We start from the raw sequence: 56,544 nt of genomic DNA on the forward strand, positions 1-56,544 counted from the left end.
CGGCGGGCCGGCCGGTATGATGCTGGGTTATCTCTTGGCGCGCGCCGGCCTCGAGGTCGTGGTGCTGGAGAAGCACGCGGACTTCTTCCGCGACTTTCGCGGCGACACCGTGCATCCCTCGACGCTCCAGGTGATGGACGAGCTTGGCCTGATCGATGCCTTCCTCAAGCTTCCGCATCAGCGGTTGCAGAAGATGGACGGCCTGTTCGGCGGCACGCCGGTGCGAATCGCCGATCTCGGCCGGCTCCATACAAAGTACCCCTTCATCGCCTTCATGCCGCAATGGGACTTCCTGAATTTCCTGCGCGAGGCCGGCCGGCGCTTCATCTCGCTCAAGGTCATGATGAACACCGAGGCCATCGACCTGATCCGCCGTGGCGAGACGATCGCCGGCGTGCGCGCGAATACCCCTGACGGGCCGATCGACATCGAGGCCGATCTCACCATCGCCTGCGACGGCCGGCATTCGACCGTGCGCGAGCGCGCCGGCCTCGCGGTGGAGGAGATCGGCGCGCCGATGGACGTGCTGTGGTTCCGAGCCGGCCGCAAGGCGGACGAGACCGAAAACCTGTTCGCACGCGTCGAGCCGGGCAAGATGATGATCACCTTCGACCGCGGCGACTATTGGCAATGCGCCTATGTCATCGCCAAGGGGCAATATGATGCGGTGAAGGCGAGGGGATTGCAGGCGCTGCTCGACGACGTCGTGCGCATGGCGCCGGTCCTGAAGAGCGGCATTGCCGATGTGAAGAGCTTTGACGACGTCAAGCTGCTCACTGTCGCGATCAACCGCCTGACGCGCTGGACGCGGCCCGGCCTGCTTCTCATCGGCGACGCCGCGCATGCGATGTCGCCGGTCGGCGGCGTCGGCGTCAATCTCGCCGTGCAGGACGCGGTCGCGACCGCAAACCTGCTCGCGGACAAGCTTCAGCACGGTTGCCCCTCCGAGGACGAGCTCGATGCCGTGCGTCGCCGGCGCGAATTCCCGGTGAGGATGACGCAGCGGATGCAGGTGATCGTGCAGAACAACATCATCAGCGGCGCCTTGCAGGGCGGCGATCGGCCGCTGCAGGTGCCGCTGATCGTGCGCCTCATCACCGCGCTGCCATGGCTACAGGGCATTCCGGCGCGCCTGCTTGCGCTCGGGGTGCGGCCCGAGCATGTGCATTCGAAGGCCGCGCCGGCCGCGTAGCGCAACTGCCCGGTAGGGATAATGTCGCGTTAAGTCGCGCACGGCGCGTTGCGTGCGCGCAACAGCGCAAACGGATTCAGGGCGCGCGGCTTGCCAATCCGGCGTCTTAACTTTCTTGATTCGAATTTTAGTAAGATCTGCGTGTGAGCGTGCGCCCATCAAAGGACACGGGGTGTACCATGCGTAACAAGTTGATTGCTGCCTTCGCCTGCACGACCGCTCTGGTTTCGAGCGGCGCTGCTTCCGCCGCCGATCTCGGTGCGCGCTATACGAAGGCGCCCGCCTATGTCGAGCCGCTGTTCACCTGGACCGGTTTCTATGTCGGCGGACACATCGGTGGCGCCTGGACCAACGAGCAGTTCATCAACAATGGAAACGGTGCGCCGTTCGCCGATCTCTCGCCGGGCGAAGGCTTCCGTCAGCGCAAGTCGGGCGTCATGGGCGGCGCGCAGATCGGCTACAACTGGCAGGCCAACAACTACGTGTTCGGCATGGAAGGCACGATCTCCGGTCTCGACAACCATGGCTCGTTCGTGAACACCGTGTTTGGTACGGGCCTCGACGATCAGTTCAGCTGGCGCGCAAACGTGCTTGCGACGGTGGTCGGTCGCGCCGGTTTTGCCGTGCAGAACAACCTCTTCTACATCAAGGGCGGCTACGCCGGCGTGAATAATCGTCTCTCGGTGGTCGACAACGTTGCGAACCCGTCGACGGGTTCGGGCGGTCAGACCCACTGGGCCAACGGCTGGACCGTCGGTGCCGGCTGGGAATATGGCGTGACCCGCAACTGGATCGTCGGCCTCGAATACAACTACGCGGCCTTCGGCAGCCAGACCTATCAGCTCGGCGGCACCTCGGGCAATTACACCTTCGATGCCAAGCCCCGCGACATCCAATGGGCGGTCGTGCGCGCGAGCTACAAGTTCGACGCGCCGGTCATCGCGCGCTACTGAGCTACGAACGACCAATCAGCAAAAGAAGACGATCTCTGCCAAATTCAAAGCCCCGGCATCGCCGGGGCTTCTTTTTTTGCGTGCAAGGTTCTCGCGTGCAGGACAGGCTCAAGCCATCACCGAGAACCCGCCGTCGACCGGGATCGCGGTGCCCGTGACGAAGTTCGACGCGGGCGAGGCGAGGAACACGGCGATGCCGGCGAAATCGCCGATGTCGCCCCAGCGTCCCGCAGGCGTGCGCGCCAGCACCCGTTCATGCAGCCCCGACACCTGCTGCCGCGCGCCGCGAGTGAGATCGGTGTCGATCCAGCCCGGCAGGATGGCGTTGACCTGGATGTTGTCGGGCGCCCAGGCATTGGCGCAGGCGCGCGTGTACTGCACGATGCCGCCCTTGCTCGCCGCATAGGCGGTCGCGAAGCTGGCGCCGAAGATCGACATCATCGAGCCGATGTTGATCACCTTGCCGTTGCCGGACGCCTTCAGCGCCGGATAGGCCAGCTTCGAGCAGACGAAGGCGCTGGTGAGGTTGGTGTCGATCACCTTGTTCCATTCGTCGAGCTCGAGCTCGTGCGGCGGCTTGCGGATGCTCATGCCGGCATTGTTGATGAGGATGTCGATGCGGCCGAGATCCCCGACGACGCGGTCGATCATGGCCGCGACCGCCGCCTTGTCGGTCACGTCGGTGGGAACGGCCAGCGCCTTCACGCCGCGCTGCTTGAGATCGGCCACGGCAGCGGCGGACTTGGTTTCATTGCGCCCGACCACGGCGATGTCGGCGCCAGCGTCGGCAAGGCCGCGGGCCATGCCGAGCCCGATGCCGCCGTTGCCTCCTGTGACGATCGCGACCTTGCCGCGGAGATCGAACCGGCTGGATGTCATGCTTCTATTCCCTGGTTTCTTCTATCGGTTGCTCTGCCAGATCAGCACCAGCCCGAAGCCGGCCATGGCTGCGCCATAGCCGGCCCAGTGCAGCTGGTTGACCATGAAGCTCGATCGCGGCCAGGCGACGGCGCCTGTGCCCTGTCCGATCCAGAGCAGCCCGATGGCAGTCGCAAACAGGCCTGCGATCAGCAGAAATCTGCGCATGCATTCCTCCCCATCGGTCCGCTTCTGTCGCGCCGCGGCATGAACGATCGCCGCGGGTCGCGAAAACTCGGAGGCAGACTAGCCGTAGCTTCGGTTCGGATACAATGGGCCGCGGAGAGGACTTATGTTCACGCGCAAGATTGTCCTGAACGTTGTCCTGGGCGTTGCAGCTTCAGCCGCGCTTGCGGCCTATGCCGTCATTCCGCGTCATGCGGACCTGCGGGCGTTCGATCCGGCCGAAATGGCGAGGCTCGAGACCGCGATGTGGCGCGACTATTACGACAAGCGCTATGTCGCACTGTTCTACCATCTCTATGAATCCACGCGGACGCTATTCGGCTTTTCTCCGTTCAGGAGTCTGCATATCGCGTCCAGCGCGGCCGTGGCCGCCAGGACCTTCCAGCCGACGCGGTCGCGCCAGCGGGCCGATGCGGCCCTGCCGGCCCTCGTGGCGTACTACCGCGACTTTGCGGCTGCTGCGCCCGTGGCGTTCGATGTGGAGGAGGCCGCTCGTCTCGAGCTCGACTGGTGGCAGGCGCGGCGCGAGGCGGTGGCCCCGCGCGACTATGGCCTCACCATCGCCCGTATAGCGGCGCTGACCTATGGCAAAAGCGCCGATGACGCCGGCATCAGGCAATTTGGCATCGTGCGGGCGGAGGCCATGGCGTTCCGCGATGCGCGCGGGGAGGGAATCGCGGCGGCCGATTGGGTGAGGATCGAAGGCCAGCTTGGCGAGGCGTACCAGGCGCTGAAGGCGAGCGTCGCGCGCTAAAGCATGATCCGGAAAAGTGCGCAGCGGTTTTCCCTCGCGACAAACGCGGAACGCGTTTGCGCGGAGATCATGCTCAAACAACAACCTAAAGCGCGATGACGATTCTTCCCGATCTCATCGCGCTTTAGAGGCGCCTCAGAACGAAAAAGCCCCGGCGATGCCGGGGCTTTGACGTCTGAATATGAGGTCAGATCAGTACTTCGCGACGACCGGACCGGTCCAGTTGAAGCGGTAGACCAGCGAGGTCGAGATCGTCTGGTTCCAGCTGTTGGCACGGATGCTGTTGAAGCCGGTCGGGAGGCCGGTGGCATCGGAGATTTGATCCGTCGTCTTGGCATTGTAGAAGGCCGAACGATACTCGGTCTTCATGAACCAGCCGGGCGAGGTGATGCCGAAGATGTTCAGGCTGTTCTCGACGCCACCGCCGATGAACCAGCCGTGACGGTCGTAGCTGTTGAGGTGGATGCCTGCAGGTACGCCTGCGAGATCCGTGAAATTGGTCTGGCCGAAGTGAGCGCCGGAGTAACCGCCGTTGACGTAGGAGAGGACGTTCGGGGCGACCAGCCAGCCGAGGCGCACGCCCGCGGCCCAGGAGGTTTCGAGCTTCTGGTTGCCGGTGATGCCGAGGGTCGGATCCTGGATGGTGGCGCGGATGCTGCCGAACTGACCGTCGGCGAACACACCGGCGACCCAGGTGCCGCTGAACTGCCAGTCGTAACCGGCACCGACGGTGCCGAACCAGCCCGAGCCGCCCTGGCGCTGGCTGATCGTCAGCGGCGTGCCCGAGAAGGTGTCGACAACCTGCTGGTCGGCATTCGAAAGACCGCCGCCGCCGCCGCCGAAGACGTAGAAGCCGGTCCAGTTGGCAACCGGAGCGGGCATCGGGGCCTTCACGTAGGGACGGGCACCAAGGTCAGCCGCCGAGGCCGAACCGGTCATCGCCGCAACCGCGGTCAGAGCGAGCAAAGTCTTTTTCATGTCAAAATCCCCAACCTTGGTCTGTCGTAGCAGGCGCGAGCGCGCTGAAGTCCGTGTCATCTGATGACCGGACTATAGACGTTTCCCGCCGAAATGCTGTTGCCGGGCAGGCACAGTCGCCGGAAAACGCCCGCCGTCCGGGATTTGGGTCGTGAGCGCGAGAATCAGAAATACATCAGAAGTTGCAGTAACTTGACACGATCTTCGAAGTCCGGATTCTGGTAACGTCTCGTTAGCGAATTCGGTTTTGTGCGGAATGCAGGCAATCCTGCCTCAGCCCTGGCGCCCCTGAGTCGCTGGCCGAGTCGCGGCTTGAGTGATGCCAGCGGGACGGGAAAGAGCGGAAGCGGCACCGCAAACATAAAAGCCCCGGACCTGAGCCGGGGCTTTTTGGCAGGAGAATCGCGGCTTCAGACGTCCAGCAGCTCCTCGCTGGCAAATTCGGCCTTGTCCGAGATGAAGGCAAAGCGCGCCTCGGCCTTGGTGCCCATCAGGCGCTCCACCGAGTCGGCCGTGGTGTCGCGGTCATCGGCGAGCAGCACGACCTTGAGCAGCGTCCGCTTGCTCGGATCCATGGTGGTTTCCTTGAGCTGCGCCGGCATCATCTCGCCGAGGCCTTTGAAGCGGTTCACCTCGACCTTGGCGTTGGCGTTGAACTCGCTCTTGATCAGCGCCTCCTTGTGCGCGTCGTCGCGGGCGTAGACCGATTTGGTGCCGTGCGTCAGCTTGTAGAGTGGCGGTACGGCCAGGAAGAGGTGGCCCTCGTCGATCAGCCGCGGCATCTGCCGGTAGAAGAAGGTGATCAGCAGCGAAGCGATGTGGGCGCCGTCGACGTCGGCGTCGGTCATGATGATGATGCGCTGATAGCGCAGATCCTCTTCGCGGTAATGCAGGAGCTGGCCGCAGCCGATCGCCTGCACGAGATCGGAGAGCTGGGCGTTCGCCGTCAGCTTGTCCTTGCCGGCGGAGGCGACGTTGAGGATCTTGCCGCGCAGCGGCAGCACCGCCTGGGTCTTGCGGTCACGCGCCTGCTTGGCGCTGCCACCGGCCGAGTCGCCCTCGACGATGAAGAGCTCGGAGCCCTCGGTGCCGGCATCGGTGCAGTCGGCGAGCTTGCCGGGCAGGCGCAGCTTCTTGCCGGCGGTTTTCCGCGCAGTTTCCTTTTCCTGGCGCCGACGCAGCCGCTCCTCGGCGCGGTCGATCACGAAGTCGAGCAACCTGTTGGCCATGTTCGGATTGCCCGAGAGCCAGTGGTCGAACGGATCCTTCATCGCCTGCTCGACGATGCGCTGCGCTTCGGCGGTGGCGAGGCGATCCTTGGTCTGGCCCTGGAATTCCGGCTCGCGCACGAACACCGAAAGCATCACGGCCGCGCCGACCATGACGTCTTCCGAGGTGACCGAGGCCGCGCGCTTGCCCTGGCCGACGCGTTCGGCGTGGTCCTTCAGCCCGCGCAAGAGCGCGCTGCGCAAACCCGATTCATGCGTGCCGCCATCGGGCGTCGGCACGGTGTTGGTATAGGACGAGAGGAAACCGTCGGCATCCGCGGTCCAGGCCACCGCCCATTCGCAGGCGCCATGCGCGCCGTTGCGGCCCGACTTGCCGGAGAAGATGTCGGGATGCACCAGCGTGTCGGCGTGGATCGCGGCGGCGAGATAATCCTTCAGGCCGCCGGGGAAGTGGAAAGTTGCTTCTGCGGGCACATCCTCGATGCCCTTGAGCAACTCGGGCGCGCAATTCCAGCGGATCTCGACGCCGCCGAACAGATAGGCCTTCGAGCGCGTCATCTTGAACAGGCGCTGCGGCTTGAACGCAGCCTTGGCGCCGAAGATGTCGGTGTCGGGCTTGAAGCGCACGCGCGTGCCGCGCCGGTTGTTGACCTTGCCGAGGTCCTCGAGCTTGCCCTTCGGATGACCGCGCTCGAAAACCATGCGATGCAGCTTCTGGCTGCGCGCGACTTCCACTTCGAGACGCGAGGAGAGGGCGTTGACAACGGAGATGCCGACGCCGTGCAGACCGCCCGAGGTCTCGTAGACCTTGGAGTCGAACTTGCCGCCCGAATGCAGCGTGCACATGATGACTTCGAGTGCAGACTTCTTCGGGAACTTCGGATGCGGATCGATCGGGATGCCGCGGCCGTTGTCGGTGACGGTCAGGAAACCGTCCGCGCTCAGATCCACCTCGATGAAGGTCGCATGTCCGGCCAGCGCCTCGTCCATGGAGTTGTCGATGACTTCGGCGAAGAGGTGGTGCAGGGCTTTCTCATCGGTGCCCCCGATATACATGCCGGGCCGGCGCCGTACCGGTTCGAGGCCTTCGAGGACCTCGATGTCAGCCGCCGTGTAGTCTGCTTCACCGCCGCTCGCGCGCGAGGCCGCCTTGGCGGCGGGCGCGCGGGGCTTTGGCTCGTCGGCGCCGAACAAATCGTCTTTAGCTTTGGTTTTCAACTGCTTGGACATATATCTTGATGCGTTTTGAGGGCCGCGGGGACGGCGAATCGGTTAGGCCGACTATGCCACGGCTGGCCTGGAAAGGTCACCGCAGGTCCGCAAGGGCGGTTGTGGTTGGGAGCCAATCCCGGCAATTTTACGCCGCGGGCCCGCCAATTCCCGGCAATTTGACGTCCAGGTCCGGTCCGGCCCAGCCTTTGTGACTTGATGTCACACAAGTCTCTGGCTTACCAGTCTTTTTCATCGATCAGGACCTTGAGACGGGGCGGGAAGGCTAATCTAGCATGGAGCAGTTTGCGCACGCACTGGCCGATTTTGTGCGCGCTCACCAGGCTTGGGCCGCCCCGATCGTGTTCCTCCTGGCATTCGGGGAGTCGCTCGCCTTTGTTTCGCTCCTGGTCCCGGCCTGGGGCGCGCTGGTGGCGATCGGTGCGCTGATCGGGGCGAGCGGCATCAGCTTCTACCCGGTCTGGATCGCCGGCGGCGTCGGCGCCGCCCTGGGCGATTGGGTCTCGTACTGGTTCGGTTATCGCTACAAGGAGAAGGTCGCGCAGATGTGGCCGCTCTCGCGTTACCCGGAACTCCTGCCCAGGGGGGAGGAGTTCGTGCGGAGCTGGGGTGTGCCCAGCATCTTCATCGGTCGCTTCTTCGGCCCGCTGCGCGCTTCGGTGCCACTTGCCGCCGGCATCTTCGAGATGCCCTATTGGAGTTTCCAGGTCGCCAATTTCGTCTCGGCGCTGGTCTGGTCGGCGGCGCTGCTCCTGTTCGGAGACGTGATCGCCAAGCTGATGGAATGGATCTGGCGCATGATCTGACCGGGCCGCCTGGCAGCCCGGTCAGCGCGCGGCGATACCTTACAGCGAGGCATTCCAAATCGAGGGGATCCAGCGATAGCCCGACCCATCCTTTTCCTTCTCGACGCGGACGAGACCGGGGAAGGCGGCGTGGAAGGCCTGGATCGGCATCTTCTCGGCAATAGCCATGTCGTAGAGCTTGCGTCGCGTCGCCTGCGCCAGCGGCTTGTCGACGTCGGAGGCGATGTTCCACTCGGGATGCTTGACGAACAGGAACGCTGCGCCCGCGGTGATGTCGACCTGCACCAGCACCTTGTCCGAGCCGGACGCGACAATGAAGGAACTGTGGCCCGGGGTGTGGCCGGGGCTGGCGATGGCGGTGATGCCGGGGGCGACCTCCTTGCCGGCCTCGTATTGCGTGACCTTGCGGCCGAGCGCGTCGAACACGCGGCGGATGTTCTTGAAGTTGCTCTCGAGGATGGGATTGCCCATCCCCTTGCTCATCTCGCCGTCGTCCATCCAGAACTTCCACTCCACCGCCGGCACCATGATCTCGGCATTGGGGAAGGCCGGCTTGTTCTCGGCCGCGAGCAGTCCGTTGATGTGGTCGCCGTGGAAGTGGGAGATGATGACGGTGTCGACTGCCCCGCGGTCGATGCTGGCGGCAGCGAGGTTGTTGTGGAACTGCCCGACCTTGCCCTTGGTCTGCGCGAACTGGTCCGGTCCGAGCCCGGTATCGATGACGACGAGCTTGGGTCCGGTGTTGATGACGACCGGATTGAAAGTGTGGGTGACCTTGTCGGTTGGAAGGTGGTGTTCGGCGAAGACCTTGTTGATGTCGTCCTTCGATGCGCCGGCCGCGTAATTGTCCGGCAGGTTGATGGTCGCGACGCCATCGCAGACCACCGTGACCTGGTGGGCGCCGACATTGTAGCGGTAGAAGCTCGCATTCTGGGTCTCGGCCAGGGGTGCTGCTGCGCTCGCGGGTGACGTCTTCACGAAAGGCAGGAGCGCCGAGGCGGCGGCGCCGGCTAGCGTTGCGCGACGGGAGATCTCGTTCATGGCGATGTCCTGGGCTGGGTTGCGAGAGGCACGGACCGGCGGGGCTGTGCGCGTCGGTCTTTTCTCGGGAACACCCATTGGTAGCGGAAATTCCACTGCAGCCCGATGACACATCGGGGGCGGCCATCCTGCCTCGCACCGATTTGGACTTGACCCTGGAACCCGCTGGCCTTATAGCCGCGCGCCATGATCAACGCCGCGACCATTCTGTTCGCCCGTCGCCGCCGCCGCTCCTTAGCGGTTTGGGCGGTCGATCGCGTTTGAGATCATTGTCTTTGCCGCTGGACCCGATCCGCGGCATTCTCTCTCCTGTCAGCGCGATCTGATCCGGCGGCCCCCCTAGGAGGCCCAGCAGGAGACCACGATGTACACGCCACCCTTTTTCAAACAGGACCGCGCCGCGAGCCTTAGATTCGCAAGCGAGCGCGGCTTCGGCACCATGTGTGCGTTCGACGGCCAAAAGCTGGTCGCCTCGCCGTTGCCGTTCTATCTGACCTACGCCGATGACGGCACGCCGCAGGCCGCCTTTCATCTCGCCCGTCACAATCCGCTGTTAAAGTTGGCGGACGGTGCGGCGTCCTGGCTGCTCGCGGTGAGCGGCCCCGATGCCTATGTGTCGCCGGACTGGTACGTCTCGCCGGACCAGGTGCCGACCTGGCTCTACCAGGCGGTGCATCTGAGCGGGCCGGTGCGGGTGTTGTCGGACGACGAGCTGTCGGTGCAGGTCGACACGCTCAGCGACAAATTCGAAACCTGGCTGTTGCCGAAGAAGCCATGGACGTCGGGCAAGATGACGGCCGGGCGGTTCGAGGCGATGAAGAAGGCGATCGTGGGTCTCGTCATAACGGTTGAAGAGGTCGAGGGCAGCTTCAAGCTCAACCAGCATAAATCGGACGCCGATTTCGCAGCGATCGCGAATGCGCTTGGCCAGGGTGATGCCGACGCCAGAGAGATTTCACGCTTGATGCGGCAGATCCGGCCGCAAATCTTCGCAGACGACACGAATATGCTCGAAAGGAGCGCACCATGAGCCTCGCTGAAACCACAAAAGCCCCGACCACCGGCGCGGCCAGGAAGCCCGCCAACGTCTTCGTCGACGGCGGTTCCGGCACCACCGGGCTCGGCATCAACGAGCGGTTGAAGCTCCAGAGCGATGTCACGGTGAAGACAATCGCCGACGACAAGCGCAAGGATCTCGCGGCCAAGAAGGCGCTGATGGAGGAGGTGGATCTCGTCATCCTTTGCCTGCCTGACGATGCCGCCAAGGAGACGGTGGCACTGGTCGACAGCATGGGCGCCTCGGCGCCGAAGGTGCTGGACGCTTCCACCGCGTATCGGGTGGCGCCGGACTGGGCCTACGGTTTTCCGGAGCTGACGCCGGACCAGGCCGGCAAGATCAGGGCTGCGAACAAAGTCTCCAATCCCGGCTGCTATCCGACCGGTGCGATCGCGCTGCTGCGGCCGATCGTCGATGCCGGACTGTTGCCTTCCGACTATCCCGTCACCGTCAATGCGGTGAGCGGCTATTCCGGCGGCGGCAAGTCGATGATTGCGAGCTTCGAAGACGGCAGCGCGCCGTCCTTCGAGCTCTATGGCCTCGGCTTCGAGCACAAGCATCTGCCGGAGATGCAGCTCTACTCGAACCTGACGCGGCGGCCGATCTTCATTCCCTCGGTCGGCAACTACCGGCAGGGCATGCTGGTCTCGGTGCCGCTCCAGCTCGATACGGTGCCGGGCAAGCCTGGCGGTGCCGATCTGCAAGCCGCGCTGGCAAAGCGCTACGCCGGCTCGAAATACGTCTCGGTGATGCCGCTTCAGAACGAGGCGAGCAAGGGCGGCCGGATCGAGCCGGAGGCGCTCAACGAGACCAACATGCTCGAGCTCTACGTCTTCGCCAGCGACAAATATCACCAGGCGGTGCTGGTCGCGCGCCTCGACAATCTCGGCAAGGGCGCCTCGGGTGCGGCCGTGCAGAACATGCGGCTGATGCTGGGATTGCCGGAAGAGTAGGGCACATTCGTGCCCCGGACGCAGCGCAGCGCCTTTTGGCGGTGCGCTGCGGAGTCGGGCCCATGCCTGCCTTGCGCGTGGAAGCGAACCGCGGGCCGATACTCAGCGCTGAATGATGTCCGCTGGAAACGGCCGAACGGAACGGCATATCGCCGGACTAGGCGACGATCCATTCGAGCAAGGCGTTCTGCGCGTGCAGAAGGCAGGCTTTCGCAGCCGGGCTCTGGCAGGCGCGGTGCGACATTGCATCGGCGCTGACTTCCTGGCCCCGGGTGACGGGCGGACAGGGCAGGAAAATGACGTCGGGCCGGCATTTGTCGAGGAGCGATGCCGATATCTGGTACTCGAGAAGCCGATCCTGGCGCACGCCGTCGGGCCAGCAATCCGTGATGATCACGTCCGCATCGTGCAAGGCGTCCAGGCAGGTTGTGGCGGTAAAGTTCGGACTCGCGATGTCCTCGATATGCCACTCTGCCGGATAGATCTGGATCACCTGGAGCGGCAGCACGATGGACGCTTCGACCCATGACCGCAGGATGTTCGCGGCCGGCGCCACGCCGACGACTTTCAGTCCGTCCAGGTTTGCCCGCCTGCTCCTGACATAGGCGAGATCGCCGAGCGTTTCGCAGGGGTGGTTCGATCGCGTTCTCGCATTGACGACCGGCGCATCGGCGTGGGACGCGAGCTCGCGCAGGGCCGACAGCTCCCTGGTACGCACCATCAGGACATCGAACCAGTTGTCGAGATATTTGGCGAGATCGGCCGTCGCCTCGCCGGTGTTGAATCTGACTGGCGCGCTTACGCAGATGCCGCCCATGGCCTTCACGCCGAGCTCGAAGGCAGTGGTATTCCTCCATCCGCCGTCGTCAGCGATCAGTGCCGCGCGCTTGCCGGCGAGACACTGGGGCATCGCGCGGTCGCTCCATGCCCCCGCGAGTACCTGCGCGCGGTCGATGATGGACAGGATCGTGTCCGCGCCGAGGTCGTGGAATTCAAGAAAATCCCGGGCGGGCACATGATCCATCGTTATGCGCCATCACACGTGTCGAAACGCGTGCTCAGAGCACCTTGAAGATCGCCAGCGCCAGCACGGCCTGGGCGAGGAAGCCGACGGTGAAGGCCAGCGTGCGGAACACCGGCAGGCCGAGCGTGTAGACGATGAGATGCGCGACGCGGGCCCAGAAATAAACGGCGCAGGCGAGCACGGTCCATTTGGTGGAATAGTCGATCGCGTTCAGGATCAGGACCAGCGGCGCGAAGATCACGAGGTTCTCGACCGCATTGTCATGCGCGAACATCAGCCTGTTCGCCCACTCGGCATGCGGCTTGTCGCCGCGCGAGGGGTTGGCCATGGCGCCGCCGAGGCCGCGGACCTGGCAGCGGTTGACGATGTAGGGAATCCAGAGGACGCCGGTCAGGATCACCGTCAGTGTCAGCCAGAACAATTCGCGCGTCATAGTCCGGTCCCCTTCGTCGTCGCTGTGCCGACAGCGAGTCTATACAAGAGCGCGGCCGTTTGCGCTACGCGCGAACCTTGACATAGCTGCCCGGGGCTTCCTCGATCGGGGCGAGCACCTCGCTGCCGACCGCGCGCGCCGGGACCTCTTCCGGATCGAGTGCGCCCAGCCACTCGCGCCAGTCGGGCCACCACGAGCCCTTGTGCTCCACGGCGCCCTTCATCCATTCGGCGACGCTGACGTCCTTGATGTTGTCGTTGGTCCAGTACTGGTACTTGTTGGAGGCCGGCGGATTGACCACGCCGGCGATGTGGCCCGAGCCCGACAGTACGTATTTCACCGGGCCGCCGAAGAATTGCGAGCCGTACAGCACCGATTCCGCCGGCGCGATGTGGTCCTCGCGCGTCGCCAGATTGTAGACGGGCACCTTGACCTTGGAGAGATCGAGCAGCGTGTTGTCGAGCACCATCGTGCCGGTGGAGAGCCGGTTCTCCAGATAGCAATTGCGCAAATAGTAGGAATGGTTCGCCGCGGTCATCCGGGTTGCATCCGAATTCCAGTGCAGCAGGTCGAACGCGCTCGGCTGCTGGCCCTTCAGATAGTTGCTGACGACGTAGGACCAGATCAGATCGTTGGAGCGAAGCATGTTGAAGGCCATCGCCATCTTCGAGCCTTCGAGCACGCCGGCCGCCTTCATGTCCTGCTCGAGGGCTGCGATCTGCTCCTCGTCGACGAAGACGAGGAGGTCGCCGGCATGGGTGAAGTCGACCTGTGCCGCAAAGAACGTCGCCGAGGCCACGCGCTGGCGGCGCTTCTCGGCAAGCCAGGCCAGCGTCGTCGCGAGCATCGTGCCGCCGACGCAATAGCCGGCGGTGTGTACCTTCATCTCGCCGGTGACCTTCTCGATCACGTCCATCGCCGTGAGCGGGCCTTCCTTCATGTAGTCTTCCCAGCTCTTGTTGCCGAGCCGCTTGTCGGGATTGACCCATGAGATCACGAACACGGTGATGCCCTGGTCGACGCACCACTTGATGTAGGACTTCTCCGGCTTGAGATCGAGAATGTAGAACTTGTTGATCCAGGGCGGCACGATCAGGAGCGGGGTGCGCAGCACCTTCTCCGTCGTCGGCGCGTACTGGATCAGCTGCATCATCTCGTTCTGGTAGATCACCTTGCCCGGCGTCGTCGCCATGTTGACGCCGACGACGAGATTGTCCGGATTGGACTGGCGGATCTTCAGCATGCCCTTGCCGGCCGCGATGTCCTCCGCCAGCATCGTCAGTCCGCGCGCGAGGTTTTCGCCGCTGCTCGCCATCGTCTCGCGCAGCACTTCCGGATTGGTCAGCACGAAGTTCGAAGGCGACAGCGCGTTGGTGACCTGCTGGACGTAGAACTCGGCCTTGCGGCGGGTCTGCGGATCGAGCCCGTCGGCGTCGCGCACCAGCTCCTGCGCCCATTTGGTCGTGAGCAGGTAGAGCTGCATCACGAAATCGAAGAACTGGTTCGACGTCCATTCCGGATCGGCGAAGCGCTTGTCGCGCGGCGAGGGCGCGATCGCGGGCGGGGCCTCCTGGCCGGCCATGCGCCGCACCGCCGAGCCCCAGAGGTCGAGATAGTCCTTGGCGAGCTTGGTCTGGAGATCGGACGAGCGCGCGGTGTCCGACAGCCAGTATTCGGCGACGGAGGTGAAGGTCTTGACGACTTCGGTGAGCTCGGCCGGCGGGCGGTCCTGCACCTCGCCGCTCTCGCGCGGCTTGAGGTAGGCAGCCAGCGCCTTGCCGCCGCTCTCCATCGCCCGCGCGACATTCATCGCGAAGGCTTCCGCATCGAACTTCGTCTGGGATTTGGGCGTGTCGGTCGTGGCAGTGCTCATGAGCAGAACAGTAACGATTCATTCCGTATTCGTCACCGCGAAGCTGGCACGTTTGGCGTTAAACACTCTCGAAGATGTGCTGCACTGCGATAAGTTTTCTTGGTTCCGTCACAATCAGGCCGCACCGTGAGGGTTGGTGGGCCTTGGATGTTTTGTCGCTCGCACCATTTGGGCAGCAATGGTTTGAGCGCGGGTCGGTTGTTGGTTAAGCTTCCAACAGCCGGGCGTTGGGACGAGTAGGGGATTTCCCGAGTGTTGGCGTTGAGGGATGTTCAAAAGTCGCTGCCGATCTGCGGCGCGCTGCTGATGGTGGCGCTTGTGCTGGGCGGATGTTCGAGTCAGCTCGCGGATATGACGCCCGCGGACGCGCAGGCGCATCCCAGGGAGCCCGGCAGCTACCTGCCGGTGCATGACCTGCCGCCGGACCGTGACCAGGCCATCATCCCGCCGGAGCAGCGCGCCAAGATCGAAGCCGAGCTTGCCGCTGCGCGCGACCGCCAGGCCGTTGCCGCCAAGGACGCCAAATGAGGCGTTGCAAGGTAATCGCTGGCGCCCCCGTCTTGCCGTGCTAAAAGACCTCAGTTCAGCCGAGAGTCAGGACGAACGACCTCAGCTCCTGCTGTTTAAAATTACTCTAAATGTTTGATTTTGAGTGATTTTAGGCGAGGGCCGAGCGTCTTTCCCGGGCGGCCGTCGCGGCCTGTCGATTCTGTCCTGACCGGTTGCCCCCGGAGCCCAGAGAGCCATGGAAGAGTTTTACCGCATCCGCCGCCTTCCGCCTTACGTGTTCGAGCAGGTCAACCGGGCCAAGGCGGCCGCGCGGAATGCCGGCGCCGACATCATCGACCTCGGCATGGGCAATCCGGACCTGCCGGCCCCGCCGCACGTGCTGGAGAAGCTCAAGGAGACGCTCGGCAAGCCGCGCACCGACCGCTACTCGGCCTCCCGCGGCATCCCCGGCCTGCGCAGGGCCCAGGCCGCCTATTACGCCCGCCGCTTCGGCGTGAAGCTCAACCCCGATACCCAGGTCGTGGCGACGCTCGGCTCGAAGGAGGGCTTCGCCAACGTGGCCCAGGCGATCACCGCGCCGGGGGACGTCATCCTCTGTCCCAACCCGAGCTATCCGATTCACGCCTTCGGCTTTTTGATGGCGGGCGGGGTGATCCGCTCGGTGCCCTCCGAGCCGACGCCGCAGTTCTTCGAGGCGGTGGAGCGGGCGATCGTGCATTCGATCCCGAAGCCGCTGGCGCTCGTCGTCTGCTATCCCTCGAACCCGACCGCCTATGTCGCGAGCCTCGATTTCTACAAGGACCTCGTCGCGTTCGCGAAGAAGCACGAGATCCTGATCCTGTCCGATCTCGCCTATGCCGAGGTCTATTTCGACGAGAGCAACCCGCCGCCCTCGGTGCTCCAGGTGCCGGGCGCGATGGACGTCACCGTCGAGTTCACCTCGATGTCGAAGACCTATTCGATGGCCGGCTGGCGCATGGGCTTTGCGGTCGGCAACGAGCGCGTGATCGCCGCGCTCGCCCGCGTCAAATCCTATCTCGACTACGGCGCCTTCACGCCGGTGCAGGTCGCCGCGACCGCCGCGCTGAACGGCCCCGACGACTGCATCAAGGAGATGCGCGACACCTACCGCAAGCGCCGCGACGCGCTGGTGGAATCATTCGGCCGCGCCGGCTGGGAGATCCCGCCGCCGGAGGCCTCGATGTTCGCCTGGGTGCCGTTGCCGGAAGCCTTCCGCAGCGTCGGCAGCATGCAGTTCGCCACCCTGATGGTCGAGAAGTCCGGCGTCGCGGTTTCGCCCGGCGTCGGCTTCGGCGAGCATGGTGAAGGATATGTCCGCATCGCCATGGTGGAAAACGAGCAACGGATCAGGCAGGCCGCGCGCGGCGTGCGGCGCTTCCTTGAAAGCGGCATCGAAACGTTGCACAACGTCGTTCCGCTCGCCAACCGGCGCTAATTCTCTTCGACAGGTTCTCGTAAGGCATCATGGTCGCACCCCTGAAAGTGGGCATAGCGGGGCTCGGCACCGTGGGTGCCGAAGTTGTCCGTTTGATCGAAACGCAGGCGCGCGTGCTCGCGGGCCGCAGCGGCCGGGGCATTCGCGTCGTCGCCGTCACGGCGCGCTCCAAGGCGAAGAAGCGCGGCGTAGACCTGCGCGGCGTCGAATGGGCGAAGGATCCGCTCGCGCTTGCCACCCATCCTGAGGTCGATTGCTTCGTCGAGCTGATGGGCGGCGCCGGAGATCCGGCACTGGCTGCGGTTGAAGCGGCGCTGAATGCCGGCAAGTCGGTCGTCACCGCCAACAAGGCGCTGCTTGCCAAGCACGGCATCAAGCTCGCCAAGGCGGCTGAAAAGCACGGCGGCGCGCTGAATTTCGAGGCAGCGGTCGGCGCCGCGATCCCTGTCATCAAAACGTTGCGCGAAGGACTTGCGGGAACCGGCGTCAACCGCGTCTACGGCATCCTCAACGGCACCTGCAATTACATCCTGACGCGGATGGAGCAGGAGGGCCTGTCCTTCGCCGAATGCCTGAAGGATGCGCAGCGGCTCGGCTATGCCGAAGCCGATCCGTCCTTCGACGTCGACGGTCATGATACCGCCCAGAAGCTCGCCATTCTTGCCAGCCTCGCCTTCGGCACGAAAGTTGCTCAAAGCGCCGTGTATGTCGAAGGTATCTCGTCCATTGCGCCGGAAGATTTACGTGCTGCGGCTGATCTCGGCTATCGCGTCAAGCTGCTCGGCGTTGCCGTCCGCACCGCCAAGGGCATCGAGCAGCGCGTGCATCCGACCATGGTTCCAAAATCCTCCTCGATCGCGCAGGTGATGGGTGTCACCAATGCGGTCACGATCGATGGCGAGGGGATTCCGCCGATCACGCTGGTCGGTCCCGGCGCCGGCGGTGCTGCGACCGCATCGGCGGTCGTCGCCGATATCGCCGACGTCGCGCGCGGCATCCGCGCGAATCCGTTCGGCCGGCCGATTTCGCACCTCCACGACACCACGAAGGCGCCGATGGAGCGGCACGAAGGCGGCTACTACATCCGCCTCCTGGCGCGCGATTTCCCGGGCACTGCGGCCGCGATCGCGACCCGGCTCGCGGAGCAGAAGATTTCGATCGAGTCGATCGTGCAGCGTCATCCCAATGGCGGCGCTGCGCCGGCGACCGGCAAGGCGGCGCCGGTGCCCGTCATCCTGATCACCTATGCCACGCATGAGGACGCCGTGCGCCGCGCGCTCGCCGCCGTGCAGCGCGACAAGGTGATCAGCGGACGGCCGCAAGTCATCCGGATCGAGAAGAACTGAGGCGGTTTGAACGAACGAACCGTGGGCGTTGCGAATTGATGCGGGCAGAGACTTCTGTCCCGAACTGTTTGAAGGAGTGAGCCGATGTCGACCCATATTTCAGTCCCGCCGCAAGCGTTGCTCGAGCGCATCCTCACGCTGGAGATCGTGCGGGTGACGGAGCGGGCGGCGGTATCGTCGGCGCGGCTGCGCGGCCACGGCAATGAGAAGGCCGCCGACCAGGCCGCCGTGGACGCCATGCGGCGCGAGCTCAACAAGCTGCCTATCCAGGGCACCATCGTGATCGGCGAGGGCGAGCGCGACGAGGCGCCGATGCTCTATATCGGCGAGCAGGTCGGCCTCAAGGCAGGGCCCGAGGTCGATATCGCGGTCGACCCGCTCGAAGGCACCACGCTGTGCGCCAAGAACATGCCGGGCGCGATCGCGACCATGGCGATGGCCGACGGCGGCACGCTGCTCCACGCGCCCGACGTCTACATGCAGAAGCTCGCGATCGGCCCGGGCTACGACAAGGGCGTCGTCGATCTCGATGCCACCCCGGCCGACAACGTCCGCCGCCTCGCGAAAGCCAAGGGCGTCAAGCCCGAAGCGATCACCGTTCTCGTGCTCGACCGCCCGCGCCATGCCGACATCATCTCGAGCGTGCGCTCGACCGGCGCCGCAGTCCGCCTCATCACCGATGGTGACGTCGCCGGCGTGATCCACTGCGCCGACCCCGACAACACCGGCGTCGACATGTATCTCGGCACCGGCGGCGCGCCGGAAGGCGTGCTTGCGGCCGTGGCGCTGCGCTGTATCGGCGGCCAGATGCAGTGCCGCCTGATCCTCGATTCCGACGAGAAGCGCGAGCGCGCCGCCAAGATGGGCGTCAACGATCCCAAGATGATCTACGGCATCGAGGACATGGCGCGCGGCGACTGCCTGTTCGCGGCCACCGGCGTCACCACGGGCTCGCTGCTGTCGGGCGTGAAATTCCGCAAGGACGGCGTGATCGAGACCGAGACGGTGGTGATGCGCTCCGTCACCGGCACCGTGCGCTACATCAAGGCCGAGCACCGCGAGCTCGCGAAGTTCCATTTGGACTGACGCTGTCCGTCATTCCGGGGCTCGCGAAGCGAGAACCCGGAATCCATCAGGCGGCAGAGGCTGGTGTGAAATGGATTCCGGGCTCGCGCTATGCGCGCCCCGGAATGACAACGATAAAAATAACCGGGAAGCGCACATGTCCGATCTCACCGCCGTCAAAGCCCTGGTCTTCGACGTGTTCGGCACCGTCGTTGACTGGCGCACCAGCCTCATCACCGACTTCATGTGGTGGGGCAGGCAGCGCGGCATCAGCGCCGACTGGACCGCTTTGGTCGACGGCTGGCGCGGCATGTACATGGCTTCGATGGACGAGGTGCGCAAACATCCCGAGCGCGGCTATGTCATGCTCGACGATCTGCACCGCCGCTCGCTGGACAAGCTGGTCGCGCAGTTTGCGATTAAGGGCCTCACTGAAGCCGATCTCGATTACCTCACCAAGGGCTGGCACCGCCTCAATCCCTGGCCCGACAGCGTCGCCGGCCTGACTCGGTTGAAGACGAAATTCGTCATCTCGCCGCTGTCGAACGGCAACGTCGCGCTGCTCACCAACATGGCGAAGTTCGCCGGCCTGCCGTGGGACCTCATTCTGTCGGCCGAACTGTTCGAGCACTACAAGCCCGATCCGGAAACCTATCTTGGGGCCGCGCGGCTGCTTTGTCTCAAGCCGGACGAAGTGATGATAGTCGCCGCCCACAACGGCGATCTTGCCGCCGCGCAGAAGAACGGGCTGAAGACCGCCTTCGTGGCGCGGCCGACCGAATATGGTCCGCTTCAGAAGGTCGATTTCGAAGCCACCGGCAACTGGGACATCGTCGCGAAGGATTTTGGCGGGATCGCCGACAGGCTTGGGTGCTGACGCTCGCTCAATCCGAGCGCGGCGGCTGACCGGCCCGATCGTCAGGCACGCAGAACGTTGCAATCGCAAGATCGATCCGCCGGTCTAGCACGCGGCGATTGAGCTTGAATCCGGTGTCGGTCAGCAGCCTGAAATGGTCGTGGCCGAACACCATGCCGAACAGCATCTCGGCGATGAGGCGCAGCGGCACGCCGTCGAAACGAGGCTCGAGACGGACCGTCTTGAGGAGCTCGATGATATGCTCCGTGCCGCTCTCCATGATGACCTCGGCGAACATGCGCCCCAGTGCAGGCGAGGCCTGGCGTTCGCCGATGATCAGGCGCTGCAGCGCGATCTCGCCCGGCGATAGCGCCACGTCGGCAGCCTCACGGAGCGTATTTCGAAGCCGGGCCACTGGTGATCCTTCCAGAGCAGCATCTGCGAAATCGGCTTCGGGCAGGCTGCGCAGCAGCATGGCCCGGAAGAGCTCGGTCTTGCTCTCGAACAATTTGTAGAGCGTCTTCTTGGACATCCCGGCGGCCGCGGCGATGTCGTCCATCGTCGTCGCGCCAAAACCCTTGCTGGTGAAAGTGTCTTTCGCCGCCGCCAGCAATTGCGTCATGCGCGCGTCAGGGGCGGGGAGGCCAAAGCTCCGGTCTGAAGAACGATTGCCGCCAGAGCGGCTGCGATTTTCCGATGTCCTCGCCATAAGACCTGCCGCCAGATGTGAGCCGCTTCACGACTGTTTGAACGGAATGTGTAGAGAGCATAGCACTTGACTTCGGGGAAGGAAACTACCAAGTTTCCAAGCGGAAACTGAATAGTTTCCAAACGTTTCCGTGCGCGATCCCTCTCGAAGGGCCGCAAGCTCACCCATGGATCATGATCATGCGTCGACCGATCGCCCACGCCGTTCCGTTGATTGCCCTGCTGTCGCTCGCGGCCTGCGGCGAGCAGAGCCAGATGCCGGCGTCGCAACAGATGGCGCCCGAGGTCGGCGTCGTGACGCTGAAGCCGCAGGAGGCGAAGGTCTCGACCGTCCTGCCGGGCCGCGTCGTCGCCTACCAGGTCTCGGAAGTCCGGCCGCAGGTCACCGGCATCCTGCTCAAGCGCGACTTCGTGGAGGGCGCCGAGGTCAAGGAGGGCGACCTGCTCTACGAGATCGACCCGGTCCAGTACAAGGCGGCGCTGGCGAACGCCGAGGCGTCGGTGCAGCGGGCCGAGGCAACGGTCGTCAGTGTCAAACTGAAGGCCGCGCGCAAGACCCAGCTGCTGCAGACCAACGCGGCAAGCCAGCAGGACGTGGACGATGCGGTCGCCGCCTACAAGCAGGGCGAGGCCGATCTGAAGGCCGCTGAGGCCAACCGCGACACCGCCGAGATCGCGCTGGATCGCACCAAGGTCGCCGCGTCGATCTCGGGCCGGATCGGCAAGTCGACCATCACGCCCGGTGCGCTCGTCACCGCGAGCTAGGCGACCGCGATGACGACGATCCAGCAGCTCGACCCGGTCTATGTCGATCTCGATCAGTCGACCTCCGAGATGGAGCGGCTGCGCAGCCAGATCGCGAGCGGAAAGCTCAAGCGGCCGGCCGAGGGCGTGCAGGTCGAGCTCTTGATGGAGAGCGGCAAAACCTACGGTCACAAGGGCAAATACGGCTTTACGGACGCGAGCGTCAACGAAAGCACCGGCTCGGTCTCATCGCGCGCGATCTTCGCCAATCCCGAGCGCGCACTGCTGCCCGGCATGTATGTGCGCGCGCGCGTCGTCGCCGGCGTCGATCCGGCTGCGATCCTGGTGCCGCAGCGGGCGGTGTCGCGCAATCCGCTGGGGCAGGCGGTCGCGATGTTCGTGGACAAGGACGGCAAGATCGAGCAGCGGACGCTGGATCTCGGCGAGGACGTCGATGGCAATTGGCTGGTCCGCTCCGGCGCCAAATCGGGCGATCGCCTGGTGGTCGAGGGAACGCAGAAGGTGCGCCCCGGTGCCCCCGTCAAGACCGTCGAGGTTGCGGTCGATCCGGCAACCGGCCTGACAATGAACCCGACTCGGCAGGCCGATGCACGGCCGGCCGCCGGCGCAACCGGGCAGTAATCGTCATGTCGCATTTCTTCATCAAGCGGCCGATCTTCGCCTGGGTCATCGCCATCCTAATCATGCTGGTTGGCGTGCTCGCGATCATGCGCCTGCCGATCGCGCAATATCCGCAGATCGCGCCGACCGTCGTCACGATCACGGCGACCTATCCCGGTGCGAACGCCCAGACCGCCGAGAACTCGGTGACCAAGGTCATCGAGCAGAACATGACCGGCCTCGACTATCTCCAGTACATGTCCTCGTCGAGCACCTCGACCGGCGTCGTGCAGATATCGCTGACGTTCACCAACGAGGCCGATGCCGACATCGCCCAGGTGCAGGTGCAGAACAAGCTCCAGCTCGCCACCCCGCTGCTGCCGCAGGTCGTGCAGCAGCAAGGCATCAAGGTGGTGAAGTCGTCGGCGAGCTTCCTGATGGTGCTCGGCTTCGTCTCCGAGGACGGCAGGCTCGCCGCCAGCGACATCGCCGACTACGTGGCGTCCTCGGTCAACGATCCCATCAGCCGCGTCGCCGGCGTCGGCCAGGTGACGTTGTTCGGCGCCGAATACGCCATGCGCATCTGGCTCGATCCCGACAAGCTGGCCAAGTACAATCTGATGCCGGGCGATGTCACCGCGGCGATCCAGACCCAGAACACGCAGGTCACGGCCGGCCAGCTCGGTGGCCTGCCGGCCGTCGGCGGCCAGCAGCTCAATGCCACCATTACCTCGCAGAGCCGCTTGCAGACGGTCGAGCAGTTCAAGGACATCATCCTGCGCACGGCGTCGTCGGGCCAGGTGGTGCGCATCGGCGATGTCGCGCGCGTCGAGCTCGGTTCGAAATCCTACGATTCAACCGCGCGCTACAACGGCAAGCCAGCCGCGGGCATGGGCATCAGCCTTGCAACCGGCGCCAATGCGGTCGCAACCTCGGAGGCTGTGAAGGCGCGCATTGCCGAGCTCGGCGCTACCATGCCGGAGGGGCTTCGCGTCATCTACCCCTACGACACGACACCCTTCGTCAAGCTGTCGATCGAGAAGGTGGTGCACACGCTGTTCGAGGCGATCGTCCTCGTCTTCGTCGTCATGTTCGTGTTCCTCCAGAGCTGGCGGGCCACCATCATTCCGACCATCGCGGTGCCCGTGGTGCTGCTCGGGACCTTCGGCGTGCTGTCGCTTGCCGGCTATTCCATCAACACGCTGACGATGTTCGCGATGGTGCTGGCGATCGGCCTGCTGGTCGACGACGCCATCGTCGTGGTCGAGAACGTCGAGCGCGTGATGGCCGAGGAGCAGCTCGGTCCGCGCGAGGCGACCGAGAAATCCATGCGCGAGATCACCGGCGCACTGGTCGGCATCGGCGTCGTGCTCTCGGCCGTGTTCATCCCCATGGCGTTCTTCAACGGCTCGGTCGGCATCATCTACCGGCAGTTCGCGCTGACCATCGTCACGGCGATGCTGCTCTCCGTGCTGGTGGCGCTGGTGCTGACACCGGCGCTGTGCGCCACCATCCTGAAGCCGGCAAAACATCACGGCACCCGGCGCGGTTTCTTCGGCCTGTTCAACCGTGGCTTCGACCGGATGGCCGACGGCTATCAGCGCGCCGCGGGCGGCGCGATCAGGCGCGTCGCCGGCGTCCTGATCGCCTTCGTGGCGATCATCGCCGGCATGGTCGTCCTGTTCCAGCGGCTGCCGAGCTCGTTCCTGCCCGAGGAGGACCAGGGCACGATCATGACCCTGATCCAGCTTCCGGTCGGCGCCACCTCGACACGCACGCTCGATGTCATCAAGCAGGTCGAGCATCAATATCTCGACAACGAGAAGGACGCCGTGGAAGGCGTGTTCGCGGTCAATGGCTTCAGCTTTGCGGGGCAGGGGCAGAACGTTGGCCTTGCCTTCGTCAGCCTGAAACCGTTCGACGAGCGCAAGCATCCGTCGACCTCGGCGCAGGCCGTGGTCGGACGCGCCATGGGTGCGTTCGCGAAGATCCGTGATGCGATGGTGTTTGCCGTGCTGCCGCCCCCGATTCCCGGTTTCGGCAATTCCGGCGGCTTCGACGTCTATCTCCAGGACACCGGCGGCAACGGCCACGAGGCGCTGATCCAGGCGCGCAACCAGCTGCTCGGCCAGCTCGCGGCGGACAAGCGCGTGGCGCAGGCACGGCCGAACGGTCAGGACGATACGCCGCAATTCAACCTCGACGTCGATCAGGCCAAGGCCACGGCACTCGGCGTGAACCTGAGCGATCTCAACGCCACGCTGTCGGCGGCCTGGGGCGGCGCCTATGTCAACGACTTCATCGACCGCGGCCGCGTCAAGCAGGTCTATGTGCAGAGCGACGCGCCGTTCCGGATGGACACCAGCGACATCGGCCGCTGGTACGTCCGCAACGCCTCCGGCTCGATGGTGCCGTTCTCGGCGCTGGCCAGCGATCGCTGGAGCTTCGGCTCGCCGCGCCTGGAGCGCTACAACGGCGTTGCCGCCGTCGAGATCCAGGGCCAGGCGGGGCCGGGCATCAGCTCGGGCGTCGCCATGCAGGCGGTGGAGGAGCAGATGGCCAAGCTGCCCAAGGGCTACGGCCATGAATGGACCGGGTTGTCGTTCCAGGAGCGGCTCATCGGCAGCCAGACGCTGTACCTCTATTCGATCTCGCTCCTGATCGTGTTCCTCAGCCTCGCTGCGCTGTATGAGAGCTGGTCGGTCCCGTTCGCGGTCATGCTGACGGTGCCGATCGGCGTGCTCGGCGCGCTGCTTGCTGCGACGCTGTTCGGCCAGGCCAACGACGTGTATTTTCAGGTCGGCCTGCTCACCACGATCGGCCTTGCCGCGAAGAACGCGATCCTGATCGTCGAATTCGCGCTGGAGCAGATCGCTGCCGGCCGCAGCCTCGTCGATGCCACGCTGCACGCGGCGCGCCAGCGGCTGCGCCCGATCCTGATGACGTCGCTCGCCTTCATCCTCGGCGTGCTGCCGCTGGCGGTGGCGACGGGCGCGGGCTCCGCCAGCCAGAACGCGGTCGGCATCGGGGTCGCTGGCGGCATGATCGCGGCAACCGTCCTCGGCATCTTCTTCGTTCCGGCGCTGTTCGTTCTGGTCCGGCGGATATTTCCGGGCGCGCGGCCTGACGCAGCCACGTCGAAGCCTCTCGCGGTCGCGGAGCCCGCGGAATAGCAGCATCACGGGCCCGGGCGGCACGGCTGCGCTGCCCGGACCTGATCTGGCGAGCTACAACGTCATCCGCATCGGTTCGGGGTAATAGTGGAAGCCTTCACCTGCCTTGGCGACATGGCCGTAGCCCGGCCAGGCGAAGTGATAGGACATCACCGGCGTCTTGTTGGCCGCAAGCATCGTGAGCAGTTTCACGCGCGATTCAGCTGCTTGCTTGGGATCTGTGTCGTAGGAGAATTCCATCCGCGGCCGCTCCAGCAGCAGCACCGAATGGTGCGAGAGATCGCCGAGGAAAGCAAAAGACTTGCCGGCCGAACTGACCATGAAGATGGTGTGGCCGACAGTATGACCGGGCGCTGCGATCGCCTGCACGCCCGGCAGGAATTCCTGCCCGTCCTTGAAGAACACGATGCGGTCGCGGACCGGCAGAAGATTCTTGCGGGCGTGAACGACGAAGTCCTTGGCCGGACTGCCAAGCTTGCCTTCATCGGTCCAGAAGTCGAAATCGGTCTGGGAGATGTAGATCTGCGCGTTCGGGAACAGCGGCTTGCCACCTTCGTCGACGATGCCCCCGATGTGGTCGATATGGGCATGCGAGCAGACCACGGCATCGATGTCCCCCGGCTTGATGCCGGCCTCGGTCATGCTCTTCTGCTGCCGCCCGGTGCTGGCGCCGAACATTTTTGAGCTGCCCATGCCGGTATCGAACAGGATGAGCTTGTCGCCGGTGTTCACGATCGGCGAGTTCTGCTCGAGCACGACATTGTCCGGCGACAGGAAATTGTCCGCCAGCATCTTCTTCACCTCTTCCTTGGGAACGCCGGTGAAGGTCCCGGAGGGATCGCCGAGCGGCAGCGGCCCATCGGACACGACGGTCACTTCCGCATCGCCGAGAATGAAGCGGTGCCAGTAGGGCGTCTGGGTGCCGAGCTTGGGAGCCCGCGCCAATGCGCTGCTGCCGAGCATGGCGCTGGCGCCGAGGCCGGCTCCGAGTGCGAGCAGCGACCGACGAGAGACATCGATTGTCATGCGTTTTCTCCGCTTTTGTCTTTTATTGCGCGATTGTTCGCGCGTTGTGTTCGGCCTGCGCCGATGGTCGGATGCTGCTCCGGTCCAGACGAGCTAGCAAGTGGAATTGGTTTTTGGTGACGAGCGCGGCTTGCCGAGATGAAGGCACCACTCCAGGCGCGCACCAATGATTGTGTCGCCATTGTGTCTGCTGGCCGCGCGATGCGAGGCACACAATCTTGATGTCAGGACGGCGCGCGCCCGCGCAGGCGTCGACGAAGCGCACGAGGTAGCTGCATCTCGGCCGTCTGTCCTCGCGAAGCGCCCGCAGGCGACATCACCAGGCGTATCGGACCACGCCTTTGCCGGCGTAGGAGCGCGTGACGTTCGAGAACTCGCCCTCGAACGTGCCGGCGGCCGACCAGCCGTTCAGCCACTTCTTCTCGACCGATCCGGTCACCAGCGCGGAGTCCGAGGCCATCGCCGCGCCGTTCACGACGAAGCTCGCACCGGGCAGCGTCTGGAACGTGGCGCCAATGGCGCGGTCCGGATTGAAATCATGCGCCCAGGCCAGCCGTCCGCGCAGCGTGACGATGCCGTCGGCCTGAGCGAAGGATTTGTCGGTGCGCAGGCCGAGCTCGGTGCGGGTGTCGGTGACGCTCCTGGCGCCATAGGCCAGCGCAAACTGATTGCTGCCGACGATGGCCTGCTCGGCGTAGGCCGGCAGATCGAAGGTGGTGAACTGTGCTGCGGCGTAAGGCGTGAGACCGACGCCCTGCGTGACGAAGCGATAGCCGCCTTCGAGCCGGCCGGAATAGGTGTTGGCATTGAACTCGGCGCGCAGGCGGTCGACGCCGGCCGCCGTCACGGTGCGATCGGTCGTGATGTCCTGCCAGCCATAGGCCAGCGCGCCGGCGATGTAGGCAGGCCCAATGATGTGCCGGAAGAAGGCGCCGGCCTGGAACAGGTCGGACCGGCCGCCGCCAAGCGCGTTCGCCACGGTAAAATTGGTACCACCGCCGGCGAGCGCGAAGCCGACCAGCGTATCGCGGGAGATGCGATAATCCGCACCGACAGCGGTGCCGTAGAGATTGCTTGTGGTGGTGTTCGATCCGACGACGGCGTTGCCGTCGGTCTGCTGCGCGCCGCCAAAGCCCGCCGCCCAGACGCTCCAGCGCTGCTCGAACGACGGTGCGACCGGTGCCTTGGTGTAGATCGCAGCCAGCGCGTCGTTCGGCTTGCGCTTGCGCGCGTAGGCCAGGGCTGCCTGATCCGTAAAGGCTGTCTCATCCGCATAGGCATTCGGCGCGCCGCCCGCACTGACGGGATCGCCGCGGCCCGCGATGAACGGATCCGTCATCACACCCATGAACTGGTTCATGGCGTTGAACGTCGCCTGCTGCGGCGCGCTGCCGACCTCGCCGGAGAGCTGAGTCAGGCCGGCGGGCGTCAGGCCGCCGAATGCGATCGGGATGGTGCCGTTGCTGTTGAAGAAGTTGATGATCGCGTTGCCGACATTCTGCTGATTGCCGTTCAGGTTGCCGGACGGAGGCGCGAAGTTCAGCACGAGGTTCAGATATGCGTGGGTGTGGGTTGCGTCGTAGCTCAGCGTGGTGGTGAAGCCCGACGGCAGGCCGAAATTCAAGACCGTGGGATCGAACGTGCCGCCGATGCTGCCCGCGCTGAGAATGGTATACTGCTTCGCGACATAGCTTCCGGCGGCAAAGTCCGCAGCGACGGTGGCGCCGCCGAGGCTCGCATTGCCGGTCACATTGGCAAAGGTCGACGTCGTGGGGTTCGCATAGACAAAATACGTCGCCCCGGACTGCATCGCGAGGCTTGCCAGCGTCATGGACGTTCCCGGCGTGCCTGGGGCGCCGGGCGAGAAAACGGCACCCGCGTTGATCTGAGCGGCGCCCACAGCGCCGCCGCCGGTTAGCGAGCCATTCGCGTTTACGGTCGTGAGGATCGATGATGCAATCGAGCCATTGACAGCAAGGATTCCGTTATTGACCGTTGTTGCCCCGGTGTAGGTGTTGACCGCCGATAGCGCCGTGATGCCGGTGCCATTCTGCTCCAATGCACCGGTGCCGCTGATCACGCCTGTGAGGGCGAGAACGTTCGAGCGGTTGATGGCGAACGTGCCGTTGTTGGCGACATTGCCGACGATCGAACCGGTGGTGCCGCCATTGCCGAGCTGCAGCGTGTGGCCCGAATTAATGATGGTCCCACCGGTGTAGGTGTTGGCGCCGGTCAACGTCACGGTGCCGGAGAGGCCGAGGCTCAGGCTCAGGCGCCCGGCGCCTTGGATGACACCACCGAAATCGCCATTCGTAATGGCTATAATGGTCGCGGCACTGGACCCGGTGTTCACCGTTCCTGCGCCAAGCAGATTGCGGAGGGCACTGGTATGGTCGTTGTAATCGAGGACCGCGCCTGCGGCCACCGTCGTTGAGCCGGCGTTGCCTGTGAAAAACGACATTATGCCGTCAATTGCCTGCAGCGTGCCGCCGTTGACTGCGAGCGTCGTACCCGTGCCTACGGCCGTGCCGACCGCGATCTGCAATTGCACGGTTCCCGTATCCGCTGCGGATCCGAACTGCAGATGAGCGTTCGCCACGTTCATGCCGCCCGCCGCCAACAGAGTTGTGCCGGCTGCCGCCGACAATGTCGAGGTCGTGCCGGCTGTGAAGGTGATATCGTTGGCCAGCGTCCCAGTGACCGTCGTGCGCAATGTGCCGCCGCTCATGGTCATGGCACCGGCCCCGAACGCGTCGATCGAGCCCGCGGTTGCGTGTCCGCCGGTCAGCGTCCCGCCCGTGACCGTGGTACCGCCCGCATAGGTGTTGGCGCTGTTCAGCGTCACCCTGCCGGGACCCGCGACCGTCAAGCTGCCGGGACCTGTGATCTGGCCAGTGCTGTCGACCAGAAACTCCGCACTCGCAGACGCCGTCGTGATGACGGTGTTCGAATTGAGCTGAAGAACGCCGCCGGCCGTAATATCGCCGCTCAGGAACGGATTGCTTGATTGCACATTGATCGCGGCCGAGCCCGCGCTGGTCCCCATGATCAGGGTGCCGTTGACGAAGCCGAAATTGCTGTTCGTGGCTGAAGAGTTCAGATTCAACGTGCCGATCGTGAACGTCCCGGCCTGTAGATTGACCTGTGGACCTTGGTTCGGGATCGTCGCATTGAATGTCGCCACAGCGTCGACTGCGTTTGGAACGGTGGCCGGCGTCCAGCTTCCGGCTGCGGCCCAAAATCCGGGGCCGCCATTCCAGGTCTGCGCGGCCGCCTGATTAGAGATCGCCGTGAGCAGACCCACCGCCGCGACGGGCAGCGCCGCCGTCAATGCCGTACTCGCCAACAACGCCTTGATGGAGATCGCCCACCGCGTGGGACGCCAGCCGCCAACCCCAATTGCCAATTCCACAGGGCGCCCCGATGCAATGCATTGCCAAATATTTCAAACGAGACATGCGTAGCTGTTTCGCCACCGGCGGACCACCGGAGACACCTCCCATCGCCGGCCTGACCGGCGATTTCCGGGTGGTGTGATTGTCGGGCAACAGAAGGTTGCACGTTTTCCGGGCAGCCCGCTCAAGGCCGGTGCCGCCGCGTCGCCCCCTCACGCAATCCGCAGCGTCGGCTCATTTCCTTCCGTCTCGGCAAAGCCCGCCTGCAGCACCTCTTCGCGCTTGTGGCGGAGATGCGCACGCAGGATGTGGGAGAGGCCGGTGCCGTCGCGACGCTGGAGTGCGTTGAGGATCGCTTCGTGCTCCTTCACGGCGAGCGCCCAGCGCTGCGGCGTCATCGGCGTGACGTAGCGCGCGCGGCGGATGCGCGCGGTCACGGAGGCGTAGAGCCCCGCGAGCACCGGATTGCCGGCAGCGGTGACGATGGCTTCGTGAATGGCGCGGTTGCCGCGGTAGTACTGGATCAGATCGCCCTCGCGATAATGCCGCACCATGTCCGCATGCGCAGCGGCGATCTCGTCGAGCTCTGCGTCCGTGATGCGCTCGCAGGCGAGCTCGCCGGCAAGGGCCTCGAGGCCCTGGCAGACCTCGAACAGGTCGCGCATGTCCTTGTCGGTCAGCTTCGCCGCGCGCGAGCCGCGATGCGGCAGCAGCTGCACGAGGCCTTCGGCGGCCAGCACCTTGAGCGCTTCGCGAAGCGGCGTGCGCGAGATCTGCAGCCGTTCGCACAGCTCGCGCTCGGGAATCCGCGCGCCCGGCGGGATTTCGCCGTCGAGCAGGATGGCGCGGATGCGGCCGACGACTTCTTCATGAAGCATGGGTCTTGGTCCGTTTGCATTCAAAATGTGAAGTTATATGCGAAAATCCGCAAGTTCCAGCTTGAATATTCCCAATTTTGCATTCAAAAATGTAAAAGACAGAAAGGGACATGAGGAAATGGACCAGCAGGTGGAGGCGGAAGACCTCATATTCGAGCGCCAGGACGGCATTGGGCGGATCACCTTCAACCGCCCGCAGGCCCGTAACGCCTTCACCTTCGCCATGTACGAGCGGCTCGCCGCGATCTGCGAGGAGGCCAACCGCGACCATGCAATCAAGGTGCTGGTGCTGCGCGGGGCCGGTGACAAGGCGTTTGCGTCCGGCACCGACATCAACCAGTTCCGCGAGTTCAAGACACCGCAGGACGCGATCGACTACGAGAACCGCATCGATCGGGTGCTGACCACGCTGGAGCAGTGCCGGGTGCCGACGATCGCGGCCATCAACGGGTTCTGCACCGGAGGCGGGGCGGGCATCGCCGCGGCCTGCGATCTGCGCATCGGCACCAGAAGCGCGAAGATCGGATTTCCCATCGCCCGGACGCTCGGCAATTGCCTGTCGATGTCCAATGTCAGCCGTCTCACCGCACTCATCGGCGCGGCGCGCGTCAAGGATCTGATCTTCACCGCCCGCCTGGTCGATGCTGCGGAGGCCGCAAGCGTCGGCCTGCTCGGCGAGGTCGTCGACGATCTTGCGGCGCTCGAGCGACGCGCAGATGAAGTCGCCCGGCTGCTCGCCAGCCACGCGCCGCTGACGCTGAATGCGACCAAGCAGGCCGTGGCTCGCCTGCAAAGGCGGCTGACGCGGGACGAGGGCGAGGACCTGATCCTGATGTGCTACACGAGCCAGGATTTTCGCGAAGGGCTCGATGCTTTCCTCAACAAGCGCGCGCCGCAATGGCGCGGCCAATAGGACGGGCCGATGCAGAGCGATCGATCGCAATCCACCTCCCGCCGCTCGGGGCCGCTCGCCGGCCTCAAGGTCATCGACCTCACCCATGTCATGGCAGGGCCGACCTGCACCTTGATGCTCGCCGACATGGGCGCCGACGTCATCAAGATCGAGAAATGGCCGAATGGCGACGACACCCGCCATTCGGTGCCGCCGAAGATCGGCGAGGAGGCGGCCTCCTTTCTGATGATGAACCGCAACAAGCGCGGCATCGTTTTGGACCTGAAAACCGACGGCGGCAAGCAGGTGCTGCGACGGCTGATCGCGGACGCCGACGTGCTTGTCGAGAACTTTGCGCCGGGCGCCATGGAGCGCCTCGGCTTCGGCTACGAGCATCTGCACGAGCAATTCCCGGCGCTGATTTACTGCTCGCTATCAGGCTTCGGCCGCACCGGCCCCTACAAAGATCGCCGCGGATTCGATCTGGTCGCGCAGGCCATGAGCGGCATCATGAGCTTTACCGGCGAACGTCCCGACGGTCCGCCCGTCAAATGCGGACCGCCGCTGTCGGACATCACCGCCGGCCTGCTCGCGAGCATGGGCATTCTCGCGGCCTATACGCACCGCCTCAAGACCGGCGAGGGGCAGTGGGTCGAGACCTCGCTTTATGAAGCCGCGCTGGTGCAGACCTATTGGCAGTCGACCATCGCGCTCGCCGCTGGCACAGCACCGCGGGCGATGGGCTCGGCGCATCCGCTCAACGCGCCATACCAGGCCTTCGAGGCCTCCGACGGCTGGCTCGTGGTCGGCGGCGCCAACAAGAAGCACTGGCTCTTGATGCTGGAAGCGCTCGGCGCCAGCGAGCTCGCCGCCGATCCGCGCTTCGTGACCGGGGCCGACCGCATGGCGCACCTGAAGGAGCTCGAAGCAGTCCTGAGCGAACGCTTCCGCACCCAATCGCGCGCACATTGGCTTGCGGCACTGGACGAGAAGGGCGTGCCATGCGGGCCCGTGCACGACATGCTGGAGGCCTTGAGCGATCCGCAGACGCTGGCGCGCGAGATGGTCGTCGAGGTCGAGCACTCCACGCTCGGCCCGGTGAAGACGATCGGTCTTCCCGTCAAGTTTTCGGAGACCCCGGGCAAAGTGCTGTCGGGCGCGCCGGTCTACGGTGAGCATACACGCGAGGTGCTGGCCGAGTACGGGTTCGACCAGAGGCAGATCGAAGCGCTCGAACAAGAAGGCGCAATCGTGCTGGCCTCAGGAAGACGCGAGGAACGCGTCGCCTGAGCGGACGACGATACAATACACAAAACAAAACAGAAAAAGCTGGAGGAAATCATGGGTCGGACGTCAACGTTTCTGCTTTCCGCGGCCGCAGCCGTGCTCGCCGGCGCGACGCCGGCGTTCAGCGCCTGGCAACCGCAAAAGCCGATCGAGTTCGTGGCCACCGCCGGGCCGGGCGGCGGCACCGACAATCTCGCACGCGCCGTGCAGAACATCATCACCAAGCACAAGCTGACGGAGCAGCCGATCGTCGTCGTCAACAAGGGTGGCGGCAGCGGCGCCGAAGGCTACGTCTACGGCAAGGCGTCCGCGGGCGATCCCCACAAGGTGATCTTCGGCACCTCGAACGCCTGGCAGCAGCCGCTCGTCTCCAAGGTCGCCTTCAACTACACCGATCTCACTCCGATCGCGGCGATGGCGCAGGACGAGTTCCTGCTCTGGGTCAAGCAGGACGCACCGTACAAGACGGCAGGCGATTATCTCAAGGCGGCTGCCTCGGGCGAATTCAAGATGGGCGGCGCGCAGTCCAAGGACACCGACGAGGTGCTGACCCGCATGATCGAGAAGGCCGGGCATATCAAGCTGACCTATATCCCGTTCAAGAGCGGCGCTGAGACGGCCGTGCAGCTCGCTGGCGGACACCTCGATTCCCACGTCAACAACCCCAGCGAAAGCCTCGGGCAATGGCGCGGCGGCACGCAGCGTCCGCTTTGCGTCTTCAGTCCGAAGCGGTTGCCGCAGGGTGCCAAGGTCACCGCGACGGAAGGCTGGAGCGACGTTCCGACCTGCATCGAGCAGGGGCTCGACATCAAGCAATATGAGCAGCCGCGGACGGTCTGGCTGCCCGGCAAGGTCACGCCGGACCAGGCCGCGTTCTATGTCGACCTCATGAAGAAGGTGCAGGCGACGCCGGAGTGGAAGGACTACATCGAGAAGACCTCCCAGGTCGACACGTTCCTGACCGGCGCCGAGTTCGACAAGTTCATCAAGGAGGACCTCGAACACGTCAAGCAGGTTGCGGGCGAGCAGGGCTGGCTGGTCAAGTGAGGCGGGGCTGTCGCACCAGCTTCGATGGGAGCGGGTCTTACCCACCAACTCCGCTGTCGTCCCTGCCTAGTGCGCAATTGCGCACGGAGGCGCAGGGACCCATACCGCGTGATCTCTCGAGGAGTGTTGGTCGTCGTACCGATGTGGATGTCACGTCAAGTCTTCGTCAAATTCCTCCCTGGGGTTATAGGTCCCTGCGTTCGCAGGGACGACACCGAGTGCTTGCGAAAGACGCGTGCGCCTTAGCCGGCGATTGTTCGACACCGGAGCGGAGCTGCCCATGATCTCCCGCCGCGCTCTTGAACTTGCGACCGCCGTCCTCACCGGCGGCTTTGGCGTAGCCGTCATCGTCTCCAGCCTCGACAACGGCATCGGCTGGTCGAGCGCGGGGGTAGAGGCCGGCACGTTTCCGTTCCTGACCGGCATCATCATCGTGCTCGGGAGCCTCTACAATCTGGCGCGGGGCGTGCTGCCGGCCCCGACACTGGCAAGCGTTCCCATCGCGATCACGCCGATCGAGCTGCGCCGGCTTGCCGGCCTGTTCGTGCCGGCCGCGCTCTTCGTTGCCGCGATCCCGCTGGCCGGGATGTACGTCGCATCGGCACTGTATGTCTTCGCGGTGCTGGCGATCCCAAAACATCAATCCGTGCCGCGTGCGCTGGCCATGGCGGCGGCAACGGCACTTGCGCTCTACGTCGTGTTCGAGCGCATGTTCCAGGTGAGCTTGCCGCACGGCGCGCTCGCTGCCGCCCTCGGGTTCTGACGGAGAGGCCGATGGACAATCTCCAGGAGCTTCTGCACGGCTTCACCATCGCGGTCACCGTGCCGCATCTGGTGCTGATGGTGGTCGGCGTGCTGCTCGGTATCCTCGTCGGCGTGCTGCCGGGGCTGGGTGCGCCCAACGGGGTATCGCTGCTGCTGCCGCTCACCTTCGGCATGCAGCCGGTCTCGGCGATCATCCTGCTGTCCAGCATGTATTGGGGCGCGCTATTCGGCGGCTCCGTGACCTCGATCCTGTTCAACATTCCCGGCGAGCCGTCGTCGGTGGCGACCACCTTCGACGGCTATCCGATGGCGCGCGACGGCCGGCCGACCACGGCGCTCGCCACCGCCTTCGGCTCGGCCGCCTTCGGCGCGCTGGTCGGCGTCATCCTGATCACTTTCCTCGCATCCTGGGTTGCGCAGGTCGCGCTCGCCTTCGGGCCGCCGGAATATTTCGCGGTGTATTTCCTGGCCTTTGCGAGCTTCGTCGGCATGGGCGGCGCGGCACCGATCAAGACCGTCGTGGCGCTGGCGATCGGCTTCGCCATCGCCGCGATCGGCATCGACACGGTGTCCGGCAGCGTCCGCCTCACCATGGGCGTCGACGAACTCGTCAAGGGCGTGAGCTTCGTCGTGGCGGTGATGGGCCTGTTCGGCATCGGCGAGCTTCTGGTCGCGGTCGAAGAGGAGTTTCATGCCCGCGCGGTCTCCTCGAAGATCGATTGGCGTGAGGTGTTTCGCGCGGTCGGCCGCCTGCCGCGGCATGGCGTTGCGCTGCTGCGCAGCGCCGCGATCGGTTGCTGGATGGGGATCACGCCGGGCGGCCCGACCGCGGCATCCTTCATGAGCTATGGCATCGCCCGCCGCTTCTCGCGCCGCGGTCGATATTTTGGCACGGGCGAGGTCGAAGGCATCATCTCGCCTGAGACCGCCGATCATGCCGCCGGCACCAGCGCGCTGCTACCGATGCTCTCGCTCGGCATTCCCGGCTCGGCCACCGCGGCCGTGATGATGGGCGGGCTGATGATCTGGGGCCTCAATCCGGGGCCGATGCTGTTCGTCGATCAGAAAGACTTTGTCTGGGGCCTGATCGCCTCGATGTATGTCGGCAACATCGTCGCCGTCGCGCTGGTGCTGCTGACCGTGCCGGTCTTTGCGGCCCTGATGCGGATTCCCTTCGTGGTGATCGCACCGCTGATCGTGATCATCTGCGTCGTCGGCGCCTATTCGGTGTCGAACTCCTATCTCGACGTGGTCATGATGCTCGGCTTCGGGATCGTCGGCTATCTCTTCAAGAAGCTATTCTATCCGCTGGCACCGCTGGTGCTCGCGATCGTCATCGGCGACAAGGCCGAGGATGCCTTCCGGCAATCGATGCTGATGTCCAAGGGATCGCTCGGCATTTTCTTTGCGAACAAGCTCGTCACATGCCTGATCGTGGCCGGCATCGCGCTCTTGCTGCTGCCACTCGCGCTGCAGCTCGCGCGCCTCTGGCGCAAACCCGCGTCCCCCGCGACCGACACGACAAGCCAGGAGAAGGTGATCATATGACCGCAAAGCCGCTGATTGCATTGGCAATGGGAGATCCCGCCGGCATCAGCCCGGAGCTGACGGCGAAGCTGGTGATACAGCACGACATCCGCGCCCGCAGCCGGCTCGTCGTCATTGGCGACCGCCGCATCTTCGACGAGGGCGCGCGCATTGCCGGCATCGCGCCGGAGCTGACGACGGTGCAGCAGGGGGCTGACCTTCGTGCGGCCGAGGGCGAGACGCTGTTCGTCGATCTCGGCCATCTCGATCCCGCCGAAGTCGAGCGGGGAACTGCGAGCCTTGCCGGCGGCAGGTTTGCGCTTGCCAACTACAAGCGCGCCCTCGAGCTCGGTCGCGACGGTCGTGTCGACGCCGTCTGCTTCACCCCCTTCAACAAGCAGGCGATGCGGCTCGCCCGCGCCGAGTATGACGACGAGATCGCGTTCTCGGCCGAGGTGGTCGGTCTCAAGACCGCGGCGAGCGAGTTCAACGTTCTGGACCGGCTCTGGAACGCACGCGTCACCTCGCACATCCCGCTCAAGGATGTCGCGGCAAAGCTCTCCGGCGAACGCATCCACCGCGCGCTCAAGCTCACAGACGCCTGCATGCGCAATGCCGGCTTCGTACGGCCGCGGATTGCGGTCGCCGGATTGAATCCGCACGCCGGCGACGGCGGCAATTTCGGCCGGGAGGAGATCGATGTCATCGCGCCCGTGGTTGCGGCCGGGCAGGGCGAGGGCATCGCCGCCGAGGGTCCGTTTCCCGCAGACACGGTGTTCCTGCGCGCCAAGAACGGCGCCTTCGACGCTGTGCTGACGATGTACCACGATCAGGGCCAGATCGCGATGAAGCTGATGGGTTTTGATCGCGGCGTCACGTTGCTCGGCGGCTTCCCATTCCCGATTTGCACGCCCGCGCACGGCACGGCTTACGACATCGCAGGGCAAGGCATCGCGTCCGTGGGCGCGAGCCGTGCTGCGCTGCTGCTGGCCGCGGAGATGGCGGCGCGGCGTGGGGCGATCTAGACCGGCCCGTGCGATCCCGGCGGGATCATGTAGAGCGTCATCGCGAAAATCGCATAGATGAAGAGCAGGAGAGCACCGATGAACCAGGCCGATCGGCCGCTGTTGGTGATGAAGCACGTCACCACGGTCGCGATCATCACCATGGTCACGGCTCCGGGCCAGAATTGAAGGTCCATGGGGTGCGGCCCGACCAGATAGCTCAGCAGCACGAGGACCGGCGCGACGAACAGGGCGATCTGCGATGCGCTTCCGAGCGCGATGCTGACGCTGAGGTCGAGCCGGTTGCGACGAGCCGCGGAGAACGCCACCGCCATCTCGGCCGCCGCGCCGACCAGCGCCACGACGATGAAGCCGACGAAGGCCGGGCTCATGCCCAGCGTTTCGGCGGCCTTCTGCACCGATTCCACGAAAATCTCGCTGACGAGCGCGACGAGCACGGTCACGCCCAGCAGTGTTGGTAGAGCGATCCCGATCGGCAGCACCGGCCCGGCCGCCTCGCCATGATTGACGCTGGCGAACAACTCCTTGTGCGTCTTCAGCGAGAACAGCAGGCTGAGGCCATAGGCCGCCATCAAGAGGATCGCCAGGGCCACGCTCAGTCGTTGCACCGCGATCTCACCTCCGGCGAAGTCGAGATCGGCGATGGCGGAGGGCGAAAGCAGCGCGATGGTCGCCATCAGCAGCAATGCGGAATAGAGCCTGCCGCCGGCCCGGTTGTACTCTTGGGTCGGATACCTCAATCCGCCCAGGAGCAAGGATGCGCCCAGCATGAACAGCGAGTTGGTGACGATGGCGCCCGCGATGGAGGCCTTCACCAGCATGTATTCACCGGCCTGGAGAGCAGCGATCGCGATGATGAGTTCGGTCAAATTGCCGAGCGTGGCATTCATCAGCCCGCCAACCGCATCCCCGGTCTTCTCGGCGATGGCCTCCGTTGCATGGCTGAGCAGGCTCGCCAGTGGAATGATGGCAACCACGGCCAGCACAAACAGCAGCGTGTGGGCGTGCGGCATCATCTGCTCGAGGATGATCACCACCGGGACGAAGACCAGAAGCCAGAGCAAGGGTGTGTGCCGGATTTCCTTGAGCAGCAGATTCATGCGCCGTCCTCGTCCTCTGCGGGAAAGTTCGAGGCTGAGGCGAGGGCGGGGGGCGAGGGTTGATCTAGCTCAACGGTTGGTTCCGGCTGGAAGCCCGGCGGACTCGCACCTGATCGGCCCGGGCGGCACATGCGCTACGTCGTCGTCGAGAAGGATTGCAAGCCCAGGCTGCGTCTCAGACAGGTACGTCGGTCGCGTTCGTGGGGCCCGGGATGATGCGAGCGCTTCGATGCGGCAAAGCCGCCTGTTGATCCGGCGTTACTTCGCGATCGGCGTCACCAGCTCCTTGTCTGCTGTATCCAGGACGAAGACGGCCAGCAGCTTCGCAGGCTCGCTATCGCTGGCATTCGCACTGATGGCGTGGCGGTCGCCGGGCTTTTCGAAAAAATTCTCTCCTTTGCGATAGACCTTGGCGGGCTCGTCATTGACCTGGCTGCGGATCGCTCCTTCCAGGATGGTTGCATAGATGAATGCGGAGCGCGGATGCATGTGGGCCGGAGAGGAACCACCGGGACCGTACTCGACCAGCACGCCCTTCATGCTCTTGCCGGGGACATTGGGCAGCGCCTGGTCGAACACGACCGTCACCTTGGCCATGGGGGCTGCCGTCTCGGCTGCATGGGCGGTCAGGACAGATGCGGCATAGACCGCCGCTGCGATCAGCAATCTGCGCATGGGATTTCCTTCATTGCCGTTTCCATTGTGATTGCAGGACGGAGCCTCAGAGGTTCGCGAGCCACGTTGCGAGCGGCGTTTTTCCGAGCCGCGCCTCGCCGAGCGGGTTCAGCGATGTGTCGTCAATGGGGGCGCCGTAATAGGGCGCCTTCGGGTCTCCCACCACCGGACGGGTGTCGCCGGACGCCTTCAGGCGGCGCACGATGAATTCATTGAAGGGGGCTTTCTCAGGTCCCGCGATGTCGATCGTGCCGTTGAGGGGCTGGCCTGTCGCGACCTCCGCGAGGCGATCAGCCACGTCCTCGGCCGCGATCGGTTGAAACAAGGCCGAGGGAACGACGATCTTTCCTTCGGTCACGGCCGTTTCGGCAATGGCGCCAAGGAATTCGAAGAACTGGGTGGCACGCACGATCGAGTAGGGGACCGATGCGGACTTGATGATGGTTTCCTGGGCGAGCTTGGCACGAAAATACGCGTTGTCGGGCGACCGTTCGGTCCCCACGATCGAGAGCGCAACGTGATGCGTCACGCCCGCTGCCGCCTCCGTCGCGACCAGGTTCTTGCTCGAGCGCTGGAAGAAATCGAGCACGGCGGCGGGCTCCCAGGACGGCGCGTTGGCAACGTCGACGACGACGTCTGCGCCGGTCAGCGCGGCAAGGAGGCCTTCGCCGGTCACGGCGTTCACGCCCGATTTCGGTGAGGCTGCGACGGCCTCGTGGCCTTGCTGCTTGAGCTTCGCCACGAGCTTCGATCCGATCAATCCGGTCCCACCGATCACGACGATCTTCATGGTATGTCTCCTCGGCATTCTGCGAACGCGAGATGATCGAGACCAACCGCTGTTCGCGCTCTCGCGTCTACGAAAGCGGCGCGATGGGAGTCTTATCCGGGCAATGGGGCAAGCTCTTGCCTGTAACCGGCCTGCCTTGCCGAAAAATGCTCCATAGCGAGCCGCTGCAGTCTGGAATATTGGGTAAGGGCTCATTCCCTTGTGGTCGGAGCGCGCGGCGGTATCGCTTCCGTGCGCGCGCCGGTCAATTCAGGGCCAATCGAGAACCGCCGATGCGGAGATACTCGGCCAGAAACTGGTCATTCGGCAAATGACCGTCGCCATTGCGTGAATACTCTGTCTTCAAGCCATTGAGGAAGAACATTTCATGCGCGCGTTCGTGCTTGGCCTCGATGGGGCCGCGTGGCTCCAGCGCGAACAGCCCGTGGACGTGTCCGGCCACGGTTTCCGACACATTGATCCGGCCTGCAACTCCGAACGCTTCCATGAACCATGCGGTATTGACTGCATCGCCCCAGATGTCGAAGGTCATCCTGCGGAGGCCGACAACGCCCGAAATGACGGGCCCGGTATGGATGCCGATGCGCAGTTGCGGGCCATGCTCTCCGACCGCTTCGTATTGCGCCTTCAGGCGATCGAGCTTGGCGCGCATCTCCAGCGCCGCCAGGCAAACATCGATCGAGTGTCGCCGGTCGGGCGATAGCACGCCGGCCACCGCCATGTAGGCGTCGCCCATGGTCTTGACCTTCTCCAGACCATACCGGGCACCGATTTCGTCCAGGGCCGAGAAATACGCATCGAGGAGATTGATGAGCCGGGCCGGCTCGGTTCGTTCGGCCAGCAGCGTAAAGCCCTGGATATCCGCGAACAGGATGGTTGCCGACCGGGTGTATCTCGGCTGAACCCTGCCGCTGCGCCTGAGTTCGTCGGCGATCGGCGCCGGCAGGACATTGCGCAGCAGGGATTCGGCGCGCGCACGCTCGGCGGCGGCCTCCAATCGTGCCTGCTCGAGTTCCCTGATGGTCTGGCCGTACTCGAGCAGCTTGCGGCGGAGCTCCAGTTGCGCCAGCACCTGATGCGACAGCATTCGCAGCGCTTCCGTCTGCTCGAAGGAGAGCTCCCGCGGCTCGAAGTCCATCACACAGAGCGTTCCGAGTGCGTAGCCTTCATCGGTGATCAGCGGCATGCCGCAATAGAACCGGCAGGATGGTCTTCGCGCGACCATCGGACTGTTCTGAAATCGCGGATCCTGTTTCAGGTCGGGAATGACGAGCAGTTCGGTGCCGCAAATCGTCGTCGTGCAGACAGCGCTCTCGCGTGGCGCGTCGGTGACGTCGGCCGGCAGACCATATCTCGCCTTGAGCCAGCGCCGGTCGTCATCGATGAAGCTGATATAGGAAACCGGACAGCCGCAGAGTTGCGCCGCAAGCTCGGTGATCTCGTCGTAAGCGGCTTCCGGCGCACTGTCGATGATCTCGAGCGCGCGCAGGGCGGCGAGCCGTTCTGATTCGTTTGCGGGCGCCGGTGAGGGCATGCTGGTCTCCGCGGAGGAGATCCTGAAACGGGCGTCCCGCTTCCTGGAAGATAAGCGGGTGCACCATCCGTTCATTTGGGAAGCGCTGGAGGCGCGACAAGTCCTGTTTGCTGCCAGGAACAAGGCCGGTTCCACCGACGCGCGGGCAATCGAAGCTCAACGTCGTGCCTGGAACATCCTGGTGGCGGCCAGTTCGACCCTCAGACCCCGCAGACGATCACGCCGTACCAGCCCAGCCCCCGGTAGGTCTCATAGCCCGGCGTCGCGTGAAAGGCGACCATCGTGCCTGTGCGGTCGTGATAGAAGCCGGAGCGCTGGCCGTTCAGCGAGATCGAGATGCGCTCGCTCAAAATGCCCTGGCCGTCGGAGGCTGCGATCACGCGAAAGTTCGAGTCGACCAGCAGCACGCGGGCCTTGTCGCTGTCGCCGATGCGTACGCCCTGGACGATGGCGCGGGCCTGCGGCTCCCAGTCGAAATGGATGGCGAGCACGCCGATCGGCGCGCCGTTGGCCTGGCCGCCGGCGCGGACGCTGGCGCAATAGGTCGCGACCTGCGCATTGCCGAGCAGCGGCTGGTTCTCGACGTCACCGGCGACGTAGTCGTCACCGGAGCGCAATCCCTTCGCCTCGCGAAACCATTTGGTATGGGCGACGTTCTGGCCGACGACACGGAAGCGGTCGGCACGGCCGTTGGCGATGACGTTGCCGTCGAGGTCGCAGAGCCAGAGGTCGAGATAGACGGTGTAGGCGCCGAGGATGACGCCGAGCCGCTGCGAGGCATACGTGACCGCCGCCGCGGCAGGCGAGGCCGCGCAATCGACCACGGCGGAATCGGTGGCCCACCAGCGCACGTCGCAGGTGCGCTCATAGAGGTTGCGGTCGATCAGCTCGACGGCATTGAGCGACAGGTCGACCATGCGCTCGCCGCGCGAGCGCTGGCTCATCCGGTCGATCGAGGCGACGAGATCTCCGGTCCGCTTGGTCAGCTGTGTCTCGAGCTCGCGGGCGATGGTCTCGACCTGCTGGCCGACGCCACGCACCTCCTGCGCCACCACCGCAAAGCCTGCGCCTTGTGCGCCGGCGCGCGAGCTCTCGATCAGCGCGTTCAGCGCCAGCATCTTCATCTGGTTGGTGATCTGCTGGATCGCCTTGGTCTTGTCGACGGCGATCTGGTTGACCTCCGCAGTGAGGCGGTTGATCAGCGCGGAGATGTCGGAATCATCATCGGCGGGTTCGGCGGCGATCGGCTTGGCTTTCAGACCCAGCGCAGCAGACATCGGGGAGCTTCCCTTGGCAATGAGGTCTGATCTGCAATGAACCCAGAACAAAAATTACAGATCGAATACGAGTCTTTTTCGAGGATTCCACCTAACGCCTGCTTAATTTGCTGTTTCGCGGAATGCCTAAATGATAGTCAGTGCGCGCGGTAAAAGCGGCAATCCACCGCTTTGTACGGCGCGGACGTTGCAAATCTCTGGGGATTCCGGGTCAATCGTTCCGCCGCCCGACCCGGGTTCCTCAAGCCAATCGCCATTCATGACTCCCCCCGCCACAGCCTTGCCTGTCGAAGCGCCCCAGGCGTTCCTGGGGGTGACGCGCTCGCTCACCGACAAGCTCTGGCGCGACCGGCTGGACCCGCGTGGAGCGGCCAAGGCGCTCGCCATCGTGCAGCGGCATCAATTGCCAGAGCTGCTGGCGCGGGTGCTGGCGGGCCGCGGCGTTGACATCGATGCTGTCACCGATTTCCTCGACCCGACCATCCGCAAGCTGCTGCCGGACCCGTTCACGGTCACCGAGATGGAAGCCGCCGCCAAGCGCATCGCGGATGCGGCTGCGAAGGGCGAGAGGGTCGCGATCTTCGGCGACTACGACGTCGACGGTGCCACCTCGGCGGCGTTGCTGGCCTGGCATCTGCGCCATTGCGGGCTCGATCCGCTGATCCACATTCCCGACCGAATCTTTGAGGGCTACGGCCCCAACGTCGAAGCCGTTCGCGGGCTGGCGGCGAAGGGCGCGACGTTGCTCGTCACCGTCGATTGCGGCACCACCAGCATCGAGCCGCTCGCCGAGGCCAAGCGCCTCGGCATGTCGGTCGTCGTGATCGACCATCATCAGGCTGGCACCGAGCTGCCGGAGGTCGACGCGCTGGTCAATCCGAACCGGCTCGACGATCTCTCGGGCCTTGGCCATCTCGCCGCCGTTGGCCTCGTGCTGGTGACGCTGGTCGCAGTCAATCGCGAACTGCGCCAGCGGGGGTTCTGGAGCAGCGAGATGCCCGAGCCCGATCTGCTCGGCATGCTGCATCACGTCGCGCTCGGCACCGTTGCCGATGTCGCCCCGCTGATCGGCCTGAACCGCGCCTTCGTCGCCAAAGGCCTGATCGCGATGCGGCGGCGCGACCATGTCGGCCACACCGCCCTGATGGACGTGGCGCGGCTCAATGGCCCGCCGGAGGCCTGGCATCTCGGCTTCATGCTGGGGCCGCGCGTCAATGCCGGCGGGCGCATCGGCCGCGCCGATCTCGGCGTGCGGCTTTTGCTCGAAGCCGACAGCGTCGAGGCGGCGCGGATCGCCGCCGAGCTCGACCGCCTCAACAGCGAGCGTCGAATCATCGAGCAGGCGGCCGAAGCGCAGGCCGAAGCCGAGGCGCTCGCCTCGATCGGGCTCGAGGACAAGCTCGGCGTGATCGTCACCGCATCCGAAGGCTGGCATCCCGGCGTGGTCGGCCTCGTCGCCTCTCGCCTGAAGGAGAAGTTCTCGCGCCCGGCCTTTGCGATTGCGCTGGAGCCCGGCGGCATCGGCACCGGCTCGGGCCGCTCGATCGCCGGCGTCGATCTCGGCAAGGCGGTGCGGCAGGCGGTCGCCGATGGGATTTTGCTGAAGGGCGGCGGCCACGCGATGGCCGCAGGCGTGACGCTGCGGAAAGAGAAGCTCGCCGAATTCCGCGCCTATCTCGAGAACGCGCTGGCGCAAGACGTCGCGGAGGCGCGCCACGTCAACGAGCTCTACATCGACGGCGCGGTCTCCGCGCGCGCGGTGACGCCGGAGCTAGCGACCACGCTCAATCGCGCGGGCCCGTTCGGCAGCGGCAATCCGGAGCCCGTGCTGGCGCTGCCGGCGCATCAGCTCGTCTATGCCGACGAGGTCGGGCAGGCGCATTTGCGGCTGCGCTTGAAGGCCGGCGATGGCGCGATCGTCAACGGCATCGCGTTCCGTTCGGTCGGCCAGAAGCTCGGCAACGCGCTGCTCGCCAATCGCGGCCAGCAATTGCATGTCGCGGGATCGTTGTCGGTCGATCGCTATCAGGGCGCCGAGCGCGTGCAGTTCCGCGTCATCGATGTTGCGCTACCGGACCAGGGCCCATCCGTGATTAGATAGCGCCTCAATCAACAAAAAATCTGAAACAACAAAAAAAAGGGAGTGAACATGGCAGGGCAGGTTGAGGGCAAGGTCGCGCTGGTGACGGGCGGCGCCTCCGGCATTGGCGAGGCCATCGTCGAGCTGTTCGCGCGCGAGGGCGCCACCGTCATTGCAACCGACATCGACGAGCTGAGAGGCCCCGAGCTCGCCAAGCGCATCACCAAGGCCGGCGGTCAGGCGATCTTCCTGGAGCAGGACGTCACCAGCGAGGAGCGCTGGATCAAGATCGTCGCCGAAATTGCGAAGCGCTACGGCCGGCTCGATATCCTCGTGTCCAACGCCGGCATCGGCATTGCCGTGCCCTCGATCGTCGACATGACGCTGGGCGACTGGCGCAAGCAGAATGCGATCAACCTCGACGGCGTGTTTCTTTCGGTGAAGCATTGCCTGCCGCTGATGCGCAAGACCGGCGGCGGCTCGATCGTCATGATGTCCTCGCTCGCGGGCCTGCGCGGCGCGCCGGGGCTGTCGGCCTATTCGGCGACCAAGGGCGGGGTGCGCTTGTTCGCCAAATCGATCGCGATGGAGTGCGCAGCGGCCGGCGACGGCATCCGCGTCAACTCCGTTCATCCCGGCATCATCGATACGCCGATCTGGGGCAAGATCCCGACAGGGGCAACTGGCGCCGGCCAGAACGCGCCGATCGATCCGGAGGAGCGCGCCAGGGTCGCCACCCCGCTCGGGCGTGCGGGTCAGGCCGCGGAGATCGCCTCCGGCGTGCTGTATCTGGCCTCCGATGCCTCGCGCTACGTGACCGGCAGCGAGCTCGTCATCGATGGCGGCATGAATGCCGGCGGCGTGCAGCGGCGGGCGTAGTCGACGCAGGGCAGGGTGGCGGGACGAGGGGCTGACGCGCTGGCGCAGCCCCTGTACAAGGCGAGAAGCTACCGACCGACAGCGGTGTCCTTCGCCATGGCGCACAGCCTTCACGCTTCCTCACCCGCGCCCCATCGCTCGAACCGGCCGGACCTCGCCACCGATGCGATCCGCACCGCGCGCGAGGATCTCGCCGCCTGCTTCCGCATGGCCGCGCGCAACGGGTTTGAGGAGGGCATCTGCAACCATTTCTCGGCCGTGGTGCCCGGTCATGACGATCTCTTTCTGGTCAACCCTTATGGCTACGCCTTCCGCGAGCTGACCGCGTCAAAGCTGCTGGTCTGCGACTTCCACGGCAACGTGCTCGACGGCGAGGGCGTGCCCGAGGCAACCGCGTTCTACATCCACGCCGAGATGCACAAGCGGCTGCCGCGCGCCAAGGTCGCCTTCCACACCCACATGCCCTATGCGACGGCGCTGTCGATGACCGAGGGCGATCCCCTGATCTGGGCCGGGCAGACCGCGTTGAAATTCTATGGCCGCACGGCTGTCGACCGGGACTACAACGGCCTCGCGCTCGACAACCGCGAAGGCGCGCGGATCGCGTCGGCGGTCGGCGATGCCGACATCGTCTTCATGAAGCATCACGGCGTGATGGTGCTGGCGCCGACGATCGCGGAAGCCTGGGACGATCTCTACTACCTCGAGCGCGCCGCCGAGGTGCAGGTGCTGGCGATGTCGACGGGACGGAAAGTGCTGCCGGTCGATCCCGCGATCGCAGCCGCAACCTACAAGCAGATGCGCGAGGGCGATTCCGAATCCGCGCGGCTGCACCTCGCCGCGATCCGCCGGCAACTCGATGCGGAAGAGCCGCAGTACAGGCATTGAACTCTCGTGGTCGTCATTCCGGGGCGCGCGAAAGCGCGAGCCCGGAATCCATTGTGCAGCAAGCCAAGTGGAGAGATGGATTCCGGGCTCGCGCCAAAGTGGCGCGCCCCGGAATGACGGCCTGGGAGGGCGGGCTCCTACGACCCCTGCCGCAGCTTCGCCAGCACCTTCAGCCCGCCATAGCCGTCCGCCGGCGTGATGCCCGCGCGCTGCTGAAAATCCTTGATCGCCTTCATGGTGTCGTTGCCGACGCGGCCATCGGTGCCGCCGGTGTCGAAACCGGCCTTGGTCAGACGCGTCTGCATCTCCTGCACCTCGGCGAGCGTTAGCGCGCGCTCGGATCCCGGGAAGGGCTGGATGAAGGGAGGCGCGCCGAGGCAGCGGTCGCCGAGATGGCAGATCGCCAGCGCATAGTTCATCGAGGGATTGTAGCTCTTCACCGAATAGAAATTCGGTCCCAGCAGGAATGTCGGCCCGCCCGCAACAGGCGTCCACATTTGCGCGGACGCATTGGGCTGCGGGAATGGCTGGCCATCGGCGCGACTGACGCCGGCCGCCTGCCACGCCGCATAGGTCCGGCTGCCGCCCATGTCGCCGGACGCGCGCACCTCGTAGCCCCAATGCTCGCCGCGATGCCACTTGCCGCGATTGACGAGATATTTTGCGGTCGAGCCCAGCGCGTCGTCGGGCCTGCCGAACGGCGACACCTTGCCGTCGCCGTCATAGTCGATGCCGACGTTGAGCCACACCTCCGGCATCCATTGCGAATGTCCCATCGCGCCGGCCCACGAGCCCTTCATCTCCTCGGGCGTGCTCCAGCCCTTGTCAACGATGCGCAGCGCGTTGATCAGCTCGGTCTCCCAATAGGCCTTGCGGCGCGGCTCGTTCCAGGCGAGCGCGGCGAGCGAGGGAAACACCGGCTTCATGTGGTTCTGCTGCACCAGCGGGTCGCCATAGGCGGACTCGACGCCCCACAGCGCCAGCAGCGTGCCGCGCTCGACGCCGAAGTCGCGCTCGACGCGCGCGAGTAGCGCCTCGTTGTTCTTCAGCGCGATCTTGCCGTTGATGATGCGCCAGTCGGAGACGCGGCGGTTGATGTATTGCCAGACCTGCTCGTGGAATTCGGGCTGATTGCGCATCTGCCTGAACACGCTCATATCCGGCTCGACCCGCCCCATTGCGCGCTGCCAGGTCGCGGCGGAAATGCCTTTCGCCATTGCGCGTGCGCGAAAACTCTCGCGCCATTCGTCGAAGCCTGGAGGCGCGGCCAGCGCGCGCATCGGGAGTGCGAGCAAGGCGGCTGCGCCGAGCGTCGACTGGAGCAGGGCGCGGCGCGTTTGGCGGGAGGAGGAATCAGCGTGGTTCATGGGCGCATTCTAGCCCGAAACATGGCCCCTGTGGGTCGGTTCTGGAACATCAGCCGTTCCGTCGGAACAAACTGTCGCACTGGTGCATTCCCCTCGCACGACGTCGTGCGATGCAAAAATACCTGTTTGCCAAATGCGGGGTGGAATGAAGATACACGCACATGCCGAAAGCCATGTCGTCGAGCTCGACGACGGATCGCGCTGGCAGATTTTTCCCGGCGATCTTGCGGCCACACTGAACTGGAAGCCCGAAACCGATCTGCATCTGGAGCGCAGCGGTGACCGGGTGAGTTCGCATGTGCTCGTCAATGCCACGGATCGAACCCGTGTACGGGTGATCGCGGCAGGCGAAGCTTGGCCCGATGGCGAGGTTAAGAATGCGTTGAAAGGCGGATAGGGCGTCTTCGGGTAAAGCCGCAGATCCCTAATTCTGAGCGTGGTGCTGGTAGCGAGCGCGGTCCGCTACTCCTCCTGCAAATCAGTCGCGATGCCGGCGAGCCAGCGCCGGATTGCGGTTTCCGCCCTGCTATCCAAGCCCCTCGCCAGACGCTTCTCCAGCGCGATCACCCGCTCCCGGCACGCCTTCAGCAGCGTCGCGCCGCGCGGCGTCAGCGTCCATTGCTGGATGCGGCCGTGGACCGGATGGGGCGTCATCACGATCGCGCCGTCGCGTTCGAGGTTGCGAATGATGACACCGACGGTCTGGGGGGTCAGGAAGGTGAGGCGGGCGACGTCTGCGCCGGACAGGCCCGGATAGGCGTTGAGCATGGTCAGCACCGCGAATTGCGGCGAGGTCACGCCAAGATCGGCGAGGGTGCGCTCCATCTTCAGCCGGACCGCGGCGTGGGCCTGGCGCAGGAGATAGCCGAGATAGCCTTGCTCGCCGCGCTTGCCTTCGCCGGGGGCGGGCACGCGCACGGCAACGTCGTCGGCCGGTGCGAGCGCCTTGCGCGCGGTTTTCGATCTTGTGATGTCAGTCGGCTTGCGCGACATATAAGAGCTCTTATAATATGTATGTGTTCTTATAATAAGCCCAGGTGAACCGCAATGTCACAGGCCCGCAGCGAATACGAGGATTTCAAGCGCCTTGCGCCCGACGTCTATGATCTGGTGCTGGCGCTCGGTCAGCTTGCCGCCAAGGCCGGCCTGGACAAGCAGCTCATCGAAATCGTCAAGCTGCGTGCCTCGCAGATCAACGGTTGCGCCTTCTGCTTGCAGCACCACGTCCTGCTGTCGGAACGGATCGGCGTTCCCGCCGACAAGCTCCATCTGGTCGCGGTCTGGCGCGAGGCGCCGATCTTTTCCGCGCGCGAGCGCGCGGCGCTGGCCTGGACCGAGGCGTTGACACTGCTACCCGGTGGCGTCAGCGAGGAGGTCTACGCGGAGGCAAAGCGCGAGTTCTCCGAATCCGAGCTGACCTACCTGACGTCGGCAGTTGCCTCGATCAACGTCTGGAACCGGTTTGGCGCGGCGTATCGCTGGACGCCGGCCAAACGGCCGGTCGCGGCGAATGCCGCGGCATCCTGATTGCAGGAGGTCAGCATGACAGCAATGAGTTTGACCGCTGCGCAGCGCCCGATGCCGTCGCGTTCGATGGCGATCGCCGTCATCGGCGGGCTCGCCTGCGCGCTCGCGATCGGCAAAGTGCTGCCGGTGACGTTGGACACGGTCTCAGGCGCGCTGGCGCCGCTCTGCGCCACGGCTGCGGAGGGCTCGCCGCTCGACAAGGTCGAGCCGATCGGCTCCTACGCGCTGCCGAACGTCCCGGGCAAGCGCGTCACCATCGTGCGCGTGTTCTACGGTCCGGGCGGGTTTTCGCGGCCGCATCGTCACGCAGGCTCGGTCACCGCCTATATCACCAAGGGTGAAATCCGCTCCCAGCTTGGCGGTGGCCCGGTCGAGACGTTCGGTGTCGGCCAGTCCTTCTTCGAGCCACCGGGCTCGACGCATCTGGTCTCGGCCAACGCCAGCGCGACCGAGCCGGCCGAGTTGATCGCGGTGTTCGTGGCGGACGAGGGCGCGCAGCTCACGAAGTTCCTGGAGTAGCTGGCTCTCGTGATCCGCGACGCCCGCCGCGTTCAGGCCGGCCGCGATCGCCGCAATCGTTTCCATGCCGGCGAGAGACCGTATTCGACGGCTGGAATCGCAAGTGCGCCGACCACCAGTCCAAGTACGCCTGAGATGGCTGCCTCGACCGACCATTCGATGATGCCGGCAATCGATGGAAGGACGTGTGCAGCGGCCTCGGTTGCGGCGTGGACCGTGCGGCCGACCACGGGCGGGCCGTATTTTTCGATGCCGTGCAGGATGATGCCGCCGCCGACCCAGATCATGGCGGCGGTGCCGATGGTGCTCAGCACCGTAAGGAAGGTTGGCATACCGCGGACGAGCGCGCGTCCAACCAAGCGGATCGCGCCGCCGATGACTGAGGCGCCATCATAGCGCGCAAGGGCCACGCCGACATCGTCAGCCTTCACGATCAGGGCGACCACGCCATAGACCCCGGCCGTGATGCCGAAGCCGACCAGCGCCAGCACCAGCGCCTGCGTCCAGATGCTGCCCGCCGGGAGGGCCGCCAGCGTGATCGCCATGATCTCCGCCGACAGGATGAAATCTGTCTTGATGGCGCTCGCGACCTTCTCGTCCTCGACCGACTGGGCATTCAACGCAATCGGCTGGAGCTGAGCTTCGTGGTGGCGCGCATGATGCGGCATCACGGCTTCGAGCACCTTCTCGGCACCCTCGTAGCAGAGAAAGGCTCCGCCCAGCATGAGCAGCGGCGTGACCGCGGCGGGAAGGAAATAACCAAGCAGCAGGGCAATGGGCAGCAGAATCAGCAATTTGTTGCGCAGCGATCCGGCCGCAATCTTGCCGACGATCGGCAGTTCGCGTTTCGAGGCAAAACCGATGACGTAGTTCGGCGTGACGGCCGCGTCATCGATGACCACGCCAGCCGCCTTTGCGCCCGCTTTGGCAGCCTGGCTCGCCACATCGTCGAGCGAGGCGGCCGCCACCTTTGCAATCGCCGCGATATCGTCGAGAAGGCCGAGCAGTCCGACACTCATCAACCCTATCCCTTCTTCGTTCGAGCCGACGGTGTGGGCGACAACACGCGCTTGCACCGCCCGGCACTGGAACGAGCAAGCCGTCAATTCTCCTCGCCGCTTGCGCCTTCGCGCAGGTCCGGCTTGATCACGTCGTCCGGCAGCGCATGTGCCACGGGCTGCGGAGTGCCTGCGATTTCCGGGCCGACCTCGCGGCCGCGGGCGCGGATCAGGCGTTCGTAGGCCGAGACGAGCGTGATGTAGGGGCTGACCCAGATCCAGCCGTCGCGGGTGAACAGCTGGACGTCGAAATGCAGGTGCATCGAGGTGCCCGCGGGATGGTCGAGATAGTTCGAGACCACGCCGATCTTCTCGCCTTCGGTGACGATGCGGCCGCTGACGAGACCATCGGCATTCATCGTCTGCGGGTTCATGTGCATGTAACGGAAACGGATGTGCTCGGTGCGGCTGTTGACCTCGAGCGTGGCGGCCTGGTCCCTGGCGGAGCGGATCACGATCGCATCGCGGACCGCGACGACGGCGCGCTGCTTGGGATCGCAGGGGGCGCGGCCTTCGCCGGGCGGCGGGCAGTCGGCGGCGCGGATATCCTCGCCCTGATGGCCGTAGCCGCCCGCGCATTGCCAGACCTCGAAGCTGCGGGACTCGCAGAAATTGTCGCGCCAGGGGTAGGCGGTCGGACCGTCACTCCTGTCGCGCTTGCCGTAGGATTGCGAGCGCACGAACGCCGGCGCCTTTTCGAGCGGGAAGCGGATCTGCGCATAGGCCATCGCGTCGGGATGGCCGCCCTGCTTGCGGTAGCCGGTGTTCGGGATGATATCGCCACTCGGCCGATAGCTGAAATCTGCCGAGCGTCCGGCGGGACGGTCGAGGACGCTGGAGGCAACGTCCATCAGAGGCCGCATGCGCTGGCCGCCCGCGACCCGCAGCGCCTTCAGGAAGCGCTCGGCGACGGGATAGGCTTCCTTGCAGGCGAGCCGCCGCGGCTTTGCCACGCTGTCGAGGCACTGGATCGACACCACATAGGCGACGCCGAAACGTGTGAAGGCGTAGCGCACATAGCCTTCGCGGATGAACCTGCGCAGGTCCGGATAGGTTGCCGCGAGCGGTTTGACGGGCTCGCCCTTGCCGCCGGTGGGATCGGCGATGTCGTAGACCAGCGCCGAGCCCGTGATCTGCACCTCGACCGCCCTTGCGAACACGCGGCTCGGCATGCCGTCGCCGGCGCCGGGCTCGAACGAGAAGCTCGCGCTGTACCCGGCGGGGCCGGCGTCGAACAGGTCGACGGGATTGAAATCAGCCTGATAGCGCGACAGCGGCAGGCTTTGCGGCGCACCGCTACGCTGCGCCTCGAGGTAGGCGGCGGCGTCGAATGGCAGCAGAACAGGCACGGCGCTGCGCGCGATGCCGGTGAAGAACTGCGAGGAGACGCCGTTGAGCTGCACCAGCGCCGGAATCGCGCGCGGATCGTAGCGCGGCACCGAGCGGCGGGGCGCAAAGATGAAGTCGCCGGCGACCTGGGGGCGGCTGTTGATCTCGGTGCGGAGCTGGTCGAGCGCTGCGCGCCAATCGACGCGCAGAGCCGTGAGGGAGGGGCTGCGGAATTCGTCTGCCGCGAGCGAAGTGGTGGTGAGGAGCGAAAGCGACGCCAGGAGCAGCGAGACGAAGCGGAAACCTGTCCTAACCACTGCCTCGCCCCCCGGCGGCACCTGTCGCTCGATCCCTCGCTCAGTCCTTGGCTCGCTCGGAGTAAGAGCCGTCTTCGGTCATCACCACGACACGGGTGCCGACCGAGATGTGCGGCGGCACGGTGGTGCGCACGCCGTTGGAGAGCACCGCGGGCTTGTAGGAGGAGGAGGCGGTCTGGCCCTTGGTCACGGGTTCGGTCTCGACCACTTCAAGGGTCACGCGCTGCGGCAGCGCGATCGACACCGGATTGGTGTCGTGCATGGACAGCTTGACCGTCATGCTTTCCTGAAGGTAGGCGGCCGAGTCGCCGACGACGTCCTTGGAGACCTGGACCTGGTCGTAGGTCTCCGGGTTCATGAAGTGGAAGCCGTCGCCATCTTCATACAGGAAGGTGTAGTTGCGTTCTTCGATCGTGGCCTTTTCGACCTGGTCGGTGGTCTTGTAGCGCTCGGAGATCTTTACCCCGTCCGAGATTCGGCGCATTTCGATCTGGCTGACCGGCGTGCCCTTGCCGGGATGGATGTTCTCGGCGCTCACGACGACATAGAGCTTGCCGTCTTGCTCGATCACGTTGCCTTTGCGAATAGAACTGGCGATGACTCTCAAAGCTATATTTCCTGCTTGCTTGGCCCGGCACCGGCCAGGACGTGGTCAAATCGATGGGGGTCTTGGGGCCTCAAATCGGACCTCGGCGCCCGTTTCGGGCCGCAACATACGCATTTTGTCGTTGAATGCCAGCATTTTGCTGGTCTGCCGGGCGGTCGGTTAATGGCTGGGGACAAGCCCATCTCACCGTTCTGGTCGCCCGGCCGGCACCTTGACCGGCGGCCCTTCCTCCAGGCGCGGGGGGCCGTTACCGGGGCTCTACGGGGCTTTTTCGTCGAGCAAGGCTTCGTCGAGGTCGAAACCTCCGTCCTCCAGGTCTCCCCGGGCAACGAGACCCATCTGCACGCCCCCCGGACCGAGATCATGCGGCCCGACGGCAGCAGGGCGCCCCGCTATTTGCGGACATCGCCGGAATTTGCCTGCAAGAAGCTCCTGGCGGCCGGCGAGCCCCGGATTTTCGAGTTTGCCCGGGTGTTCCGGGACCGCGAGCGCGGCGATCTGCATCTACCGGAATTCACCATGCTGGAATGGTACCGGGCCGGTGCGCCCTATGACGCCATCATGGCCGATTGCGTCGTGGTGATCGCCCGTGCCGCGCAGGCGACCGGGATCGGCATGTTCTCCTTCCGCGGCCGGACCGCCGATCCCTTCGCAGAGCCGGAACTTCTGACTGTCGCGGGCGCCTTCGAGCGGTTCGCCGGCATCGACCTGTTGTCGACAATCTCGGGTGGGGAGGGTAACCGTGCCGCGCTTGCCCAGGCGGCCTCCGGCAAGGTCCGCATCGCCGCGGATGACACCTGGTCGGACATTTTCAGCAAGGTCCTGGTCGAGCATGTCGAGCCGCATCTGGGGCAGGGGCGTTTGACGATCCTGTTCGAATACCCATCTCCAGAGGCGGCGCTGGCGCGGGTGAAAGCGGGTGATCCGCGGGTCGCGGAGCGGTTCGAGGTTTACGCCTGCGGTGTCGAGCTTGCGAACGGCTTTGGTGAGCTGACAGACGCCGAGGAGCAGCGCCGCCGATTCACGGAATCGATGGCGGAGAAGCAGCGCCGCTATGGCGAGGCCTATCCGCTGGACGAGGACTTTCTGGCCGCGGTTGCCGAAATGCCGGAGGCAAGCGGCGTGGCGCTCGGCTTCGATCGTCTGGTGATGCTGGCGAGCGGCGCAACACGAATTGATCAGGTGGTGTGGACGCCGCCTGCGGGTGAGACATGACGAAGACCAACCTTGCACGCACCTTGCGCGAGCCGGCCGAGCTTGTCGCCGAAGGCCTCGCGCCTGCCGCGGCCCTGCCGGCGCTCGAGCGCGTCGCCGCGCGGTACGCGGTTGCGATCACGCCGGCGCTCGTTGAGTTGATCGATACAGCTGACCCAGATGATCCTATCGCGCGTCAATTTGTGCCGAGTGCAAACGAGTTGGAGATGCAGCCGGGCGAGAATGCCGATCCGATCGGCGATCACCCGCACTCGCCGGTTCCCGGGATCGTGCATCGCTATCCCGATCGCGTGCTGTTCAAGCTCGTCCACGTCTGCGCGGTCTATTGCCGCTTCTGCTTCCGCCGCGAGATGGTCGGCCCCGGCAAGGACAATGCGCTGTCGGACAGTGCCTATCGCGCGGCGATCGATTACATCCGTTCGCATGGCGAGATCTGGGAAGTGATCCTCACCGGCGGCGATCCCCTGATGCTGTCGCCGCGGCGGATGAGCGAGATCATGGCCGATCTCGCCGGCATCGATCACGTCAAGGTCATCCGCCTCCACACGCGCGTGCCGGTGGCCGAGCCCGCACGCATCAGCGACCAGATGGTCGCGGCCCTGAGGGTCGAGGGCGCGACCACCTGGGTCGCGGTACATGCCAACCATGCGCGGGAACTGACCGAGACGGCGCGCGCGGCCTGCGCGCGCCTCGTCGATGCCGGGATTCCCATGGTGAGCCAGTCCGTGCTTTTGCGCGGGGTCAATGACAACATCGCGGCTTTGTCGGATTTGATGCGAGCTTTCGTCGAATGCCGGATCAAGCCCTATTACCTGCATCACGGCGATCTCGCGCCGGGCACCGCGCATCTGCGCACGACGCTGGAGCAGGGGCAGGACTTGATGCGGCAGTTGCGCGGAAGGGTGTCCGGCCTGTGTCAGCCTGACTATGTCATCGATATTCCCGGCGGTGCCGGCAAGTCGCCGGTCGGGCCGAATTACGTGTTGGTGGCACAAAATACCGCACCCGACGCGCGTGATGCGGAATCGGAAACGCGCTATCGTATCGTGGACTATTGCGGCGACGTTCACCTCTATCCGCCCGAGACCTGAGCGGTGACCTGGAACATGCCGCCCCTTGAGGAATGGAGGAGCAGAATGAAGAAGATCATCGTGGCCGCTTCGCTCGCGGTCTTGCTCGGCGGCACGGCGCTCGCGCAGACCGGCGGCACCAAGGGATCGACATCAGGCGGTGCGAGCTCCGGATCGGTATTGCCGGCGCCGGTCGGTCATCGCCAACCGCGTGCCAGTGACGTGCCGAGCGAGAAGAATCTGAGCGACCCGAACAATCCCGTGAACAAGGAAGACGCGGCGCTCGACAAGAAGATCAAGAGCATCTGCCGCGGCTGCTGATTGCTTTCACCTCTCCCGAAGGGAGAGGTCGGATCGCATCGAAGATGCGATCCGGGTGAGGGGTTACAGTCTCACCGAACGCTGCAGCCCTCACCCGGATTGCTGCGCAATCCGACCTCTCCCCGTCGGGGAGAGGTAAGGAGCAAGCCGATCTCGTCGTGCCTCAAGCAGACCGCTCGTGCAGGCCCGCCCGCTGGGTGTTGCGGCGGATTTCGACTGCGTCCGCAAGCTGCTCGAGGACGCTTGCCGTGGTCGCCCAGTCGATGCAGCCGTCGGTGATGCTCTGGCCGTAGACGAGCGGCTTGGCCGGCACCACGTCCTGGCGGCCGGCGACCAGATTGCTCTCGATCATCACGCCCATGATGCGGTTCTCGCCGCCGGAAATCTGGCCGGCGATGTCGGCCATGACCAGCGGCTGGTTCTCCGGCTTCTTGCTCGAATTGGCGTGGCTCGCATCGACCATCACCTGCGGTGCAACGCCCGATTTCGCCAGCTCAGTGCAGGCCGCCGCGACGCTTTCCGCATCATAGTTCGGCTTGCTGCCGCCGCGCAGGATGATGTGGCAATCCTCGTTGCCCGCGGTCGAGGCGATCGCGGAGCGGCCGAGCTTGGTCACCGCCATGAAATGATGCGGATGCGAGGCCGATTTCACGGCATCCGCCGCGATGCGCACATTGCCGTCGGTGCCGTTCTTGAAGCCGACCGGACAGGACAATCCCGAAGCCAGCTCGCGATGGATCTGGCTCTCGGTCGTACGCGCGCCGATCGCGGCCCAGGACACGAGGTCGGCGATGTATTGCGGCGTCGTCATGTCGAGGAATTCGGTGCCGGCAGGCAGGCCCAGATTGTTGACCGCCGACAGCACATTGCGCGCGAGCCGCAGGCCCTTGTTGATGTCGAAGCTGCCGTCGAGATCGGGGTCGTTGATCAGGCCCTTCCAGCCGACGGTGGTGCGCGGCTTCTCGAAATAGACCCGCATCACGATCTCGAGCTGGTCGGCGAGGTCCTCGCGCAGCTTTGCGAGATGCTCGGCGTAGTCGAGC

50 protein-coding genes and 1 pseudogene (2 of these 51 running past the window's edge) are annotated in these 56,544 nt (G+C 65.0%); 28 read left to right on the forward strand and 23 right to left on the reverse strand.

The genetic code is table 11. From position 1 onward, the window contains the following. Both GPL20_RS26640 and GPL20_RS26645 read left to right on the forward strand, forming a co-directional pair. Positions 1-1,192, forward strand: the 3' portion of a protein-coding gene (locus tag GPL20_RS26640) for an FAD-dependent oxidoreductase (RefSeq protein ID WP_157333213.1). The gene continues 53 nt to the left of window position 1, outside the view; the window shows 1,192 of its 1,245 coding nt (coding positions 54-1,245); its start codon lies beyond the left edge, outside the window; its stop codon occupies positions 1,190-1,192. Positions 1,193-1,371: 179 nt separating this feature from the next. Then, positions 1,372-2,145 carry an outer membrane protein gene (locus GPL20_RS26645; protein ID WP_157333215.1) on the forward strand — a complete coding sequence of 258 codons (774 nt, stop codon included), beginning with the start codon at positions 1,372-1,374 and terminating at the stop codon, positions 2,143-2,145. A gap of 108 nt (positions 2,146-2,253) precedes the next feature. Here GPL20_RS26645 and GPL20_RS26650 read toward each other — a convergent pair whose 3' ends face one another. Both GPL20_RS26650 and GPL20_RS26655 read right to left on the reverse strand, forming a co-directional pair. Then, positions 2,254-3,024, reverse strand: coding sequence for an SDR family NAD(P)-dependent oxidoreductase (locus tag GPL20_RS26650; protein WP_157333217.1), 771 nt, complete (start codon positions 3,022-3,024; stop codon positions 2,254-2,256). Positions 3,025-3,045: 21 nt separating this feature from the next. After that, positions 3,046-3,231, reverse strand: a complete 186-nt coding sequence (locus GPL20_RS26655; RefSeq protein WP_157333219.1) for a hypothetical protein — start codon at positions 3,229-3,231, stop codon at positions 3,046-3,048. A gap of 124 nt (positions 3,232-3,355) precedes the next feature. On the opposite strand from GPL20_RS26655, the gene GPL20_RS26660 reads away from it, so the two are divergent. After that, complete coding sequence (locus GPL20_RS26660) at positions 3,356-4,003, forward strand: hypothetical protein (protein ID WP_157333221.1); 648 nt, start codon at positions 3,356-3,358, stop codon at positions 4,001-4,003. Between the two features lie 192 nt (positions 4,004-4,195). On the opposite strand, the gene GPL20_RS26665 is transcribed toward GPL20_RS26660, so the two are convergent. Together GPL20_RS26665 and parE are read right to left on the reverse strand one after the other, a co-directional pair. Continuing rightward, positions 4,196-4,981 carry an outer membrane protein gene (locus tag GPL20_RS26665; protein WP_167533227.1) on the reverse strand — a complete coding sequence of 262 codons (786 nt, stop codon included), beginning with the start codon at positions 4,979-4,981 and terminating at the stop codon, positions 4,196-4,198. Between the two features lie 410 nt (positions 4,982-5,391). Continuing rightward, the gene (gene parE, locus GPL20_RS26670) at positions 5,392-7,440 is read right to left on the reverse strand and encodes a DNA topoisomerase IV subunit B (RefSeq protein ID WP_157333225.1); all 2,049 of its coding nucleotides are present in this window, start codon (positions 7,438-7,440) and stop codon (positions 5,392-5,394) included. 275 nt (positions 7,441-7,715) lie between these two features. On the opposite strand from parE, the gene GPL20_RS26675 reads away from it, so the two are divergent. Continuing rightward, entirely contained in the window at positions 7,716-8,246 is a 531-nt protein-coding gene (locus tag GPL20_RS26675) for a DedA family protein (protein ID WP_157333227.1), read from the forward strand. 39 nt (positions 8,247-8,285) lie between these two features. On the opposite strand, the gene GPL20_RS26680 is transcribed toward GPL20_RS26675, so the two are convergent. Then, entirely contained in the window at positions 8,286-9,287 is a 1,002-nt protein-coding gene (locus GPL20_RS26680; protein ID WP_157333229.1) for an MBL fold metallo-hydrolase, read from the reverse strand. Positions 9,288-9,651: 364 nt separating this feature from the next. Here GPL20_RS26680 and GPL20_RS26685 point away from each other — a divergent pair, with 364 nt between their 5' ends. Together GPL20_RS26685 and argC are read left to right on the forward strand one after the other, a co-directional pair. Next, the gene (locus GPL20_RS26685) at positions 9,652-10,317 is read left to right on the forward strand and encodes an FMN-binding negative transcriptional regulator (protein WP_157333231.1); all 666 of its coding nucleotides are present in this window, start codon (positions 9,652-9,654) and stop codon (positions 10,315-10,317) included. Further along, entirely contained in the window at positions 10,314-11,297 is a 984-nt protein-coding gene (argC, locus tag GPL20_RS26690; RefSeq protein WP_157333233.1) for an N-acetyl-gamma-glutamyl-phosphate reductase, read from the forward strand. Before GPL20_RS26685 ends, argC begins: the two co-directional genes overlap by 4 nt. A gap of 157 nt (positions 11,298-11,454) precedes the next feature. Here the strand turns inward: argC and GPL20_RS26695 are convergent, their stop codons facing one another. The 3 genes from GPL20_RS26695 to GPL20_RS26705 all read right to left on the reverse strand — a co-directional run bounded on the left by GPL20_RS26695 (position 11,455) and on the right by GPL20_RS26705 (position 14,627). Then, positions 11,455-12,321, reverse strand: a complete 867-nt coding sequence (locus GPL20_RS26695; protein WP_157333235.1) for an ornithine carbamoyltransferase — start codon at positions 12,319-12,321, stop codon at positions 11,455-11,457. A 34-nt stretch (positions 12,322-12,355) separates the two neighbouring features. Then, positions 12,356-12,754: an MAPEG family protein gene (locus GPL20_RS26700; RefSeq protein WP_157333237.1), complete on the reverse strand. Its 399-nt coding sequence runs from the start codon at positions 12,752-12,754 to the stop codon at positions 12,356-12,358. A 64-nt stretch (positions 12,755-12,818) separates the two neighbouring features. Beyond that, on the reverse strand, positions 12,819-14,627 hold the full coding sequence (locus GPL20_RS26705; protein ID WP_157333239.1) for a PHA/PHB synthase family protein: 1,809 nt from the start codon (positions 14,625-14,627) through the stop codon (positions 12,819-12,821). A 252-nt stretch (positions 14,628-14,879) separates the two neighbouring features. Here GPL20_RS26705 and GPL20_RS26710 point away from each other — a divergent pair, with 252 nt between their 5' ends. The 5 genes from GPL20_RS26710 (at position 14,880) to GPL20_RS26730 (ending at position 19,881) form a co-directional block, all read left to right on the forward strand. Beyond that, a complete protein-coding gene (locus GPL20_RS26710) occupies positions 14,880-15,155 on the forward strand; it encodes a hypothetical protein (protein WP_254125860.1) in 276 nt (91 codons plus the stop codon). A 217-nt stretch (positions 15,156-15,372) separates the two neighbouring features. Further along, positions 15,373-16,593, forward strand: a complete 1,221-nt coding sequence (locus GPL20_RS26715) for an LL-diaminopimelate aminotransferase (RefSeq protein ID WP_063683711.1) — start codon at positions 15,373-15,375, stop codon at positions 16,591-16,593. Positions 16,594-16,622: 29 nt separating this feature from the next. Continuing rightward, positions 16,623-17,939, forward strand: coding sequence for a homoserine dehydrogenase (locus GPL20_RS26720; protein ID WP_157333241.1), 1,317 nt, complete (start codon positions 16,623-16,625; stop codon positions 17,937-17,939). An 84-nt stretch (positions 17,940-18,023) separates the two neighbouring features. After that, positions 18,024-19,025, forward strand: coding sequence for a class II fructose-bisphosphatase (gene glpX / locus GPL20_RS26725; RefSeq protein WP_157333243.1), 1,002 nt, complete (start codon positions 18,024-18,026; stop codon positions 19,023-19,025). Positions 19,026-19,161: 136 nt separating this feature from the next. Then, on the forward strand, positions 19,162-19,881 hold the full coding sequence (locus tag GPL20_RS26730; protein WP_157333245.1) for a haloacid dehalogenase type II: 720 nt from the start codon (positions 19,162-19,164) through the stop codon (positions 19,879-19,881). A gap of 7 nt (positions 19,882-19,888) precedes the next feature. Here GPL20_RS26730 and GPL20_RS26735 read toward each other — a convergent pair whose 3' ends face one another. After that, positions 19,889-20,482, reverse strand: coding sequence for a TetR/AcrR family transcriptional regulator (locus GPL20_RS26735; protein ID WP_157333248.1), 594 nt, complete (start codon positions 20,480-20,482; stop codon positions 19,889-19,891). Between the two features lie 359 nt (positions 20,483-20,841). Here GPL20_RS26735 and GPL20_RS26740 point away from each other — a divergent pair. Together GPL20_RS26740 and GPL20_RS26745 are read left to right on the forward strand one after the other, a co-directional pair. After that, positions 20,842-21,954 (forward strand): annotated as a pseudogene (locus GPL20_RS26740) (efflux RND transporter periplasmic adaptor subunit). Between the two features lie 5 nt (positions 21,955-21,959). Next, a complete protein-coding gene (locus tag GPL20_RS26745) occupies positions 21,960-25,106 on the forward strand; it encodes an efflux RND transporter permease subunit (protein WP_157333250.1) in 3,147 nt (1,048 codons plus the stop codon). Between the two features lie 54 nt (positions 25,107-25,160). Here the strand turns inward: GPL20_RS26745 and GPL20_RS26750 are convergent, their stop codons facing one another. The 3 genes from GPL20_RS26750 to GPL20_RS26760 all read right to left on the reverse strand — a co-directional run bounded on the left by GPL20_RS26750 (position 25,161) and on the right by GPL20_RS26760 (position 30,405). Further along, a complete protein-coding gene (locus GPL20_RS26750; protein ID WP_157333252.1) occupies positions 25,161-26,132 on the reverse strand; it encodes an MBL fold metallo-hydrolase in 972 nt (323 codons plus the stop codon). A gap of 316 nt (positions 26,133-26,448) precedes the next feature. Next, positions 26,449-29,463: an autotransporter outer membrane beta-barrel domain-containing protein gene (locus GPL20_RS26755; RefSeq protein WP_157333263.1), complete on the reverse strand. Its 3,015-nt coding sequence runs from the start codon at positions 29,461-29,463 to the stop codon at positions 26,449-26,451. Positions 29,464-29,739: 276 nt separating this feature from the next. Continuing rightward, positions 29,740-30,405, reverse strand: coding sequence for a GntR family transcriptional regulator (locus GPL20_RS26760; protein WP_157333265.1), 666 nt, complete (start codon positions 30,403-30,405; stop codon positions 29,740-29,742). A 118-nt stretch (positions 30,406-30,523) separates the two neighbouring features. Here GPL20_RS26760 and GPL20_RS26765 point away from each other — a divergent pair, with 118 nt between their 5' ends. From GPL20_RS26765 to GPL20_RS26790, 6 genes are all read left to right on the forward strand, one after another. Next, on the forward strand, positions 30,524-31,318 hold the full coding sequence (locus GPL20_RS26765) for an enoyl-CoA hydratase/isomerase family protein (protein ID WP_157333267.1): 795 nt from the start codon (positions 30,524-30,526) through the stop codon (positions 31,316-31,318). 9 nt (positions 31,319-31,327) lie between these two features. Continuing rightward, the gene (locus tag GPL20_RS26770) at positions 31,328-32,587 is read left to right on the forward strand and encodes a CaiB/BaiF CoA transferase family protein (RefSeq protein ID WP_157333269.1); all 1,260 of its coding nucleotides are present in this window, start codon (positions 31,328-31,330) and stop codon (positions 32,585-32,587) included. A 51-nt stretch (positions 32,588-32,638) separates the two neighbouring features. Beyond that, positions 32,639-33,631, forward strand: coding sequence for a Bug family tripartite tricarboxylate transporter substrate binding protein (locus GPL20_RS26775; RefSeq protein WP_157333272.1), 993 nt, complete (start codon positions 32,639-32,641; stop codon positions 33,629-33,631). A 280-nt stretch (positions 33,632-33,911) separates the two neighbouring features. Further along, complete coding sequence (locus GPL20_RS26780; RefSeq protein ID WP_157333274.1) at positions 33,912-34,394, forward strand: tripartite tricarboxylate transporter TctB family protein; 483 nt, start codon at positions 33,912-33,914, stop codon at positions 34,392-34,394. Between the two features lie 11 nt (positions 34,395-34,405). Then, positions 34,406-35,944: a tripartite tricarboxylate transporter permease gene (locus GPL20_RS26785; protein WP_157333276.1), complete on the forward strand. Its 1,539-nt coding sequence runs from the start codon at positions 34,406-34,408 to the stop codon at positions 35,942-35,944. Continuing rightward, on the forward strand, positions 35,941-36,948 hold the full coding sequence (locus GPL20_RS26790) for a 4-hydroxythreonine-4-phosphate dehydrogenase PdxA (RefSeq protein WP_157333278.1): 1,008 nt from the start codon (positions 35,941-35,943) through the stop codon (positions 36,946-36,948). The genes GPL20_RS26785 and GPL20_RS26790 overlap by 4 nt, the downstream gene beginning before the upstream one ends. Here the strand turns inward: GPL20_RS26790 and cax are convergent. The 5 genes from cax to GPL20_RS26815 form a co-directional block, all read right to left on the reverse strand. Then, positions 36,945-38,048 carry a calcium/proton exchanger gene (gene cax / locus GPL20_RS26795; RefSeq protein ID WP_157333280.1) on the reverse strand — a complete coding sequence of 368 codons (1,104 nt, stop codon included), beginning with the start codon at positions 38,046-38,048 and terminating at the stop codon, positions 36,945-36,947. The two genes, GPL20_RS26790 and cax, sit on opposite strands and share 4 nt — an antisense overlap. Positions 38,049-38,306: 258 nt before the next feature. Next, positions 38,307-38,723, reverse strand: a complete 417-nt coding sequence (locus GPL20_RS26800) for a cupin domain-containing protein (protein ID WP_157333282.1) — start codon at positions 38,721-38,723, stop codon at positions 38,307-38,309. 46 nt (positions 38,724-38,769) lie between these two features. Then, a complete protein-coding gene (locus GPL20_RS26805) occupies positions 38,770-39,513 on the reverse strand; it encodes an SDR family oxidoreductase (RefSeq protein WP_157333284.1) in 744 nt (247 codons plus the stop codon). Positions 39,514-39,757: 244 nt separating this feature from the next. Then, positions 39,758-41,182 (reverse strand): adenylate/guanylate cyclase domain-containing protein, encoded by a 1,425-nt coding sequence (locus GPL20_RS26810; protein ID WP_167533228.1) that lies wholly within the window; start codon positions 41,180-41,182, stop codon positions 39,758-39,760. A 65-nt stretch (positions 41,183-41,247) separates the two neighbouring features. Beyond that, positions 41,248-42,324 (reverse strand): methyl-accepting chemotaxis protein, encoded by a 1,077-nt coding sequence (locus GPL20_RS26815; protein ID WP_157333288.1) that lies wholly within the window; start codon positions 42,322-42,324, stop codon positions 41,248-41,250. A gap of 259 nt (positions 42,325-42,583) precedes the next feature. Between GPL20_RS26815 and recJ the strand changes: the two genes are divergently transcribed. The 3 genes from recJ to GPL20_RS26830 all read left to right on the forward strand — a co-directional run bounded on the left by recJ (position 42,584) and on the right by GPL20_RS26830 (position 46,171). Continuing rightward, a complete protein-coding gene (gene recJ / locus GPL20_RS26820) occupies positions 42,584-44,425 on the forward strand; it encodes a single-stranded-DNA-specific exonuclease RecJ (protein WP_157333290.1) in 1,842 nt (613 codons plus the stop codon). A gap of 48 nt (positions 44,426-44,473) precedes the next feature. After that, positions 44,474-45,283: an SDR family NAD(P)-dependent oxidoreductase gene (locus GPL20_RS26825; protein ID WP_157333292.1), complete on the forward strand. Its 810-nt coding sequence runs from the start codon at positions 44,474-44,476 to the stop codon at positions 45,281-45,283. A 96-nt stretch (positions 45,284-45,379) separates the two neighbouring features. Further along, positions 45,380-46,171, forward strand: a complete 792-nt coding sequence (locus tag GPL20_RS26830; protein ID WP_167533229.1) for an aldolase — start codon at positions 45,380-45,382, stop codon at positions 46,169-46,171. Positions 46,172-46,308: 137 nt separating this feature from the next. On the opposite strand, the gene GPL20_RS26835 is transcribed toward GPL20_RS26830, so the two are convergent. Further along, on the reverse strand, positions 46,309-47,538 hold the full coding sequence (locus tag GPL20_RS26835; RefSeq protein WP_157333294.1) for a lytic murein transglycosylase: 1,230 nt from the start codon (positions 47,536-47,538) through the stop codon (positions 46,309-46,311). Positions 47,539-47,683: 145 nt separating this feature from the next. On the opposite strand from GPL20_RS26835, the gene GPL20_RS26840 reads away from it, so the two are divergent. Next, complete coding sequence (locus GPL20_RS26840) at positions 47,684-47,935, forward strand: hypothetical protein (protein WP_157333296.1); 252 nt, start codon at positions 47,684-47,686, stop codon at positions 47,933-47,935. 65 nt (positions 47,936-48,000) lie between these two features. On the opposite strand, the gene GPL20_RS26845 is transcribed toward GPL20_RS26840, so the two are convergent. Next, positions 48,001-48,531 (reverse strand): MarR family winged helix-turn-helix transcriptional regulator, encoded by a 531-nt coding sequence (locus tag GPL20_RS26845; RefSeq protein ID WP_157333298.1) that lies wholly within the window; start codon positions 48,529-48,531, stop codon positions 48,001-48,003. A 54-nt stretch (positions 48,532-48,585) separates the two neighbouring features. Between GPL20_RS26845 and GPL20_RS26850 the strand changes: the two genes are divergently transcribed. Next, entirely contained in the window at positions 48,586-49,065 is a 480-nt protein-coding gene (locus GPL20_RS26850; RefSeq protein ID WP_157333300.1) for a carboxymuconolactone decarboxylase family protein, read from the forward strand. A gap of 15 nt (positions 49,066-49,080) precedes the next feature. Then, entirely contained in the window at positions 49,081-49,584 is a 504-nt protein-coding gene (locus GPL20_RS26855) for a cupin domain-containing protein (RefSeq protein ID WP_157333302.1), read from the forward strand. A gap of 32 nt (positions 49,585-49,616) precedes the next feature. Here GPL20_RS26855 and GPL20_RS26860 read toward each other — a convergent pair whose 3' ends face one another. The 3 genes from GPL20_RS26860 to efp form a co-directional block, all read right to left on the reverse strand. Next, on the reverse strand, positions 49,617-50,603 hold the full coding sequence (locus tag GPL20_RS26860) for a DUF808 domain-containing protein (protein ID WP_157333304.1): 987 nt from the start codon (positions 50,601-50,603) through the stop codon (positions 49,617-49,619). Between the two features lie 83 nt (positions 50,604-50,686). Further along, complete coding sequence (locus tag GPL20_RS26865) at positions 50,687-52,309, reverse strand: M23 family peptidase (RefSeq protein WP_254126398.1); 1,623 nt, start codon at positions 52,307-52,309, stop codon at positions 50,687-50,689. A gap of 19 nt (positions 52,310-52,328) precedes the next feature. Beyond that, positions 52,329-52,895, reverse strand: coding sequence for an elongation factor P (gene efp, locus GPL20_RS26870; protein ID WP_157333306.1), 567 nt, complete (start codon positions 52,893-52,895; stop codon positions 52,329-52,331). Between the two features lie 162 nt (positions 52,896-53,057). Here efp and epmA point away from each other — a divergent pair, with 162 nt between their 5' ends. The 3 genes from epmA to GPL20_RS26885 are packed head-to-tail and all read left to right on the forward strand — an operon-like array spanning position 53,058 to position 55,501. Further along, a complete protein-coding gene (gene epmA, locus GPL20_RS26875; protein ID WP_157333354.1) occupies positions 53,058-54,110 on the forward strand; it encodes an EF-P lysine aminoacylase EpmA in 1,053 nt (350 codons plus the stop codon). Then, positions 54,107-55,201, forward strand: coding sequence for a lysine-2,3-aminomutase-like protein (locus GPL20_RS26880; protein WP_157333308.1), 1,095 nt, complete (start codon positions 54,107-54,109; stop codon positions 55,199-55,201). The genes epmA and GPL20_RS26880 overlap by 4 nt, the downstream gene beginning before the upstream one ends. Before the next feature lie 45 nt (positions 55,202-55,246). Then, positions 55,247-55,501 (forward strand): hypothetical protein, encoded by a 255-nt coding sequence (locus tag GPL20_RS26885; RefSeq protein WP_157333310.1) that lies wholly within the window; start codon positions 55,247-55,249, stop codon positions 55,499-55,501. A 163-nt stretch (positions 55,502-55,664) separates the two neighbouring features. Here GPL20_RS26885 and GPL20_RS26890 read toward each other — a convergent pair whose 3' ends face one another. Beyond that, positions 55,665-56,544 carry the 3' portion of a 3-deoxy-7-phosphoheptulonate synthase gene (locus GPL20_RS26890; RefSeq protein ID WP_309143248.1) on the reverse strand. The gene runs 206 nt beyond the window's last position, so the window shows 880 of its 1,086 coding nt (coding positions 207-1,086); the start codon falls outside the window, past its right edge — the gene reads right to left on this strand; the stop codon is at positions 55,665-55,667.

This window comes from Bradyrhizobium cajani (assembly GCF_009759665.1).
In the GTDB taxonomy this organism is placed as follows: domain Bacteria; phylum Pseudomonadota; class Alphaproteobacteria; order Rhizobiales; family Xanthobacteraceae; genus Bradyrhizobium; species Bradyrhizobium cajani.

Bases quoted from the DNA above. Each gene is read 5' to 3' on its own strand.
- GPL20_RS26785 (WP_157333276.1), top strand. From the start codon at position 34,406: ATGGACAATCTCCAGGAGCTTCTGCACGGCTTCACCATCGCGGTCACC.
- GPL20_RS26775 (WP_157333272.1), top strand. From the start codon at position 32,639: ATGGGTCGGACGTCAACGTTTCTGCTTTCCGCGGCCGCAGCCGTGCTC.
- GPL20_RS26850 (WP_157333300.1), top strand. From the start codon at position 48,586: ATGTCACAGGCCCGCAGCGAATACGAGGATTTCAAGCGCCTTGCGCCC.
- GPL20_RS26645 (WP_157333215.1), top strand. From the start codon at position 1,372: ATGCGTAACAAGTTGATTGCTGCCTTCGCCTGCACGACCGCTCTGGTT.
- GPL20_RS26750 (WP_157333252.1), bottom strand. From the start codon at position 26,132: ATGACAATCGATGTCTCTCGTCGGTCGCTGCTCGCACTCGGAGCCGGC.
- GPL20_RS26790 (WP_157333278.1), top strand. From the start codon at position 35,941: ATGACCGCAAAGCCGCTGATTGCATTGGCAATGGGAGATCCCGCCGGC.
- GPL20_RS26660 (WP_157333221.1), top strand. From the start codon at position 3,356: ATGTTCACGCGCAAGATTGTCCTGAACGTTGTCCTGGGCGTTGCAGCT.
- GPL20_RS26685 (WP_157333231.1), top strand. From the start codon at position 9,652: ATGTACACGCCACCCTTTTTCAAACAGGACCGCGCCGCGAGCCTTAGA.
- GPL20_RS26745 (WP_157333250.1), top strand. From the start codon at position 21,960: ATGTCGCATTTCTTCATCAAGCGGCCGATCTTCGCCTGGGTCATCGCC.
- GPL20_RS26845 (WP_157333298.1), bottom strand. From the start codon at position 48,531: ATGTCGCGCAAGCCGACTGACATCACAAGATCGAAAACCGCGCGCAAG.
- GPL20_RS26695 (WP_157333235.1), bottom strand. From the start codon at position 12,321: ATGGATCATGTGCCCGCCCGGGATTTTCTTGAATTCCACGACCTCGGC.
- GPL20_RS26840 (WP_157333296.1), top strand. From the start codon at position 47,684: ATGAAGATACACGCACATGCCGAAAGCCATGTCGTCGAGCTCGACGAC.
- GPL20_RS26885 (WP_157333310.1), top strand. From the start codon at position 55,247: ATGAAGAAGATCATCGTGGCCGCTTCGCTCGCGGTCTTGCTCGGCGGC.
- GPL20_RS26700 (WP_157333237.1), bottom strand. From the start codon at position 12,754: ATGACGCGCGAATTGTTCTGGCTGACACTGACGGTGATCCTGACCGGC.
- GPL20_RS26830 (WP_167533229.1), top strand. From the start codon at position 45,380: ATGGCGCACAGCCTTCACGCTTCCTCACCCGCGCCCCATCGCTCGAAC.
- GPL20_RS26760 (WP_157333265.1), bottom strand. From the start codon at position 30,405: ATGCTTCATGAAGAAGTCGTCGGCCGCATCCGCGCCATCCTGCTCGAC.
- GPL20_RS26780 (WP_157333274.1), top strand. From the start codon at position 33,912: ATGATCTCCCGCCGCGCTCTTGAACTTGCGACCGCCGTCCTCACCGGC.
- glpX (WP_157333243.1), top strand. From the start codon at position 18,024: ATGTCGACCCATATTTCAGTCCCGCCGCAAGCGTTGCTCGAGCGCATC.
- GPL20_RS26825 (WP_157333292.1), top strand. From the start codon at position 44,474: ATGGCAGGGCAGGTTGAGGGCAAGGTCGCGCTGGTGACGGGCGGCGCC.
- GPL20_RS26815 (WP_157333288.1), bottom strand. From the start codon at position 42,324: ATGTCTGCTGCGCTGGGTCTGAAAGCCAAGCCGATCGCCGCCGAACCC.
- GPL20_RS26765 (WP_157333267.1), top strand. From the start codon at position 30,524: ATGGACCAGCAGGTGGAGGCGGAAGACCTCATATTCGAGCGCCAGGAC.
- GPL20_RS26720 (WP_157333241.1), top strand. From the start codon at position 16,623: ATGGTCGCACCCCTGAAAGTGGGCATAGCGGGGCTCGGCACCGTGGGT.
- epmA (WP_157333354.1), top strand. From the start codon at position 53,058: ATGGCTGGGGACAAGCCCATCTCACCGTTCTGGTCGCCCGGCCGGCAC.
- GPL20_RS26655 (WP_157333219.1), bottom strand. From the start codon at position 3,231: ATGCGCAGATTTCTGCTGATCGCAGGCCTGTTTGCGACTGCCATCGGG.
- GPL20_RS26650 (WP_157333217.1), bottom strand. From the start codon at position 3,024: ATGACATCCAGCCGGTTCGATCTCCGCGGCAAGGTCGCGATCGTCACA.
- GPL20_RS26770 (WP_157333269.1), top strand. From the start codon at position 31,328: ATGCAGAGCGATCGATCGCAATCCACCTCCCGCCGCTCGGGGCCGCTC.
- GPL20_RS26715 (WP_063683711.1), top strand. From the start codon at position 15,373: ATGGAAGAGTTTTACCGCATCCGCCGCCTTCCGCCTTACGTGTTCGAG.
- parE (WP_157333225.1), bottom strand. From the start codon at position 7,440: ATGTCCAAGCAGTTGAAAACCAAAGCTAAAGACGATTTGTTCGGCGCC.
- GPL20_RS26735 (WP_157333248.1), bottom strand. From the start codon at position 20,482: ATGACGCAATTGCTGGCGGCGGCGAAAGACACTTTCACCAGCAAGGGT.
- GPL20_RS26730 (WP_157333245.1), top strand. From the start codon at position 19,162: ATGTCCGATCTCACCGCCGTCAAAGCCCTGGTCTTCGACGTGTTCGGC.
- GPL20_RS26665 (WP_167533227.1), bottom strand. From the start codon at position 4,981: ATGAAAAAGACTTTGCTCGCTCTGACCGCGGTTGCGGCGATGACCGGT.
- GPL20_RS26705 (WP_157333239.1), bottom strand. From the start codon at position 14,627: ATGAGCACTGCCACGACCGACACGCCCAAATCCCAGACGAAGTTCGAT.
- GPL20_RS26860 (WP_157333304.1), bottom strand. From the start codon at position 50,603: ATGAGTGTCGGACTGCTCGGCCTTCTCGACGATATCGCGGCGATTGCA.
- argC (WP_157333233.1), top strand. From the start codon at position 10,314: ATGAGCCTCGCTGAAACCACAAAAGCCCCGACCACCGGCGCGGCCAGG.
- GPL20_RS26855 (WP_157333302.1), top strand. From the start codon at position 49,081: ATGACAGCAATGAGTTTGACCGCTGCGCAGCGCCCGATGCCGTCGCGT.
- GPL20_RS26675 (WP_157333227.1), top strand. From the start codon at position 7,716: ATGGAGCAGTTTGCGCACGCACTGGCCGATTTTGTGCGCGCTCACCAG.
- GPL20_RS26680 (WP_157333229.1), bottom strand. From the start codon at position 9,287: ATGAACGAGATCTCCCGTCGCGCAACGCTAGCCGGCGCCGCCGCCTCG.
- GPL20_RS26880 (WP_157333308.1), top strand. From the start codon at position 54,107: ATGACGAAGACCAACCTTGCACGCACCTTGCGCGAGCCGGCCGAGCTT.
- GPL20_RS26800 (WP_157333282.1), bottom strand. From the start codon at position 38,723: ATGCGCAGATTGCTGATCGCAGCGGCGGTCTATGCCGCATCTGTCCTG.
- GPL20_RS26835 (WP_157333294.1), bottom strand. From the start codon at position 47,538: ATGAACCACGCTGATTCCTCCTCCCGCCAAACGCGCCGCGCCCTGCTC.
- cax (WP_157333280.1), bottom strand. From the start codon at position 38,048: ATGAATCTGCTGCTCAAGGAAATCCGGCACACACCCTTGCTCTGGCTT.
- GPL20_RS26805 (WP_157333284.1), bottom strand. From the start codon at position 39,513: ATGAAGATCGTCGTGATCGGTGGGACCGGATTGATCGGATCGAAGCTC.
- recJ (WP_157333290.1), top strand. From the start codon at position 42,584: ATGACTCCCCCCGCCACAGCCTTGCCTGTCGAAGCGCCCCAGGCGTTC.